At 54.3% G+C, this 55,727-nt stretch carries 58 protein-coding genes (2 of these 58 running past the window's edge); 35 read left to right on the top strand and 23 right to left on the bottom strand.

What is annotated here, in order from left to right; translation table 11 throughout:
* A protein-coding gene (locus LC417_RS13565) for a helix-turn-helix domain-containing protein (RefSeq protein ID WP_010246810.1) crosses the window boundary here: on the top strand, nt 1–154 show its end. It extends 395 nt beyond the left edge of the window; only the last 154 of its 549 coding nucleotides appear in the window; the start codon falls outside the window, past its left edge; the stop codon is at nt 152–154.
* Here LC417_RS13565 and LC417_RS13560 read toward each other — a convergent pair whose 3' ends face one another.
* Nucleotides 155–493: an ASCH domain-containing protein gene (locus tag LC417_RS13560; RefSeq protein WP_223566018.1), complete on the bottom strand. Its 339-nt coding sequence runs from the start codon at nt 491–493 to the stop codon at nt 155–157. It abuts the gene before it with no gap.
* 119 nt (nt 494–612) lie between these two features.
* Here LC417_RS13560 and zigA point away from each other — a divergent pair, with 119 nt between their 5' ends.
* Nucleotides 613–1,842, top strand: coding sequence for a zinc metallochaperone GTPase ZigA (zigA, locus tag LC417_RS13555; protein ID WP_010246814.1), 1,230 nt, complete (start codon nt 613–615; stop codon nt 1,840–1,842).
* Between the two features lie 92 nt (nt 1,843–1,934).
* Nucleotides 1,935–3,113 (top strand): FAD-binding oxidoreductase, encoded by a 1,179-nt coding sequence (locus LC417_RS13550; protein ID WP_223566017.1) that lies wholly within the window; start codon nt 1,935–1,937, stop codon nt 3,111–3,113.
* A gap of 3 nt (nt 3,114–3,116) precedes the next feature.
* Here LC417_RS13550 and LC417_RS13545 read toward each other — a convergent pair whose 3' ends face one another.
* Nucleotides 3,117–4,487, bottom strand: coding sequence for an aldehyde dehydrogenase family protein (locus tag LC417_RS13545; protein WP_223566016.1), 1,371 nt, complete (start codon nt 4,485–4,487; stop codon nt 3,117–3,119).
* A gap of 459 nt (nt 4,488–4,946) precedes the next feature.
* Between LC417_RS13545 and LC417_RS13540 the strand changes: the two genes are divergently transcribed.
* The 3 genes from LC417_RS13540 (at nt 4,947) to LC417_RS13530 (ending at nt 9,855) form a co-directional block, all read left to right on the top strand.
* Nucleotides 4,947–5,876: a RepB family plasmid replication initiator protein gene (locus tag LC417_RS13540; protein ID WP_010246820.1), complete on the top strand. Its 930-nt coding sequence runs from the start codon at nt 4,947–4,949 to the stop codon at nt 5,874–5,876.
* Between the two features lie 1,800 nt (nt 5,877–7,676).
* The gene (locus tag LC417_RS13535) at nt 7,677–8,876 is read left to right on the top strand and encodes an AAA family ATPase (protein WP_010670591.1); all 1,200 of its coding nucleotides are present in this window, start codon (nt 7,677–7,679) and stop codon (nt 8,874–8,876) included.
* Between the two features lie 7 nt (nt 8,877–8,883).
* Complete coding sequence (locus tag LC417_RS13530) at nt 8,884–9,855, top strand: ParB family protein (protein WP_010246824.1); 972 nt, start codon at nt 8,884–8,886, stop codon at nt 9,853–9,855.
* Nucleotides 9,856–10,999: 1,144 nt separating this feature from the next.
* Here the strand turns inward: LC417_RS13530 and LC417_RS13525 are convergent.
* The 4 genes from LC417_RS13525 to LC417_RS13510 are packed head-to-tail and all read right to left on the bottom strand — an operon-like array spanning nt 11,000 to nt 14,969.
* On the bottom strand, nt 11,000–12,010 hold the full coding sequence (locus LC417_RS13525) for a transketolase family protein (protein ID WP_223566015.1): 1,011 nt from the start codon (nt 12,008–12,010) through the stop codon (nt 11,000–11,002).
* Between the two features lies 1 nt (nt 12,011).
* Nucleotides 12,012–12,854: a transketolase gene (locus LC417_RS13520; protein ID WP_031292457.1), complete on the bottom strand. Its 843-nt coding sequence runs from the start codon at nt 12,852–12,854 to the stop codon at nt 12,012–12,014.
* Nucleotides 12,855–12,866: 12 nt separating this feature from the next.
* Nucleotides 12,867–14,165: an MFS transporter gene (locus tag LC417_RS13515; RefSeq protein ID WP_223566014.1), complete on the bottom strand. Its 1,299-nt coding sequence runs from the start codon at nt 14,163–14,165 to the stop codon at nt 12,867–12,869.
* A gap of 54 nt (nt 14,166–14,219) precedes the next feature.
* Nucleotides 14,220–14,969: an SDR family NAD(P)-dependent oxidoreductase gene (locus LC417_RS13510; RefSeq protein ID WP_187505780.1), complete on the bottom strand. Its 750-nt coding sequence runs from the start codon at nt 14,967–14,969 to the stop codon at nt 14,220–14,222.
* Nucleotides 14,970–15,167: 198 nt separating this feature from the next.
* Between LC417_RS13510 and LC417_RS13505 the strand changes: the two genes are divergently transcribed.
* From LC417_RS13505 to LC417_RS13490, 4 genes are all read left to right on the top strand, one after another.
* Nucleotides 15,168–16,070 carry a LysR substrate-binding domain-containing protein gene (locus tag LC417_RS13505; protein ID WP_223566013.1) on the top strand — a complete coding sequence of 301 codons (903 nt, stop codon included), beginning with the start codon at nt 15,168–15,170 and terminating at the stop codon, nt 16,068–16,070.
* A gap of 199 nt (nt 16,071–16,269) precedes the next feature.
* Complete coding sequence (locus LC417_RS13500) at nt 16,270–17,721, top strand: sugar porter family MFS transporter (protein WP_223566012.1); 1,452 nt, start codon at nt 16,270–16,272, stop codon at nt 17,719–17,721.
* Nucleotides 17,722–18,066: 345 nt separating this feature from the next.
* Nucleotides 18,067–18,627, top strand: a complete 561-nt coding sequence (gene pagP, locus LC417_RS13495; RefSeq protein ID WP_010246837.1) for a lipid IV(A) palmitoyltransferase PagP — start codon at nt 18,067–18,069, stop codon at nt 18,625–18,627.
* 18 nt (nt 18,628–18,645) lie between these two features.
* Nucleotides 18,646–20,145: an alpha/beta fold hydrolase gene (locus LC417_RS13490; RefSeq protein ID WP_223566011.1), complete on the top strand. Its 1,500-nt coding sequence runs from the start codon at nt 18,646–18,648 to the stop codon at nt 20,143–20,145.
* A 39-nt stretch (nt 20,146–20,184) separates the two neighbouring features.
* Here LC417_RS13490 and LC417_RS13485 read toward each other — a convergent pair whose 3' ends face one another.
* Nucleotides 20,185–21,039, bottom strand: coding sequence for an aldo/keto reductase family oxidoreductase (locus LC417_RS13485; RefSeq protein WP_223566010.1), 855 nt, complete (start codon nt 21,037–21,039; stop codon nt 20,185–20,187).
* A 95-nt stretch (nt 21,040–21,134) separates the two neighbouring features.
* Between LC417_RS13485 and LC417_RS13480 the strand changes: the two genes are divergently transcribed.
* Entirely contained in the window at nt 21,135–22,082 is a 948-nt protein-coding gene (locus LC417_RS13480; protein ID WP_223566009.1) for a LysR family transcriptional regulator, read from the top strand.
* On the opposite strand, the gene LC417_RS13475 is transcribed toward LC417_RS13480, so the two are convergent.
* A complete protein-coding gene (locus LC417_RS13475; protein WP_223566008.1) occupies nt 22,047–26,579 on the bottom strand; it encodes an ATP-dependent helicase in 4,533 nt (1,510 codons plus the stop codon). The genes LC417_RS13480 and LC417_RS13475 overlap by 36 nt on opposite strands.
* 109 nt (nt 26,580–26,688) lie before the next feature.
* A complete protein-coding gene (locus LC417_RS13470) occupies nt 26,689–27,879 on the bottom strand; it encodes an MFS transporter (RefSeq protein WP_223566007.1) in 1,191 nt (396 codons plus the stop codon).
* A gap of 309 nt (nt 27,880–28,188) precedes the next feature.
* Here LC417_RS13470 and LC417_RS13465 point away from each other — a divergent pair, with 309 nt between their 5' ends.
* Entirely contained in the window at nt 28,189–29,196 is a 1,008-nt protein-coding gene (locus tag LC417_RS13465; protein ID WP_062759005.1) for a hypothetical protein, read from the top strand.
* Between the two features lie 169 nt (nt 29,197–29,365).
* Nucleotides 29,366–29,758, top strand: a complete 393-nt coding sequence (locus LC417_RS13460; RefSeq protein WP_223566043.1) for a VOC family protein — start codon at nt 29,366–29,368, stop codon at nt 29,756–29,758.
* A 123-nt stretch (nt 29,759–29,881) separates the two neighbouring features.
* Here LC417_RS13460 and LC417_RS13455 read toward each other — a convergent pair whose 3' ends face one another.
* Nucleotides 29,882–30,499 carry a pyridoxamine 5'-phosphate oxidase family protein gene (locus LC417_RS13455; RefSeq protein ID WP_010246855.1) on the bottom strand — a complete coding sequence of 206 codons (618 nt, stop codon included), beginning with the start codon at nt 30,497–30,499 and terminating at the stop codon, nt 29,882–29,884.
* Nucleotides 30,500–30,909: 410 nt separating this feature from the next.
* Here LC417_RS13455 and LC417_RS13450 point away from each other — a divergent pair, with 410 nt between their 5' ends.
* The 3 genes from LC417_RS13450 to LC417_RS13445 all read left to right on the top strand — a co-directional run bounded on the left by LC417_RS13450 (nt 30,910) and on the right by LC417_RS13445 (nt 32,427).
* Entirely contained in the window at nt 30,910–31,458 is a 549-nt protein-coding gene (locus LC417_RS13450; RefSeq protein WP_182500543.1) for a GNAT family N-acetyltransferase, read from the top strand.
* Nucleotides 31,459–31,601: 143 nt separating this feature from the next.
* The gene (locus LC417_RS22425; protein ID WP_010670579.1) at nt 31,602–31,733 is read left to right on the top strand and encodes a hypothetical protein; all 132 of its coding nucleotides are present in this window, start codon (nt 31,602–31,604) and stop codon (nt 31,731–31,733) included.
* 127 nt (nt 31,734–31,860) lie between these two features.
* Complete coding sequence (locus LC417_RS13445; protein ID WP_187508023.1) at nt 31,861–32,427, top strand: TetR/AcrR family transcriptional regulator; 567 nt, start codon at nt 31,861–31,863, stop codon at nt 32,425–32,427.
* On the opposite strand, the gene LC417_RS13440 is transcribed toward LC417_RS13445, so the two are convergent.
* Complete coding sequence (locus LC417_RS13440; RefSeq protein WP_187508022.1) at nt 32,414–33,295, bottom strand: LysR substrate-binding domain-containing protein; 882 nt, start codon at nt 33,293–33,295, stop codon at nt 32,414–32,416. The genes LC417_RS13445 and LC417_RS13440 overlap by 14 nt on opposite strands.
* 96 nt (nt 33,296–33,391) lie before the next feature.
* Between LC417_RS13440 and LC417_RS13435 the strand changes: the two genes are divergently transcribed.
* Genes LC417_RS13435 through LC417_RS13425 form a run of 3 tightly spaced genes read left to right on the top strand, consistent with a single transcriptional unit; the run spans nt 33,392 to nt 34,610 of the window.
* Nucleotides 33,392–33,697 (top strand): carboxymuconolactone decarboxylase family protein, encoded by a 306-nt coding sequence (locus LC417_RS13435; RefSeq protein ID WP_010246860.1) that lies wholly within the window; start codon nt 33,392–33,394, stop codon nt 33,695–33,697.
* Nucleotides 33,697–34,086, top strand: coding sequence for a tautomerase family protein (locus tag LC417_RS13430; RefSeq protein WP_223566006.1), 390 nt, complete (start codon nt 33,697–33,699; stop codon nt 34,084–34,086). Before LC417_RS13435 ends, LC417_RS13430 begins: the two co-directional genes overlap by 1 nt.
* Nucleotides 34,083–34,610 (top strand): DUF4865 family protein, encoded by a 528-nt coding sequence (locus LC417_RS13425; RefSeq protein ID WP_089414712.1) that lies wholly within the window; start codon nt 34,083–34,085, stop codon nt 34,608–34,610. Before LC417_RS13430 ends, LC417_RS13425 begins: the two co-directional genes overlap by 4 nt.
* A gap of 25 nt (nt 34,611–34,635) precedes the next feature.
* Here LC417_RS13425 and LC417_RS13420 read toward each other — a convergent pair whose 3' ends face one another.
* On the bottom strand, nt 34,636–35,013 hold the full coding sequence (locus LC417_RS13420; protein WP_223566005.1) for a RidA family protein: 378 nt from the start codon (nt 35,011–35,013) through the stop codon (nt 34,636–34,638).
* 65 nt (nt 35,014–35,078) lie between these two features.
* Here LC417_RS13420 and LC417_RS13415 point away from each other — a divergent pair, with 65 nt between their 5' ends.
* Nucleotides 35,079–35,411, top strand: coding sequence for a hypothetical protein (locus LC417_RS13415; protein ID WP_138919669.1), 333 nt, complete (start codon nt 35,079–35,081; stop codon nt 35,409–35,411).
* Nucleotides 35,412–35,428: 17 nt separating this feature from the next.
* Nucleotides 35,429–36,082, top strand: coding sequence for a hypothetical protein (locus tag LC417_RS13410; RefSeq protein ID WP_010670572.1), 654 nt, complete (start codon nt 35,429–35,431; stop codon nt 36,080–36,082).
* Between the two features lie 334 nt (nt 36,083–36,416).
* Here the strand turns inward: LC417_RS13410 and LC417_RS13405 are convergent, their stop codons facing one another.
* The gene (locus LC417_RS13405) at nt 36,417–36,737 is read right to left on the bottom strand and encodes a hypothetical protein (protein WP_223566004.1); all 321 of its coding nucleotides are present in this window, start codon (nt 36,735–36,737) and stop codon (nt 36,417–36,419) included.
* A gap of 115 nt (nt 36,738–36,852) precedes the next feature.
* The gene (locus LC417_RS13400) at nt 36,853–37,548 is read right to left on the bottom strand and encodes a B3/4 domain-containing protein (protein WP_223566003.1); all 696 of its coding nucleotides are present in this window, start codon (nt 37,546–37,548) and stop codon (nt 36,853–36,855) included.
* Nucleotides 37,549–37,591: 43 nt separating this feature from the next.
* Between LC417_RS13400 and LC417_RS13395 the strand changes: the two genes are divergently transcribed.
* Entirely contained in the window at nt 37,592–38,194 is a 603-nt protein-coding gene (locus tag LC417_RS13395) for a helix-turn-helix transcriptional regulator (RefSeq protein ID WP_223566002.1), read from the top strand.
* A gap of 5 nt (nt 38,195–38,199) precedes the next feature.
* Here the strand turns inward: LC417_RS13395 and LC417_RS13390 are convergent, their stop codons facing one another.
* Nucleotides 38,200–38,706, bottom strand: coding sequence for a MarR family winged helix-turn-helix transcriptional regulator (locus LC417_RS13390; RefSeq protein ID WP_033787186.1), 507 nt, complete (start codon nt 38,704–38,706; stop codon nt 38,200–38,202).
* A 137-nt stretch (nt 38,707–38,843) separates the two neighbouring features.
* Between LC417_RS13390 and LC417_RS13385 the strand changes: the two genes are divergently transcribed.
* The 4 genes from LC417_RS13385 (at nt 38,844) to LC417_RS13370 (ending at nt 42,076) form a co-directional block, all read left to right on the top strand.
* Nucleotides 38,844–40,001: an MFS transporter gene (locus tag LC417_RS13385; RefSeq protein WP_223566042.1), complete on the top strand. Its 1,158-nt coding sequence runs from the start codon at nt 38,844–38,846 to the stop codon at nt 39,999–40,001.
* A gap of 67 nt (nt 40,002–40,068) precedes the next feature.
* Nucleotides 40,069–40,761, top strand: coding sequence for an aspartate/glutamate racemase family protein (locus LC417_RS13380; RefSeq protein ID WP_033760791.1), 693 nt, complete (start codon nt 40,069–40,071; stop codon nt 40,759–40,761).
* 33 nt (nt 40,762–40,794) lie between these two features.
* Nucleotides 40,795–41,124: a DHCW motif cupin fold protein gene (locus LC417_RS13375; RefSeq protein WP_010670565.1), complete on the top strand. Its 330-nt coding sequence runs from the start codon at nt 40,795–40,797 to the stop codon at nt 41,122–41,124.
* Between the two features lie 211 nt (nt 41,125–41,335).
* Complete coding sequence (locus LC417_RS13370) at nt 41,336–42,076, top strand: YoaK family protein (protein WP_010670564.1); 741 nt, start codon at nt 41,336–41,338, stop codon at nt 42,074–42,076.
* A 46-nt stretch (nt 42,077–42,122) separates the two neighbouring features.
* Here LC417_RS13370 and LC417_RS13365 read toward each other — a convergent pair whose 3' ends face one another.
* The gene (locus LC417_RS13365; protein WP_111534274.1) at nt 42,123–42,848 is read right to left on the bottom strand and encodes an SDR family oxidoreductase; all 726 of its coding nucleotides are present in this window, start codon (nt 42,846–42,848) and stop codon (nt 42,123–42,125) included.
* 99 nt (nt 42,849–42,947) lie between these two features.
* On the opposite strand from LC417_RS13365, the gene LC417_RS13360 reads away from it, so the two are divergent.
* Nucleotides 42,948–43,832 (top strand): LysR family transcriptional regulator, encoded by an 885-nt coding sequence (locus LC417_RS13360; protein ID WP_223566001.1) that lies wholly within the window; start codon nt 42,948–42,950, stop codon nt 43,830–43,832.
* 20 nt (nt 43,833–43,852) lie between these two features.
* On the opposite strand, the gene LC417_RS13355 is transcribed toward LC417_RS13360, so the two are convergent.
* Together LC417_RS13355 and LC417_RS13350 are read right to left on the bottom strand one after the other, a co-directional pair.
* Complete coding sequence (locus LC417_RS13355; RefSeq protein ID WP_010246880.1) at nt 43,853–44,248, bottom strand: cupin domain-containing protein; 396 nt, start codon at nt 44,246–44,248, stop codon at nt 43,853–43,855.
* A gap of 115 nt (nt 44,249–44,363) precedes the next feature.
* Nucleotides 44,364–45,380: a substrate-binding domain-containing protein gene (locus LC417_RS13350; RefSeq protein WP_033773573.1), complete on the bottom strand. Its 1,017-nt coding sequence runs from the start codon at nt 45,378–45,380 to the stop codon at nt 44,364–44,366.
* Between the two features lie 424 nt (nt 45,381–45,804).
* Between LC417_RS13350 and LC417_RS13345 the strand changes: the two genes are divergently transcribed.
* Nucleotides 45,805–45,999, top strand: coding sequence for a hypothetical protein (locus LC417_RS13345; protein ID WP_010246886.1), 195 nt, complete (start codon nt 45,805–45,807; stop codon nt 45,997–45,999).
* A 475-nt stretch (nt 46,000–46,474) separates the two neighbouring features.
* Here LC417_RS13345 and LC417_RS13340 read toward each other — a convergent pair whose 3' ends face one another.
* The 4 genes from LC417_RS13340 to LC417_RS13325 all read right to left on the bottom strand — a co-directional run bounded on the left by LC417_RS13340 (nt 46,475) and on the right by LC417_RS13325 (nt 48,145).
* A complete protein-coding gene (locus LC417_RS13340) occupies nt 46,475–46,729 on the bottom strand; it encodes a biofilm/acid-resistance regulator YmgB/AriR (RefSeq protein WP_010246887.1) in 255 nt (84 codons plus the stop codon).
* A gap of 161 nt (nt 46,730–46,890) precedes the next feature.
* On the bottom strand, nt 46,891–47,184 hold the full coding sequence (locus LC417_RS13335; RefSeq protein WP_010246889.1) for a hypothetical protein: 294 nt from the start codon (nt 47,182–47,184) through the stop codon (nt 46,891–46,893).
* Between the two features lie 174 nt (nt 47,185–47,358).
* Entirely contained in the window at nt 47,359–47,604 is a 246-nt protein-coding gene (gene ycgZ, locus LC417_RS13330; RefSeq protein WP_010246891.1) for a regulatory protein YcgZ, read from the bottom strand.
* A 247-nt stretch (nt 47,605–47,851) separates the two neighbouring features.
* Nucleotides 47,852–48,145 carry a hypothetical protein gene (locus LC417_RS13325; RefSeq protein ID WP_010246892.1) on the bottom strand — a complete coding sequence of 98 codons (294 nt, stop codon included), beginning with the start codon at nt 48,143–48,145 and terminating at the stop codon, nt 47,852–47,854.
* A 482-nt stretch (nt 48,146–48,627) separates the two neighbouring features.
* Between LC417_RS13325 and LC417_RS13320 the strand changes: the two genes are divergently transcribed.
* Genes LC417_RS13320 through LC417_RS13305 form a run of 4 tightly spaced genes read left to right on the top strand, consistent with a single transcriptional unit; the run spans nt 48,628 to nt 52,032 of the window.
* Entirely contained in the window at nt 48,628–49,518 is an 891-nt protein-coding gene (locus LC417_RS13320) for a metal ABC transporter substrate-binding protein (RefSeq protein ID WP_371742417.1), read from the top strand.
* Complete coding sequence (locus LC417_RS13315) at nt 49,515–50,330, top strand: manganese/iron ABC transporter ATP-binding protein (RefSeq protein ID WP_031591112.1); 816 nt, start codon at nt 49,515–49,517, stop codon at nt 50,328–50,330. Before LC417_RS13320 ends, LC417_RS13315 begins: the two co-directional genes overlap by 4 nt.
* A 2-nt stretch (nt 50,331–50,332) precedes the next feature.
* Complete coding sequence (sitC, locus tag LC417_RS13310; RefSeq protein WP_010246899.1) at nt 50,333–51,193, top strand: iron/manganese ABC transporter permease subunit SitC; 861 nt, start codon at nt 50,333–50,335, stop codon at nt 51,191–51,193.
* The gene (locus LC417_RS13305; RefSeq protein ID WP_052271319.1) at nt 51,193–52,032 is read left to right on the top strand and encodes a metal ABC transporter permease; all 840 of its coding nucleotides are present in this window, start codon (nt 51,193–51,195) and stop codon (nt 52,030–52,032) included. The genes sitC and LC417_RS13305 overlap by 1 nt, the downstream gene beginning before the upstream one ends.
* Before the next feature lie 20 nt (nt 52,033–52,052).
* Here the strand turns inward: LC417_RS13305 and LC417_RS13300 are convergent, their stop codons facing one another.
* Nucleotides 52,053–52,946: a LysR family transcriptional regulator gene (locus tag LC417_RS13300; protein WP_223566000.1), complete on the bottom strand. Its 894-nt coding sequence runs from the start codon at nt 52,944–52,946 to the stop codon at nt 52,053–52,055.
* A gap of 439 nt (nt 52,947–53,385) precedes the next feature.
* Between LC417_RS13300 and LC417_RS13295 the strand changes: the two genes are divergently transcribed.
* The 3 genes in view from LC417_RS13295 to LC417_RS13285 are tightly spaced (each overlapping or abutting the next) and all read left to right on the top strand, a layout consistent with a single transcriptional unit that may run on beyond the window.
* Entirely contained in the window at nt 53,386–53,874 is a 489-nt protein-coding gene (locus tag LC417_RS13295) for a (2Fe-2S)-binding protein (protein WP_022624540.1), read from the top strand.
* A complete protein-coding gene (locus tag LC417_RS13290; protein WP_223565999.1) occupies nt 53,871–54,863 on the top strand; it encodes a xanthine dehydrogenase family protein subunit M in 993 nt (330 codons plus the stop codon). Before LC417_RS13295 ends, LC417_RS13290 begins: the two co-directional genes overlap by 4 nt.
* Nucleotides 54,860–55,727: the 5' portion of a xanthine dehydrogenase family protein molybdopterin-binding subunit gene (locus LC417_RS13285; protein ID WP_223565998.1), read on the top strand. Its footprint extends 1,517 nt past the window's final position; 868 of the gene's 2,385 nt are visible here — the first part of the coding sequence; it begins with the start codon at nt 54,860–54,862; the stop codon falls past the right edge of the window. The genes LC417_RS13290 and LC417_RS13285 overlap by 4 nt, the downstream gene beginning before the upstream one ends.

Genomic DNA, 55,727 nt, shown 5'->3' with positions numbered 1-55,727 from the left:
TATTATCGCTAAAGGGCGTGCGCTGGTGGGTCCGGTCGACAGTGCGGTGGAGCTGGATGTGGGTGATTACATTACCTATCCGGGCGATGAGCTGCATATCTTTCGGGCGCTGGAAGCCGATACGATGGCGCTGCTGGTGATTGAGCACAGCTGATCACTGTTTAGTGAGCTTCTGCAGGGTTTCTGCGGGCGTGAGGTGAGTGATTAGCTGCACCTCACTGCTCAGCCTGATCTCCGGATAGTGCTCGCGCATCCCTTCCAGCAGCACCTCATCAGGCCATTCCTCCTGTTTCTCCAGCGTCGCGGCGACTTCGCTTAAGCGCAGCGTTTCGACCTGCTTCACCCACACCATTACCGCGTCCGTATCATCCTGCTGATTCACCAGTCTCAGCGGACCCATAGTGATATCGCCCTCCTGCCAGCGAATCGTCGAGGTTTTCTCTCCGGACCTGACGGCTGGCATCAGACGCGGGACAAGCGTGAGTTGTTGCATTTCCACTCCCTTTTAAACGCTCATTGGTACCCACAACAAAAACACAAATCCGGATTGAAAACAAACTCATTAATGTTATGTTATAACGTATCTCCAATCACGTTTTTACAGGTAACACCATGACACTCTCTGCTCTGACATCCGACGATCCCCGTCTGCCGGTTGCCGTTCTCTCCGGCTTTCTCGGTGCCGGTAAAACTACCCTGCTTAATCATATTCTGAACAACCGCGAAGGACGGCGGATCGCGGTGATCGTCAATGATATGTCTGAAATTAATATTGACGCTGCACTGGTGCGCGATGGCGGTGCGCAGCTCTCCCGCACCGATGAAAAGCTGGTCGAAATGAGTAACGGCTGCATCTGCTGCACGTTGCGTGAAGATCTGCTGCTGGAGGTAAAACGTCTGGCTCAGGCCGGGCGTTTCGATCACCTGGTGATTGAGTCTACCGGCATTTCTGAACCGTTGCCGGTTGCCGAAACCTTTACGTTTGAAGATGAAGCGGGTGAAAGTCTGTCAGCCTATGCCCGGCTGGACAGTATGATCACCGTGGTCGATGGCTTTAACTTCCTGCGCGATTATCGTTCAGCCGATGATCTGCAGTCACGTGGCGAATCGCTGGGCGCGCAGGATGAGCGCTCAGTGGTTGATCTGCTGGTGGATCAGATTGAGTTTTGTGATTTGCTGGTGCTGAACAAAACGGACCTGCTCAGCCCGGCGCAGCTGCACCAGTTGAAGGGCATGCTGCAGGCGCTTAATCCGCACGCGCTTATTGTGAACAGTGAGTTTGGGCAGGTTCCGCTGGACTGCCTGCTGAATACCGGCCGGTTTGATTTTGACCGGGCAGCGCAGGCACCCGGCTGGCTGCAGACCCTGCGCGGTGAGCATCAGCCGGAATCGGAGGAGTATGGCATTCGTAACTTTGTCTATCGCGCCCGTCGTCCGTTCCATCCGCAGCGTTTCTGGCATGCAGTAAACCACCAGCTTGACGGCGTTATCCGCTCTAAAGGCTACTTCTGGCTGGCCAGTCGGCCGGAATATGCCGCAATGTGGTCGCAGGCGGGCGCGGTGGCACGTCAGGGTTATGCCGGGCGCTGGTGGGTCAGCGTGCCGCGGACTGAATGGCCACAGGATGCAGATTCGCTCAACTTTATCGCTGAACAGTGGCAGGAAGGTACCGGCGATGCGCGCCAGGAACTGGTCTTTATCGGCATTGAGATGGACGAGAAGAGCGTCCGTGCCGCGCTGGATCATGCGCTGCTGACACCACAGGAGATGGCTGCGGGGCCTGAACAGTGGATCACCCTGGCCGATCCGGTGCCCGCATGGTTCGATGAAACCACCGCCTGACGCTGCGGTTGACGTACTTCTTTGACTTCGCAATAGTAAACGAACCGGCGGGTAGCAGTTTTCCACTAATCCCTGTTCAGGAGAGACCAGATATGCCACAACGTATTGCCGTAATCGGTGCAGGCGTGCTGGGTTTAGCCGTCGCGCAGTCATTGTCGCGACGGGGCGCACAGGTCACCGTCTTAGATAAAAACTATCCTGGCAGCGGAACCAGTCAGATCAGCTATGCCTGGGTCAATGCCAACGGCAAAGAACCCACCAGCTACCATGATCTTAATGCCCATGCGATAGACGAGCACAAGCGCTGGCAGGCAAGCCATCCTGCATCACCCCGATGGCTGCTGGAAACCGGCACGCTTGAGTGGGCGGCCGATGAATCATCCCTGCGCCAGCTGGCGCAGCGCGCATCAAAGCTTACGACGCTCGATTACCCCGTAGAGAAACGTAGCCGCGCCGCACTTCTGGGTGCAATGCCCGAGTTGCGGCTTGATCCCCGCGTTCAGCACGCCTGGTCTTTCCCGTCGGAGTGTCTGCTTTATCCGAGCCTGTTTATCGCCTCTCTGCTGGCAGACCTGCGTACCAGTGGCGGGCAGCTGGTCTGCAACAATGAAGTGACGACGCTCACTGAATCGGCGCAGGATGTCCATCTTACGCTGGCCAGTGGGGATGAATGGCGCGGCGATCAGCTGGTACTGGCGACCGGACGCTGGGCACCGGAACTGATAAGTCAGTGCGGGCTTGAACTGGCGATGACCGATGCGAATCGAGCCGATCCTGTTGCCTGCAGTTTTCTGGCGCAGACCCAGCCTCTGCCGATCCCACTTAAATGCAATCTGATTACCCCGGAACTGAATGTGCGGCCGGATGGCGGTGGCCGTCTGATGCTGCAGGCGCTGGATCTGGATCAGCATGCCGATCCAGCGCGGCCGGTCTCGCCGGATGGACTGATTGGCAAAGAGATGCTGCGTCGATTGCGGCGGCTGTTTAAAAACACGGAAGGCGCGAGAATTGAGCGGATTGAAACAGGACAGCGGTCGCGTCCGGCAGATGGCTTGCCGGCATTAGGCTACATCAGCGAGTCAGCACGCGTTTATCTGATGGTAAGCCATAGCGGCATGACACTTGCCCCATTGCTGGGCAGGCTGGTGGCTGAGGAGATGCTGAGCGGCACAGGCTCACCAATGCTGAGTGCGTTTGCACCGCATCGGTTGATGCGTCCGCTCAGTGTGGTCGCTAAAACAGCGCCCGCTTATCTTCCGTCGGCACAGTAAACACTAGCGACGATTCTTCCACACGGTCTGCACGTTACAGAATTCGTGCACACCAAAGTGCGACAGCTCACGGCCGTAGCCGCTTTTCTTCACACCACCAATGGTAACGCGCGGATCGGACGCGCCGTTGCCATTAATAAACACAGCACCGACTTCCAGCTGCAGCGCCAGACGATCGGCAATCTCTTCATTACCGCTCCAGACGGTGGCGCTGAGGCCAAATTCGCTGTCGTTGGCGATCTCCAGCGCATGTTGTGGATCCCTGGCGACCGCAATAGCGGCTACCGGGCCAAACAGCTCCTGCCTGAATGCGGTCATGTCGCTGGTGACATCAGCGAGAATGGTCGGCGCGTAGTAGTTACCCTGCCCGGCCACTTTCTCGCCGCCCAGTACCAGACGTGCACCTTCACGCAGCGTGGCCTTTACCTGTCCATCCAGTTCGTCACGCAGATCGGCGCGTGCCATCGGGCCCAGGAAGGTATTTTCATCCAGCGGATCGCCCATGGTGAGAGCCTGGACCGCGGCAGTGAAGCGTTTTTCAAATTCTTCAGCGATCGGAGCTTCCACAATAAAGCGTTTGGCAGCCATACACACCTGCCCGGTATTCTGGAAACGTCCAATAACGGCTGATTTAACCGCTTCATCAAGATCGGCATCCGCCAGCACGATAAAGGGATCGGATCCACCCAGTTCCAGCACGGTTTTCTTAAGTGCTGCGCCCGCCTGTGCAGCGATCGCGGCGCCAGCCCGGACACTTCCGGTAACGGCAACGGCGGCAATGCGGTCATCTTTGATGGCTACGGAGACACCATCGTTGTCAACGTTGATCAGGTTAAAGCCGCCAGCAGGCAGATCGGTTGCCATGAACAGATCAGCCATCAGTGTGGCGCTTCCCATGACGTTAGGCGCGTGTTTAAGCAGATAGGTGTTGCCTGCCAGCAACATACTCACTGCGCCCCGCAGAACCTGCCACAGGGGGAAATTCCATGGCATCACAGCCAGGATCACCCCGATGGGACGGAATCGCTGCCACGCATCGGCAATCTGAGTGGGCTGATCGGCCAGCATTGCAGGGCCATGTTCCGCATACCAGTCGCATAAGTTAGCGCATTTCAGAACTTCAGCGCGTGCCTGTGCAATGGGTTTACCCATCTCCAGGGTGATCATGCGGGAAAGATCCTGCTCACGCAGACGGATCTGTTCGCCAAGCTGACGCAATACGCGAACGCGGTCCGTCATGGTGCTCTGTTTCCATGCAGCAAAAGCAGATGCGCTTTCAGTCAGTGTCTGTTCCAGCTCTGCACTATTCTGCAAAGGATAGCGTGCCAGAATTTCACCAGTTGTGGGGTTACGTGATAGGGCATGTTCAGTCATGGTGCCGTATTCCTCATTCTGTCAGTGATGGAGAGACGATACGCGCTGTAGTTGATGATGAAAAATGAATAATAGTGATGAAGTTGTTTATCGATTGAGAATGAATGCGGCTATGACCGATTAGTCGGTCAGGTAGTGGGCAGATTGCGGGCCAGTTTTTGCTGGTGGTCAACACGTCTGAAAATGATGTTACGCCTTAAGTTTTCCACTTATACAGTGACCAGATCCTAATAAACGATCCTTAATAGATCATATAGAGATCCTAAGAGATCCCCGATCGTCGCAGGCCGCACCCCACAAGGGCTGAAAGGGTGATCGCGTTCACTATAATCAGTAAAGTGTTCACTGTAATCAGTACTTTATTCACTGTACCAGGTAGAATGTTCACTGTAAACAGTGCTAATGTTCACTGTAGTCAGAAAACGATCCCTTTCATCCAGAGAATGAAGATCTTACGCCATGGCAGATAAAGACAACGAAAACAAAGCGTTACTTGAACCTTTTCTGTCAGTGACAAAAAACAGCGGTGAAGTTATTCAGCTTCATCCCAACAAGAACAATACCGTTCAGCCTGTCGCTTTAATGCGTCTTGGGCTGTTCGTGCCGACGCTGAAATCTACTGCACGCGGTAAATCCGGTGCGATGGCATCAACGGATGCGACGAAAGAGCTGAAGAATCTGACGCTGGTGAAAGCGGAAGGCTACGAAAAGATTACCATTACCGGCGCGCGGCTGGATATGGATAACGATTTCAAAACCTGGGCGGGTATTATTCAATCGTTTTCCCGCTATCCGACCAAAGGCGATACTGTCACGCTGCCGTTTATCGACTTTGTTAAGATGTGTGGCATTCCCTCTGCCAACTCTTCAGCCGCCCTGCGCAAGCGTCTTGATGCCTCTCTGCGCCGTATCGCGACCAATACGCTCTCTTTTGAAGGTAACGGCAAGGCCTATCACACCCACCTTGTTCAGTCTGCTTATTACGATCGCGAAAAAGATATTGTGCGCATCCAGGCCGACCCCAAGCTGTTCGAACTCTATAACTTCGACCACAAGGTCCTGCTTCAGCTCCGTGCAATATCCCGTTTGAAGCGTAAAGAGTCTGCGCAGGCGCTTTACACCTTCCTGGAAAGCCTGCCAACCAATCCGGCGCCTATCTCGCTTGCACGCCTGCGTATGCGCCTGAACCTCGGCTCTAAGACCACCACGCAGAACCATGTCGTGCGGCGCGCGATGGAGCAGCTGAAAGAGATCGGTTATCTGGATTATTCAGAAGTGAAGCGTGGCCGCTCAGTCTTTTTTATTATCCACAGCCGTACGCCTAAGCTTGATGGCATCAGTAATCTGGAGAGCATCGATTCGCTGGATGAGATCGAGTTTGATGATTAACCCCTCACGTTCACTGTAATCAGTATTCCTGCGTGGCAGTGTCACTTTCTGCGTTACCGGTGACATTGCGCCATCCACTCTTCATTCACTGTAATCAGTACTCTCCAGGGATTCACTGTGATCAGTGACGTTCACTGTAATCAGTATCCGGGCCGCCGGGCAAAAGTGTGTTCTTCCCCCCTCTCCCTTCTGCGTGCCATTTTATAAGGCTTAACAAGTAAGTTAGTACTTACTCTCATATTGGTTAGCACTCACTTATACCGTGTTTACTGATTACAGTGAATGCCCTGACTTCGGTTGGCTAAGCCCCTCTCTGCTGATTACAGTGAATCCTTTTTACTGACTACAGTGAATGCCTTTGCTCTGGCCTGTTCTCAAAGAGCATTACCGACTGGCCAGCAAATCAGGGCTGGATGCGGTTTACCATGATGGGTCTGCTCAGCGTGATTCACATGATACGTATAACCTGAATGACACACGTAACCAGAGATAGCAGCGTGACACTGTTACTGATTACAGTGAATGTTTGCTGATGGACACTACCCTCGCCTCTCCATTGAATCTCTTTAACGGCTTTCCGAATCGCTACTGATTACAGTGAACGTTGTTGCCAGATGTCCGGTCTGAAGCGAGTCATAACTGCCATGGCGAGATGCTTATCTTGTACTGATTACAGTGAACGTTCTGCTGATTACAGTGAATGTTTGCTGCGGTGTACCGCAAGGCATCGTGCATTCTACTGATTACAGTGAACGTTAAAGTGAACCTGCTGACGGCATTGCTGATGTATACGATACGGGGCTGGTGCATGACTGGCTGAAGGGCGACAGAAGAAGCCGTTGCTCGCAAGGTCTGGTCACTTCATGACTCACGACCACGTCGGCACACACTGATGCAGAACAGAATCGCCTCTGTCTACTTACTGCTATCTACTGACTCATATTACGACCCCGTCGGCACGCCCTGATTCAGAACAGAATCGCTTCTGTCTACTTACTGCTGACTACTGACTATAGTGAATGTTCGCGCGGTTGTTCTCCTTCTAATGCCTCTTCTGTTTGTGATGTTACTGACTATAGTGAATGTTTACTGCTTTCTGGATTTACTGATTACAGTGAACGTTTATGGGCTTTACGCTTCTGTATCGCAGACCAGAGTCGGTTGTGACGTTGCCGGTGTATATTCCCTCTCCAGATTCCGATGCTTTTATCATCCGCTGAGGATTTTTCAACCCATCCTTACTGACTACAGTGAACGTTTACTCTGCCCTGCGCCCTCTTCTGGCTCCTGATCGGCAAGTTTACTGATTACAGTGAACGTTGCTCTTCACAGAGCTGAACACGTAAAACGCTACTGACTATAGTGAATGTTGAAGTTATGCAGTGGCAAAGATCAGCACTGCAACCTGCAGTCACTGCCTGAAATCCATTTATCAATGTATCCATCGCTCTTTCGCCTGCTCCATAACGTCACCGAAAGAGACACAAGCTTTACTGACTACAGTGAACGTTTGATCTCAAGGTTCGTCTTCTGTGTTTTCCCCTTTCACGCTCAATGTACCCGGTTTGTCTGATAATTTTTTAAACCTGTTTGCTCACTACAGTGAATGTTCTACTGATTACAGTGAATGCTTACCGCAATTAACCTGCAAAATATATTCGGCCAGACGAAATAATGTGATGAAACTCACCAAAACCCGTGTGGTTACATAAAAACGGAGATTATGTTGAGAAGATAATTTATTGCCTCACGTGCAGGATTTATGTATAAAGTCATAAATCCTACATGTTTGGAGCAAATATGGCTAATGATGACAAGCAGGTGATGAAGGTTGCGCAGCGTTCAGAACGCATGCTGCTAAGCCTCACCGAGCAAATTCAGGCGCAAAAGCAGGAACTGCATGAAAATACCTACTATCAGGTCTATGCCAAAGCGGCGCTGGCAAAGTTGCCCAAACTGACCCGAGCCAGTGTGGATTACGCAGTCAATGAGATGGAAGAGAGCGGTTATCAATTTGATAAACGCGCGGCCGGTTCTTCCGTTAAATATGCTATGTCGATTCAGAATATTATCGATATCTATCATCATCGTGGCGTGCCGAAGTATCGCGATCGCCACAGTGAAGCCTATACCCTGTTTGTTGGTAATCTGAAGGGCGGCGTCTCCAAAACGGTTTCTACCGTCTCGCTGGCACATGCGCTACGTGCACATCCACATCTGCTTTTTGAAGATTTGCGCATCCTGGTTATCGACCTTGATCCGCAGTCCTCAGCAACCATGTTTCTGAACCACGAGCGCTCCGTCGGGCTGGTGGAAGCGACTGCGGCGCAGGCAATGCTGCAGAATGTCTCACGAGATGAGCTGGTCAACGAGTTTATCGTTCCGTCGATCATTCCGGGTGTGGATGTGCTGCCTGCATCGATTGATGACGCCTTTATCGCCTCAAGCTGGGATCAGCTTTGTGCTGAGCATCTTCCGCAACAGAACGTTCACGCCGTGTTGTATGACAACGTTATTGCCAAACTGAAAAAAGATTATGACTTCATCTTTATCGATAGCGGCCCGCATCTTGATGCTTTCCTGAAGAATGCGATTGCAGCGTCTGATCTTCTGATGACTCCAGTGCCACCGGCTCAGGTAGACTTTCACTCGACACTAAAATACCTGACACGTCTTCCGGAACTGATTGCGATTATCGAAGACTCCGGCGCGACCTGTCGGCTGCAGGGCAATATTGGCTTCATGTCGAAGCTCTCCAATAAAGCGGACCACAAACTCTGTCATAGCCTGGCGAAAGAGATTTTTGGTGGCGACATGCTTGATGCTGCCCTTCCCCGCCTTGATGGTTTCGAACGTTGTGGCGAATCCTTTGATACGGTTATCTCCGCCAATCCTTCGACCTACGTCGGCAGCAGCGAAGCGTTGAAGAATGCACGATCCGCCGCAGAAGATTTTGCTAAAGCCGTCTTCGACCGTATCGAATTTATTCGCCTGAACTGAGGTTTGTATGAGCGCAAAAAGAATTACGATTGGCAGAACCTTCAGCCAGACTCCACTGGAAAATGACACGCCAGACAGCCAGCACAACCAGACATTCGTTCTGGCAACGGGCAAGCGCGCGTTGTTTCGTTTTGAACGCATTGCCGCCAGCGACGTTGAAAGCAAAACGTTTGTCACAATGGAAACCAACGGTCGCGATCAGGCAGGCCTGACACCTGATTCGCTGCGCGACATTATCCGGACCATTAAGCTGCAGCAGTTCTTTCCCGCTATCGGCGTGATGCGCGATGACCGCATCGAAATCCTGGATGGCTCACGTCGTCGGGCAGCCGCGCTCTACTGCAAAACCGGCCTGGACGTGCTGATCACTGACGCGGCCATCACCGCTGATGAAGCCCGCCGACTGGCGCAGGATATTCAGACGGCACGGGAACACAATCTGCGCGAAGTGGGGATGCGTCTGTTAACACTTAAAGATGGCGGTTTGTCGCAGAAGGAGATTGCTGAAAATCAGGGTTTGTCCCAGGCTAAAGTGACGCGTGCCCTGCAAGCCGCCAGCGTTCCGTCAGATTTGATTTCACTTTTTCCTAATCACGCCGAGCTGACCTATCCCGACTATAAAGCGTTGTTACAGGCAGCTGACAAGTTGAGTGAGTCCGGGCAAAGCGTTGAAGCTCTGATCAAATCCATTTCAAGGGAAATTGATGTGGTCTGTGCCCGTGAAGGTCTGGCCGAGGACGAGCTTAAAAATCATATCCTGCGTCTGATTCGACAGGGCAGCCAGACTCTGATCAAAGAACCGGAGAAAGATAAAACCCAGGCGACTGCGCTCTGGTCTTTTGCGGATAAAGATCGCTTCGCCCGTAAAAAGGTACGCGGGCGGATGTTCAGTTATGAATTTAACCGGCAGTCGAAAGAGTTGCAGGAAGAGCTGGATAAAGTTATTGCGGAGACCCTGAAAAAATATCTCAACCGTTAACGTATCTGCACTCAAATCAGCCAGCGATAGACGCTGGCTTTTTTTTTGATTTTTTAGGTAATCGGCGTTAATAGAGATGGCTGACACCCAAATTTCAGGCTGAAATCGCCAGATTTTTAAGTGTGAATTCATGGTTAAGTTATTGAAATATAATAAATTAATATATTGTTTCTTGCTGAAAAACTGCATGAAATCGCCACTTCGCTGAACTCTTTCGCCAGATACCTAGGCCCCTTCCAAACCGCACAGGTCACTATAAACAGAGATAACGTTTTTCGTCTGATGCTATCGTTGATGAATCTCATCGCCGTCAGCGCACATCCGACGGTCAGAATATTGCAAGTAATGATTTTCCGGGGCTGGTTCATTAGTGACCAATCAACCCCCACTGAACCTCAGTAACAGCGTACCGGCTTCACACACTCCGCTAAACCCTCTGCCTGGCCTTTCTCCAAACATTAGCCCGCCAGCGATATTTCGTGATTAACTGTTTGTTTTTAATATAAAAGATGCAAGGATTTCATCCTGAAATCGCCATGCCTGCAGTTAAACGCTCCCTCGTTTCAGGCCTGAGGGCGAACGGATAAGATCAGAAAAGAGGCGTATCTTGAGAGCAGTAAAGTCCTGAACAGAGAGTGAAAAAAGATACTCAGAAACTATCCCTCACTTATCCACAGAAAAAGTGGATAACTTTTTCTGCGCGATAAAATTTTTTTTGAAGAGGTGCGATACAAGATGCAGCTTTGGCAGGGAACTCCATTAAAACCTGATCAGCGCGAAAAGATTGTCACAGTCTGCTCATGACGGAAAGGTAGTTGCATGGCATCAGATTCACTGTATTGGGTAAAGCAGATGAAATCGGCAGCTTACGGACGAAGAGCCCCTATCGGCCTACCTGATAAAAGGCGATGGCTCACTGCACTGCTGTTTACAGTGAATTGCGAGAAATAACGTCTGTATGGCATTGAACCGTGTTATCAGTGGCTGTTATCAGCATACAGCGTAGTTGCTGATGCGCAGAGAGTGCTGACCACTGCAATCAGTAATCAGACCGATGTGAAGTGACGTAATGCAATGATGATCTTCCACGGCAGCAGCGAACCTATGCAGAAGAAAACCGGGCCAGGCCCGGTTTTGATATGAATCAGGCTTCAAGCCAGGCGGTGATTTGCTTAACCATGGCATCCGTTGAGATGCCATAACGGTCATGCAGCGTCGGTAGTGCGCCTGCTGCAAGGAAAGCATCCGGCAGCGCAATCTGTTTAAAGCGCGGTGTCACATGGTTTCGCATTAACAGGCCGGCAATAGCTTCGCCTAAGCCACCGGTTATCGAATGATTTTCAGCGGTGATAACCAGCTGGTTATGATGCAGTGCTACTCCCGCCTCACGCAGGATGGTCTCTTCATCCAGAGGCTTAATCATGGGTGAGTGAACCACACCGACCTCAATCCCCTGCTTCTCCAGCGCTTCAGCGGCCTCAAGCGCCCGCATGGTCATCAATCCGCTGCTGATAATAACGGCATGCTTACCGCCGCGCAGGCGCTGAGCCTTACCGTGCTGATAGCGATAGTCATATTTATCCAGCACCAGCGGAACCTTACCGCGCAGCAGGCGCAAATAGACCGGACCCTGATGTTCAGCGATAGCCGGTATCACCTGGCTAATCTCCAGTGCATCGCAGGGATCGATGATAGTCAGGTTCGGCATGCCACGGAAGATTGCCAGGTCATCAGTCGCCTGATGACTCGGTCCATAACCGGTGGTCAGGCCCGGCAGTGCGCAGGCGATTTTAACGTTCAGATTCTCTTCGGCGATGGCTATGCAGATAAAATCATAAGCGCGGCGGGAAGCAAAGACGGCATAAGTGGTGACAAAAGGCATAAAGCCTTCACGCGCCATACCTGCTGCGGCGCTCATCAGTAACTGTTCCGCCATGCCCATCTGATAAAAGCGTTTCGGAAAAGCCTCTGCGAACAGGTGCAGATCGGTGTATTTACTTAAATCAGCCGTCAGCCCGACCACATCTGAGCGCTGCTCTGCCAGAGAGACCAGGGCATGTCCAAAAGGAGCTGAAACCGTGGGCTGGCCTTCAGCGGCGATCGAGGCGATCATGGCGGATGTGGTCAGACGTTTTTTTTGCGGTTGTGAACTCATCTCAGACTCCTTGCTCAAGTGCAGTCAGGGCTTTGTCCCACTCATCGGCATCGACCCGAATAAAGTGGGTTTTCTCACGACTCTCCAGAAACGGCACCCCTTTGCCCATTCGGGTATCGCAAATGATGACGCGCGGCTGAGGTTCGGGCCAGCTGCGAGCCGCATCAAAGGCGGCCTGCAAAGCAGAGATATCGTTGCCATCAACCCGCTGGGTGTACCAGCCAAAAGCCTGCCAGCGATCCACAATGGGTTCAAAAGCGAGAATCTCACTGCTATGGCCGTCAGCCTGCTGATTGTTGACGTCGATAAGGGCGATCAGGTTATCAAGTTGCCAGTGTGAGGCGGACATTGCCGCTTCCCATGTAGAGCCTTCATTCAGTTCACCATCTGAAAGCAGGTTATAGACTCGTGCCTGCGAGCCTTTCTGTTTCAGCCCCAGACAGGCACCCACAGCAATACCTAAGCCATGACCCAGTGAACCGCCGGTTATTTCCATGCCTGGGGTATAGGCAGCCATGCCGGACATCGGCAAGCGGCTCTCATCAGTCCCATAGGTTTCCCTTTCCTCTTCAGGTATCACGCCTGCTTCGAGCAGGGCGGCGTAAAGGGCGATAGCGTAATGGCCAATCGACAGATAGAAGCGATCGCGGTCTTCCCACTCAGGTTGATCCGGCCGGTAATTCATGGCGTGGAAATAGCTGACAGCAAGCAAATCGGCGGCACCCAGCGCCTGACCGATATATCCCTGCCCCTGAATCTGCCCCATTAATAAGGCATGGCGGCGAATATTGGTGGCTCGTTGCTGCAATGAGAGCACGTGTGAAGCGTGACGAGAGTCAGTCATATTACCTCCTGATTAACGATTAACGTCCGCTGCCCGGATGCGCAGCACGCATAGCGCGCCACCCAGCAGGACGGCAGCAATAAAGTACATTCCGGAAGCGGACGTACCGGTTGCGGTGGTGATGGTGCCTATCAGCCACGGTGAGAAAAAACCGGCCAGATTAGCAATGCAGTTCACGGCGGCGATGCCTGCGGCGGCAGAGACGCCACCTAACAGATTGGTCGGCAACATCCAGAACAGCGATGAGGCGGAAAGAATGCCCGCAGCGGCAATACAAAGGGAGAGCAGTGACAGGGAAACGCTATGGCTCAGCAGAGTTGCCAGCGTCAGTCCGGTGAGTCCGATCAGCATTGGAACAATCAGATGCCAGCGGCGTTCACGATAGCGGTCGCCACTGCGCCCGGCCAGCAGCATAAAGATAATGGCGCAGAGGTAAGGCAGACTGGTCAGCAGCCCAATATGCAGCGGTTCACTGACGCCTGAGTTTCTCACCAGCGTCGGTAACCAGAACGTCAGGGCGTACTGACCCATCACCACACAGAAGTAGATCAGAGCCAGCAGCCACAGACGACGGTCGGCGACAAAGGCTTTTACCGTGCCATGACAGGCTTTCTGCTGATTATCCTCGTCCAGATCGGCACGCACGCGGCGTTTCTCATCTTCGTCCAGCCACTCTGCCTGTTCAACGCGATCCTTCAGAACCAGCAGTACCACTAATCCCATAACAAGGGTGGGGATAGCTTCCAGCATAAACATCCACTGCCAGCCGGCCCATCCGTGAAAGCCTGCAAAGGTCGCCATAATCCAGCCTGAGAGCGGGCCGCCAATCATCCCTGAAAGTGGAATGGCGACAAACCAGAGCACGGTCATACGCGCGCGACGGTGTGATGGAAACCAGTAGGTCAGGTAGAGCAGTAAACCTGGCGCAAGACCGGCCTCGGCGACGCCGAGCAGAAAGCGCAGCAGGTAGAACTGCCATGCGGTTTCTACAAAGGCGAACAGGGCTGAGATGATTCCCCATGTGATCATAATGCGGGCAATCCAGCGGCGTGCGCCGACACGGTGCAGGATCAGGTTACTCGGCACCTCAAAGAAGAAGTAGCCGATAAAAAAGATCCCGGCACCCAGTCCATACACGGTTTCGCTGAGAGACAAATCATCCATCATCTGTAATTTAGCGAAGCCCACATTGACGCGATCAAGATAGGCGCAGAGATAACAGAGCATCAGCCAGGGCATCAGGCGCCAGGCAATTTTGCGATAGGTGATATCGCGCGCAGCAGAGGCTGCGCTCAGATTAAGCGTGGTCATGGTGTTCACTCCCGAAGTTAGCCCGCCAGGCGTGCGGGCAGGGAAGGGCGCTATTTAATGGATCAGCATGCCGCCGTTCACATCCAGCGTGATGCCGGTGAGATAACCGGAGAGATCGCTGGCGAGAAACAGCGCAGCGTTGGCGACGTCACTGGCGGACCCAAGGCGGCCGAGCGGAATTCCGTCGAGAATGGCGTGGCGGCGTTCATCCTGTAACAGGCCACCAGTGATGTCCGTCTGGATCAGACCGGGCGTCAGGGCATTAATGCGTATCTGGTCAGGGCCAAATTCGCGCGCCATCGCTTTAGTCAGGCCCAGAACGCCCGCTTTAGCAGCACTGTAGTGCGGGCCACCGAAAATCCCGCCGCCGCGCTGTGCTGAGACCGAGGACAGGCAGACGATACTGCCGCCTTTCTGCTGCTGCATGGTGGGGATCACCGCCTGAGACATCAGCAGCGTGCCGCGCAGATTGACATCAAGAATACGGTTGTAATCCTCGATGCCGATTTCCAGTGTTTTAACCGGCTGAGTAATACCTGCATTGTTGACCAGCACATCAATACGGCCGAAGTGCTCAAGAACCTGGTCGATGGCACGACGAACAGAGAGGGGATCGGTCACATCGGTGGCCAGGCCGAGATGCCCGTCACCACAAGACAGTGCGCTGGCCTGGGCGGCCTGCCGATCTAAATCGAGCACTACCACGCGCGCGCCATGCTGAGCAAAACAGGCGGCTGTGGCCCGGCCAATGCCGCGCTGAGAGGCGGCACCTGTAATAATCGCAACTTTATTTTCGAGTAACATTGTCCACTCCAGAAAAATAATTATTAGTGGTTCGGTATCGCTACCGGCAGGGTCACGATCAGAATTGATAAAGCGGCTAATATTGGCAATGCAAAAAAAATTCATTTGATGCTGAATGAATTTGTTGGTTTGATGCAGTTAACAATTCTGCGATTTAAAAATGGGCACACATCACAAAATTCCAGTGTGGAGAGGCGGATGGAAAAGCAGTCTGATCACTTACCTTCGATTAAATCACTGCGGGTTTTTGAGCAGGTGGCCCATTTTGGTAATGTCGCGCGTGCGGCCGAGGAATTAAGTATTACGCCTTCGGCGGCCAGTCATCAGCTGGCAAAACTGGAGCGTGAACTGGGCTGTATTCTGTTTAATCGTTCGGCAAAGGGCGTAGTGCTGACGCTGTCGGGTGAGCATTACCTCAGGGAGATTGGTCCGATACTGCTGAGTCTGACGCAGGCGACTGCACGCATCAGTAACGAGAAAGCCCGCAGCAACCTCAGGATCCACTGCGCGCCCAGTTTCGGTCTGCTGTGGCTGTTGCCGCGCATCCATAAATTTCGCGACAACTATCCCGAGTTCCAGCTCACGCTCTCCTGCTCTTACGAGAATTTATCTTTCAGCCGCGACAGCATTGATATTGCGATACGCCATGGATTCCCGGACTGGAACTCATTCGAGATTAAAACGATCCGCCACGAAAGAATGTCGGTGCTGGCCTCGCCTGAGTATCTGAAAAAGCATCCTGTTAATCAGACCGCTGATTTAATTCATCATGCGCTGATATTATCGGAGTCGCCGCTTATTCAGTGGCCGCAGTGGTTTGCTTCTCAGCAATTACCTCAGCCAGATAATGAGTGGTTATTTCGCTTTGATCGCTCCTATATGAGTCTTGAGGCGGCGATGTTAGGCCACGGTCTTATATTTGAAAGTGAATTGCTGGCGGAGGATTATCTGCGCAGTGGAAAACTGGTCAGAGTCTTGTCCGAACAGGAGAGTCTGCCCGTCAGCGCCCATCATCTGGTCTTCCCGCGTGGATTTGCCCAGTTTCCCCGCGTCGCGCATTTCCTGAGCTGGATCCAGCAGGAACTGAAAGTGTTAACCTAATGTTAAAATAACTTTCACGTCGTCATTATTGCGCTGGTTTATTTATCCGGTTAACTATCCCTGTTATAAAAATCGCATTGCTAAAGCTAACTTTTAAATACCGTCTACACTTCTTTACCCACTCGGTAAATATGTTCCATTTCTATTCCGTATGAAATTTAATCAAACGGATGTTTAACTTATTAATGGCAGGGATATTATGAGTACGAATACACCAGACTCTGGTGAAGCGGGCGATCACGCGCCTGCGGATACGGTACGCCAGCGCATTTTTTTAGTGGTACTGGTTGCCACTATGGGCGCGCTGGCTTTTGGTTATGACACCGGGATTATCTCGGGTGCGTTACCCTACATGACCTCACCACCCGATCAGGGTGGACTTGGACTGAATTCATTCACTGAAGGGCTGGTAGCCTCTTCGCTGGTGTTCGGTGCCGCAATCGGCTCTTTCCTGAGTGGTTTCTTCTCTGACCGGTTTGGCCGGCGTATTACACTACGCAGCCTGGCGGTTATTTTTGTGCTGGGTTCACTGGGAACAGCGCTGGCGCCTTCTGTCAACGTCATGGTGGCAATGCGCTTCCTGTTGGGGATTGCTGTCGGCGGCGGTTCCTCTACCGTGCCGGTGTTTATCGCCGAAATTGCCGGACCGCGCCTGCGTGCGCCGCTGGTCAGCCGCAATGAGCTGATGATCGTTACCGGACAGCTCATTGCTTATGTTGCCAGTACGCTGCTGAGCTATCTGCTGCATGATGAGCACCTGTGGCGCTATATGCTGGCAATTGCCATGGTGCCGGGTCTTTTACTGTTTATCGGCACGTTCTTCGTTCCCGCCTCTCCTCACTGGCTGGTGGCGGAAGGGCGTCTGAAAGAGGCTAAAAAGATCCTGAAGTATCTGCGTGAAACGCCGCGTGAAGTGCGCCATGAGATGGCGCAGATGAAGAAGCAGGCGAGAGCGGCGGAACGTGGGCCGGATGCGAAAACCCTGATCCGTGAGAAGTGGGTGATTCGCCTGATGGTTATCGGCGTCGGTCTGGGTTTTGTCGCCCAGTTCACCGGGGTAAATGGTTTTATGTATTACACCCCGATCATCCTTAAACAGACCGGACTTGGCACCAGCGCCTCGATTGCCGCGACCATCGGTAACGGCGTGGTCTCAGTGGTGGCGGCGATTGTAGGTATCTGGGCGGTTAGTCGCTTCCCGCGCCGGACGATGCTGATTACCGGCCTGTGTCTGGTGGTCGCTTCGCAGATTATGCTGGGCAGCGTGATGACCTTTATCACTCCCAGCCTGATGCAGAGCTACCTCGCCCTGGCCTGTATTCTGCTGTTCCTGTTCTGCATGCAGATGTGCATCTCGCCAGTCTACTGGCTGATGATGTCGGAACTGTTCCCGATGCAGTTGCGTGGCGTATTAACCGGCGGCGCTGTCTCACTACAGTGGATCTTTAACGCGATAGTCGCCTTTGGTTTTCCACCGATAATGGAATATGCCGGCAGCACCACCTTCTTCATCTTTGCCGCGATTAACGTCGGGTCGCTGATCTTCGTGATGGCGATGGTGCCAGAGACGCGGGGCAAAAGCCTGGAAGAGATTGAGTCACACATGAAAGAGAAGTTTGGTGAAAAGCCAAAAGAGGCTGAAGCCTCCTGAGTCTCCCACCGGATTCAGCCCACCGGCTGAATCCGGTTTTACCTACTTATCGCCCTATCTTGTTACCTCCTTATCTTCTTACGAACCGTTGCACCGCATTTCCCCGTCCTTATCCTCACTAAGTACCATCAGACAACATTCACTGTAATCAGCAATTTTCCCTCGATTAATTTCCATACAGTTCTGGCGATTTCAGGCTGAAATCGCCAGAAACTGACTTAATGAACTGTCGTTATTGTCTTCAGAAATCCCCGGTTAAGCGAAGCATGACCGCTGACAAAGATTGCCTCAGGCTCTGCGCTATACTCATTTTTCATCTGCTCCGCACGCTGACCGGTACGCACTATGAAAATTTCAACCACGACGGCAGTTTTTGCCGCATTGCTGACTGCTGCGCCATTGCATGCTGAAAACACACCAATCTCCTCCTGGTGGAATGGATTCACTGACGATGTTGCGCAGACCTGGAACGCGCCTCAGCATACCGATCTCTACCTGCCATTTATCAGCTGGCACGCCCGCTTTATGTACGACAAAGAAAAAACCGATAACTATAACGAGAATCCCTGGGGAGGCGGTCTGGGCATTTCCCGCTACAGCGACAGCGGCAACTGGAGCGCGCTTTATGCAATGGCTTTCAAAGACTCACACAATGAGTGGCAGCCGATTGTCGGTTATGGCTGGGAGAAGGGCTGGTATCCTGGTTCGAATCAGGACTTTCGTCTTGGCGCGGGATTAACCGCCGGTATCACCGCACGCGAAGATTTTGGTAACTATATTCCGCTACCGATTATTCTGCCGCTGTTCTCTGCCGGTTATAAGGCGCTGAATGTACAGTTCACCTATATTCCGGGCACGTACAATAATGGCAACGTGCTGTTCGCGTGGTTTCGCTATGCATTTTAATTTTTCAGGAAAGGATTTATGACCCGGAGGTGGAAAACCGTCACCCGCAGGCTCTGGCGTCTTGCGATTGTGTCTGGAGTATTGTTACTGCTGCTACTGATTATTCGAATCTATGAAGCGGAGCGCGGGCCGGAGTTACATCGCTGGCACACCTGGGTCCCGCATGAACTGACAGTGGAACAGCTTGATAATGCGACCTATGCTGACTACCTCAAGGCCGAAAATCATCTGTTCGACGAGATGAAGCAACAGGTCAGTGACCGACTGGATGCGGAAGAAAAAACGCCACTCAACCGATACTATGCTGGCAGCATGATCTATCCGGGGCATTTCGCGCAGGACTGGAACCGTTCCTATATTCTGCAACCGACGGGCAGGCCGCGCGGTGCGGTAGTGCTGTTACATGGACTGACCGACAGTCCTTACAGTCTGCGGCATGTGGCAGAGGCTTACCGTCAGCAGGGTTATGTGGCGGTGGCGATACGGTTACCGGGTCACGGTACGGTGCCTGCGGGTCTGACCGATGTTGACTGGCAGGACTGGATGGCCGCCACACGCCTGGCGGTGCGGGAAGCGACCCGGCTGGCGGGCACGCAGACGCCGCTGCATCTGGTGGGTTTCTCGAACGGCGGGGCGCTGGCGGTAAAATATGCGCTCGACAGCCTGGGCGATCACACGCTGCGTCGTCCGCAGCAATTGATTCTGTTATCGCCGATGATCGGTGTGACTCGTTTTGCCCGGTTCGCAGGTGTTGCCGGGTTGCCCTCTGTTTTCCCTGCCTTTTCGAAAACGGCCTGGCTGAATATCGTGCCGGAGTTTAATCCGTTTAAATACAACTCTTTTCCGGTTCACGCTGCCCGGCAGACCTATTTGCTGACGCAGGCGCTGCAGAAAGAGATCCTGCAATATGCGCGTAATCAGCAGCTCTCCGGTTTCCCGCCCGTGCTAACCTTTCAGTCGGTGATGGACTCCACCGTCAGTACGCCTTCGATCATCCGCTCGCTCTATAATTATCTGCCAGTGAACGGCAGCGAACTGGTGCTGTTCGATATCAATCAGGCGGTCAGCGTCAGTCCGTTATTCCGCCACTCCTCATATACCGCGGTTAATCAGCTGTTGCCTGCAGCGCGTCGGAATTACTCATCCACGGTGATCACTAATGCCTCCGCCACCTCACTGGAGATGGTGACAAAAAGCGTTCCCGCGGGAGAGATGCAGGAACGGATTCAGCCGCTGGCAATTGCCTATCCTGCGGGTCTCTACTCGCTGTCGCACGTTGCGATTCCGTTCCCGGCCGAGGATGGGTTATATGGCAGTGCGCCCGCGCAGAAGAATGAGTTTGGTATCAGTTTTGGGACGTTGTCACTGCGCGGCGAGAGTGCAGTGCTGATTGTCGGGCTGGACTCAATTATGCGCGCCACCTCTAACCCGTTTTATCCTTATATGATTAACCGAATCGATCACCACATCAGTTGTAGCGACAAGCCGCAACTTGCGGCCTGCCTCAGCAGTTTCTGAATCAGTACAGCATCAGGCCCGCATCGTGCGGGCCTGATGTTAAATAGCGTTCAGCTTTTCCATCACCTCATCCGACAGTTCCAGGCTGCCGCTGGCAAGATTCTCTTTAAGATGTTCCGGGGAAGAGGTGCCTGGAATCAGCAGAATATTTGGCGATCGCCGCAGCAGCCACGCAAGTGCGACCTGCATCGGCGTGGCATTCAGGGATGCAGCCACTTCATTAAGCTGATCCGACTGCAACGGAGAGAAGCCACCCAGCGGGAAGAACGGCACATACGCAATTCCCTGCTGCGCCAGCTGATTCACCAGCTCATCATCCTGTCGATGCGCCAGGTTATACATATTCTGCACGCAGACAATCGGCGTCATCGCCTGAGCTTCTGCGATCTGCGTGGCGGTAACGTTACTCAGGCCAATATGGCGAATCAGTCCGCGCGCCTGTAACGCCAGCAGCGCCTCCAGTTGTGGCTTCAGAGAGCCTTCTTTCGGCCTGGCCGGATGCAACATACTGCGCAGGTTCACCACTTCAATCACATCCAGCCCCAGGTTGCGCAGGTTATCTTCAACTGCCTGCTTCAGCGCCTCTGGCTCCATCGCCGCCAGCCAGCCGCCTTTGGCGTCGCGTCGGGCACCCACTTTGGTGACAATGCAGAGATCCTGCGGATAGGGATGGAGCGCCTTTTTAATCAGCTGGTTGGTTTCGTGCGGGCCATAAAAGTCGCTGGTGTCGATATGATTAACGCCTGCCGCGACAGCATCGCGCAAAACCTGGATTGCCCGGGCTTCATCTTTTACCGGGCCGAACACGCCCGGCCCGGCCAGTTGCATTGCGCCGTAGCCAATACGGTTAACTTCACGATCGCCTAACGTAAAAGTCATGGTGGTGTTTGACATGAAAACCTCCTGCATGAATGTAGATCAATTGTAACGGTGATTCAGCTGTGCAACTATCCGGTGAAATCAGGACAGACTGTACGGGGTGATGCACAATGGCGATCGATATGGCGCTGCTGGATGCCGTGGTGGCGGTGGCAAAAGCGGGAGGATTTCGGGAAGCGGCACGCGTCACCGGCAGCAATGCGTCACGCCTGAGCGATGCGGTACGACGGGCGGAACAACAGCTGGGCATTCGTCTGTTTCACCGCACCACCCGCACCGTGGTGTTAACCGAAGCGGGCAGGGCGCTGATGGAACGTCTGCTGCCCGCGATCAATGAAGTTAACGCCGCGCTGGATGCGGTTAATCGCTACCGTAACACCCCTGGTGGCACGCTGCGGCTGAATGTGCCGGTCAGTGCAACCCGGCTGGTGCTGCCCGCGCTGGTGCCGGAATTTTTGCAGCGTTATCCCGACATCCGGCTGGAAATTGTGGCGGAGAGCAGCGTGCAGGATGTCTTTCGTGACGGTTGTGACGCCGGGATTCGTTATGATGAGCGGCTGGAGCAGGATATGATGGCGATGCCCATTGGCCCCAGACAGCAACGGTTCGCGCTGGCGGCTTCTCCGGCTTATCTGGCAGAACATGGCCGACCGGAACATCCGCGCGATCTGATCCATCATCGCTGTCTGCGTGGCCGTTATGCCAGCGGCCTCATGGCTGACTGGACCTTCAGCCACGAGGGCGAAGAGATCAGCGTTGAAACCAGCGGGCCGCTGGTGGTTTCGGTCGGTGGCGCAATGGATCTGGCGGTGGAGGCGGCCATCGCCGGAAGCGGCGTGATATATCTGTTTGACGAGTGGCTCAGGCCAGCCCTTGACAGCGGCAGGCTTGAACCGCTGCTGCAACCCTGGTGGCTGACTTTCTCCGGTCCGTGGCTCTATTACAACGATCGCCGCCTGATCCCCGCTCCGCTTCAGGCATTTATCGACTTTGTCCGCGAAAAAAACGAGCGCGAAAACAGCTCAGCTATACCAGCTAAACCCCTGTGGCACCCGTGAAAATCCGGCATGTCGCAACGCGTTAAGCAGCGGTGACCGCGAAACCGGTTCACCATCTACCTTCTCAAGCGTGAAACTCGCGGGCTTTTCACGCTTCAGTGCCAGGCCCAGCGCCGCCACCGCGACCTGCTGCAGCGCGGGATCGTCGGTGAATGTCAGCAACTCTTTGCCTCCCGGCGTCAGGTAGAGTACCAGCGCGCCGCCTGCAATCACCACGCGACCTCCCTGACGGCGGGTCGGGCGGATGCCGCTGGCGTGGAGCGGCCAGCTCAGTAACGCACCAAATGGATTCGCCGGGTCCGGTGCGGCCAGCGCCACAGCCTCTGTCGCGGTCAGCGGCTTTTCTGCCAGCTCCCGCAGCCGCTCAATGGTGTTATGGTCGGCAAACTGCGCGCCGCCCGCACCAGCGACAAACCGGCCACGCAGCAATCGTCCGGCATCTTCCATGCTGCGTAATACCGGCTGTAACGCCGGGAATCCTCCGGGGATCTGCTCCGATATCGCGCTACCCCGGCTGATCACCCCATAACGGTCGAGAAGATTTTCCACCAGCGACAGGGCCAGCCGGGCAGGAGCAACCTCCTGTCGGTTAACCCGCGACCAGCGACCAGCCAGCGTGTTGACCGCCGGTCGGCGTGCAGAAAGTGCGCCCGGGGTGAAGCGCTGACCAAAACGGGTGCGCAGGGTACGCGCGGGACGTGAACGGGGGGCGCCTGGCGTGGTCAGCAGCCCACGCACCGCAATCCAGCTATCGGCGGTGACATAGCCTTGCCACACCAGTTGCCACAGGGCAGCATAAACGTCGGTGGTTTGCGTCTCTGCCTCGTCCATCTGTGCCATGATCTCATGAACAAACCACGAGCCACCCCGGCTCAATGCGTCGAGAGTCGCCTGCTGAATCGGCGTCAGAGGCTGCGTAGTGTCAATCATCGGCAGTGTTTCAGCGGCATATTCCGTGAGGTGCAGCGAGATCAACCCATCATTCTGACCCAGCGCTTTGTGTCCGCACCAGATAACCTCGCCACTGGCTAACAGTTCATCGAGCATCGCGGGCTGATAGTCGGCTATCCTGGCGCGCAGGATTTGTGACTCCCACAGCGAGGCCGGTAGCGGCACGCCCGCAAGTTGCTCAATCACACGTAACAGCCCGTTAACCCCGTGATGCTCTTCACGCTGCGTGTTAAGCACACCGTGACGCTCCAGCAGCAGGTTGATCCAGGCGGCAGGTGGAACAGGCCGGGTTGCTTCACGTGCTGATTGCAGTGAACGTAAGCGTAACCGTTTGAAGATCTCAATGGAAACCCACTCCGTTTCCGATGCGCCCTCTGGCGAACCCATATTGAGCAGGTTGCCCTGCTGATGCAGGGAAAGCAGCACCTCATTCACAATGGCGATACCCAGACCAAAATACGTGGCCAGCTGTCGGGCAGTGAACAGGGTATGGGTTCGGGCGTAGCGGTTAATGAGATCGCGTAGCGGATCGGCCTGCGGCTCCAGAAATGTTTCGGGCAGATCGTCAGGCAGTACAACGGCCAGTGCATCGCGCAGGCGGGCTGCATCTTCAATGATCGCCCAGCGATCTTCACCGGCGAGGGTGACCGGAATCATTCGCTGCGCGGCAGCGAACTGCGTCATGGCTTCCGCGATCTGCTGGCCGTTGCCACTAAAACGTACCGCAATACCGGCAACCGGGAGCGGGCCAAGATCGCGCAGCAGATCGATAATGCCTTCGGCGTGTTGTGCCTGATAGCGGGAATCAATGCGCTGCAGTTCCTGTTCAACCTGCTCAACGACGTCAGGTGCCAGCAAATCACGCTTGCTGGTCTGGCCGAGTAGCTCACCCAGCAGGTTACTGTCGAGCGCCAGCAGTGAGGCGCGCCGTTCTGCCAGGGGGGCGTCGCTGGCGTAAATAAACTCTGCAACATAGCCAAACAGCAGCGGCGCGGCAAAAGGGGAGGGCTGTTCGGTCGTCACCTCGACCAGCTTTACCTTTCCCTGTGCCATCTGTTCCATCAGCTGGTGCAGGGCAGGCAGATCGTAGACATCCTGCAGACATTCGCGTGCGGTTTCGATAAGGATGGGGAAATCGTCATACTGTCGTGTAACTTCCAGCAACTGACCGGCGCGCAGCCGCTGCTGCCAGAGCGGCGAACGTTTGCCCGGATTACGCCTCGGCAGCAGCAGAGCGCGTGAGGCACATTCACGGAAGCGGGCGGCAAACAGCGCCGACTGACCGACACTCTCAGTAACCTCTCGGGTCAACTGGTCGGCGTCGAACATAAACAGGTCAGCGCCGGGTAATACTCCCTCGCTGTCGGGAAAGCGGGCCACAATGCCGTCATCGCTGGCCGCAACAGAAGCATCAATGCCCAGGCGTTGCTGGATTCGGGCGGCAATCGCCAGCGCCCAGGGCGCATTGACCCGCTTTCCCCAGGGCGAATGCAGGATCACCCGCCAGTCGCCGATTTCGTCACGGCAGCGTTCAATCAGCAACGTGCGATCGTCCGGCACTACTCCGGTCGCAGTGCGTTGTTCAGCCAGCAAAGCCAGCAGATTCGTGACTGCGCGGGCATCCAGCCCCAGCGCGCGCAACTGCTCCTGCGCATCCGCCGGTGAAGTCGCACTCAGATGACGCAGAAACAGCCCGAGGCTGGCACCCGAATCGGCCGAGCGGCCCACACCTTCTCCGCGCCAGAAAGGCAGACGAGCCGGACGGCCTGGCGCAGGCACCACCAGCACCTGGTCGTGGGTAATCTGCTGAATCCGCCACGACGTTGCGCCCATGGTAATAATGTCATTGACCCGCGACTCATAGACCATCTCTTCATCCAGTTCGCCGACACGACGTGAGCCAGCCTGCTCTTCGCCTTCCGGCAGGATGACGCTGAACATGCCGCGATCGGGAATGGTGCCGCCGCTGGTCACGGCCAGATGCTGAGCGCCGGGTCGCGGCGTCAGCAGTCCGCTCTGACGATCCCACACCAGCTGCGGCCGTAGCTGAGCAAAAGCGTCTGAGGGAAACTTACCCGCCAGCATATCGAGCGTGGCATCAAACAGCCGACGCGACAGAGTGCGAAACGGATCGGCCCGACAGACCTGCGCATACCAATCATCGACCTGTAAGGGATCCATTGCGACGGCCGCCAGGGTTTGCTGCGCCAGAATATCGAGCGGGTTACGCGGCGGAGCCAGCGCATCGAGCTGGCCCGCACGCATTGACTGCAATATGACGGCCGAATCCAGCAGATCGCGCCGGGTGCGCGGAAACAGGATGCCGGTTGATACGCCGCCAACCTGATGTCCGGCGCGTCCCACCCGCTGCAGTGCGCTGGCGACTGAAAGCGGTGCGCCCACCTGGATCACCAGATCCACCGGCCCCATATCAATGCCAAGTTCGAGACTGGAAGTCGCCACCACGCAACGCAGTCTGCCCAGCTTCAGTGCGGCTTCAATCTCGCCTCGCTGCTCCTTCGAGACAGAACCGTGATGTGAGCGGGCAATAAGATCATCACTGTCGTCCGGTTCTGCATCCCAATCGCCAGCGGTTGTCTGCTGCGCCAGATAACGCGCATTGAGCCGCGCAGTCAGCTTTTCCGCCAGGCCACGCGAATTCACAAACACCAGCGTGGCGCGATGGGACATGACCTGCTGCAGAATGCGCGCTTCAATGTGCGGCCAGATCGAACCGCTGGCAGAGGTGGCTTCACCGGTCAGGTCATCGGGGCTGGCGATATCGGTCATATCTTCGACCGGCACCTCGATGGTCAGGTGCAGCGTCCGATCGGCGGCCGGATTAACGACCTGAACGGGCTGACAGCCGCCAAGGAAGGCGGCGACCCGCTCAACCGGCCTTACCGTAGCGGAAAGCCCGATACGCTGGGCGGGCTGTGGCAGCAGCGCATCCAGCCTCTCCAGGCTCAGCGCCAGCTGGGAACCCCGCTTCGATCCCGCCACCGCATGCACCTCATCGACGATGACCGTGGTCACGCCCTGCAGCGTCGTTCGCGCTTTTGAGGTCAGCATCAGAAACAGTGACTCGGGCGTGGTGATCAGGATATCGGGCGGGCGGCGCACCAGCCTGGCGCGCTCTGCACCGGGCGTATCGCCGGATCGCATTCCGATATTCAGCGTGATCTCTGGCTCATTCAGCGCCTGCCGCTCAGCGTAAACGCCTGCCAGCGGCAGATTAAGGTTGCGCTGTACGTCCGCGGCCAGCGCTTTAACCGGTGAAATATAGAGAATGCGGGTGGTCGTTTCACGTGCAGGTGAGGGCTGGGTGGTTCGGAACTGAAACAGCGTGTCGATGGCGGTGAGGAAGGCCGCCAGCGTCTTCCCTGAACCGGTCGGGGCGATCACCAGCGCATGCTCTCCGCTGGCTATCGCCTGCCATGCCGCCTGCTGCACCGGCGTGGGAGCAGCAAAGGTGGCAGAAAACCAGCGTCGTGTGGCGGATGAAAACCGGGCTAAGACCGCATCAGATTGGGATTTCGACATCATACTCACGGTATCACGCAGCAACTGCGCCTGAAATTAATCCGTTGAGTGTAAGTGAAAATTACCGTTTGTGGATGACGCGGCAGATATCTGGCCGCGTCGGGCGCGTTTATTAACTGGCCGCTCCGGCTAAAGCGCGACCTCTGATCGCCAGCAGCGACACCAGTGCCAGCACGATGATGGTCATGCCATAGAACCAGGCGGTATGGTTCAGCCCGATATGCGGCGCTGCCATTCCGGCGGCAATCGCAGGGAGGGCAAAGGCGAGATAGCTTTTGATCAAAAAGGCGGAGAACAGTCCGGCGCGTTCATGACTTTCAGCTAACTGCATAATGATCTTCAGCACGCTGGAGAAAATCGATCCAAATCCCTGACCCGCAATGGCAGTGCCGAGATAGAGCCAGGCCACGCTGTGCAGAGAAAGGCCCGCAAGCGTGACGCTGACGCCCGCTATCAGCATCAGCGTACCGATAACTAATGCCCGCGCAGGCGGTAACGGGCGAAAGAGAAATACTGCTGCCGTTGCGCTCAGCATCAGCGTCGCCACAATCGAGCCGCCGATAAAAGGCGATGTCAGGCCGGTTGCGTTCGCCACCATTGAGGGCATCAGTGAAAGGTAAAATCCGCCCAGCATCCAGGTTGCGATGTTAACCGGCGTCACCATTAACAGCGGACCCAGCGCGCGTCGCGGTATGCTGACCTGGGGTCGCAATGCGGCCAGAACACCCGGCTGAGGCGCAATGGTTTCTGGTATCAGCGGCAACAGCGCCATGGCAACCAGCATCAGTATCAGCAGCAGCGCGTAAAGCGTCACCGTGGGAAAGGGCGCAAAGGTGACCAGTATGCCGCCCGCCAGCGTGCCCAGCGTCATCCCCAGAAAGGCGGTGAATGAGTTCAGCAGTGGCCCACGGGTTTTACTGGCGTCAATCAGGCTGGCACCAAAGGTCGGTAAGGCAATACCGGTTGCAAAGCCCTGCACCAGCCGGGCGGCGATTAAGGTCGCCGCAGAACCGGCAGACATAAAGATCACCAGCGCGACCGCATTGATCGCCAGCGCCAGCAGCATCAGCGGGCGGCGGCCGGTATAGTCGGACACTTTACCGACCGTCAGCAGCGCGGCCAGTAACGCGAAAGCATAGGCACCAAAGATCAGCGTCAGCATGGTCGGCGTCAAATGGAACAGGCTGCGATAAAGTGGGTAGAGCGGCGTTGGCGCACTGCTGGTGGCGGAGATCAGCGCCGCACCGGTAAAACTGAAAAGCGTGGTGCGGGCAGCAGCCTGAGGCGTCAATGTGGGGTTCATGGAAATCACCTTAATGCAAATTATTAGCTTTTAATAAGGTATACGGCTATCTGAACCTTAATGCAATATCTTTGCTTTAACGTTTATTGCGGTGGGGCTGAAGGCGTGTCTGAGAGTTTGTAACGGTGAGAGCTCTTCAAGGTGTTACGTCTGCTTTTTGACAGAGGCAAGCCTTTTATCAGGATATTTGATGTACTGACCCTCTACTGACGGGAGTTCATGTGCTGGCAGAGGCACGTTGACTTTGGGCCACCGTGACTTTATAGATAAGCTCAAACCTTTATAAATTTAATTTGGGGAAAAGGGCGCATGCTATTGCAGGAAAGCCTTAAACAGGAAGTTACTGAAGCAGTCAAAAAATCACTCACCTTCGATATTTTTTATCAGAGAATACGGCCTGATATATCAGCTTTCGTGGCTGCAACGTCACAACTGCCATTGAAAAGTCTTGATGACTGGGAGCGATTAATACGCTGGCAGATTGACTCATCTTTTTATACATCAGGTTATAAACGGACAGGTGCTGAGATTCAGCAGGTGGGTTCTCTCAGGTGGATGGACTTATGTCATGCAGATGGTTTTCGGCGGGAACGCGCATTACGAACATTATCAGTTGGTGCACCCAACAGTTTTTTATTTGCCTTAGCCGTCAGAAGGTTAAATGATTGGGTTCCTCAGGTGAGAGAAGCCGCCCGTGAAGCACTTCCCTCAATCGCAGCAGCTTCTGACCCGGAAGTTATCGTGGATGTCTTGTTTATAACGCTTCCCTATTGGACCTCATGGGGAAGAGCGGGTGAGAAGGAACACGAGGTACTGACAGACATTATTTCAATGGAGAACGTCACTGCCTCTCTGAAAAAAAGACTTATCTGCACTTCTTCGGGGCCTGCTGCAACTGTCTTTACCCAAGCAGGACGCACGTCAGTATTAGATAATTTTCTGTCTGAGATTGCTGAATCCTCCATTCAGCCCTCACTGCGTGCGAAGGCGTACCGCTGCCTGTTCGAAGGCAAAATTATCTGGTCCGAGGGGATGGAATGGAAGTGGATTGATAAAGCCTTTGGCGTACGACGGCGTGTACCTGTTTTAAATGAAAAAACAATAGCCGTTTCCAGGCCTTTTATTGATATCTTAAGGATGGCCATACTTGACCGCTCACCGATGGTACGGCGTATAGCCGGAGAAATGCTGATTAAAGAATTAGAAAATATATGTGATGAAGCCTTTTCCATGGCCACTCAACTGGCTTCCGATATATCAGAATCTGTAGCGGAACGAGGAAGGTTTGCACTGGTCTGCTTAAAAAAGGATAAGTGAGGCTTTAATTAAACAAGCTAAGCAATATGATTGTCGCAGCAGCCTTTAGGGTAATCTCTGTCCGCCATAAAGAATCATGGTAAATTTCATGTTGTCATGTGCTTTTCGGGTTGTTTATCAATAATATTTCGGCGAGTCTCACTGTTAATAACAATCAGGGAGCCAGATGATGAAGATAGCTGAGATCGATCATATCCATCTCTACGTTGAAAATATTGAACAGGCAGAAAAGTGGTACAACGAGATCCTGGGCTTTGAAAGCGACCCTTCCCTGTACTTCTGGTTTGAACAGGGTGGGCCGCTGGTCATAAGAAATAACAGGGCATCACTCTCTCTTTTCCTGCGAAAATCTCAGCCACCAGGCCATACGGTGGCTTTCGGGGTGGCAGCATTATCTTTCAACGAACTTATGCCTGTACTCCGTAAGAATAAAATCCCTTTCAGCGTCAGTGACCACGACGTGTCGATGTCCGTCTATTTCAGCGATCTAAGTAATAATAAAATTGAAGTGACCTCTTACGACTACCTGCCTGCAAAGCAGATACTGGAGAGCTTTGCGTAACGCTATCGCAGTTTGCGCTTAGAGGCGTGACTGCAGGCGCACTGTGATCTCCGTTCCGAAAGTATAAGTACTTCACTCATCAGCACGCTGGAGGAAGTTAAGCCTCCAGGCCCTGAACGGCGATTAGTAAAGTGAGTTCTTCAATCGCTCAGGCAGCGCTTTGTCGTAGGCATCGCCATCAATCTCTGCAATCTGTTTGAGGATGGAACCGGTGCTGGGCAGCGACTGCCGTGAGATCTGCGTTTCGGCATCCCATAAGCCGGAGCGAATAATCGCCCGGCTGCACTGAAAGAAAACGCTCTCCACAGTGATGCGCAATACGGTTTTTGGCAGCTGATTGTTGATAGCAAAGCGCTCAAGCAGCGCCGGGTCGGTGCTGATCGCTGCTGTGCCGTTCACGCGCAACGTCTCGCCAATGCCAGGGATGAGAAAAAGCAGCGCTACCCGATTGTCATGCAGAATGTTGCGCAGGCTGTCGATGCGGTTATTGCCGCGTCTGTCGGGTAATAACAGGGTCTTGTCATCTTCGATTTCGATAAATCCGGCCGGATCGCCGCGCGGTGAAACATCCAGTCCCTCAGGCCCCGACGTTGCCAGCGCCACAAAAGGCGAGGCGGCGATAAACGGACGATAGGCGGGATGAATATGATCGGTTTCTTTAGCGACAGAGGGCCGGGCGACCGTGCCGTAAAGACCTTCAAGTTCGGTAAGTTCAGTGATAATGCTGCTCTGTTCAGACATTTTTGCACTTTCCTTTCACTATTCAGATCCTCATAACGCTGAAGGTGAAACTACACAGACCCGACGCGCCAGTTTAAGCAGCACTTTAACACCCATGCAGCGTATTCAGAACCCGTGCGCCACCCTTTATGGCAATCGCCCCAGGTGAATCCGTCTTCCCGCCGCTAAAACAGCTTATTACCTGGGGCGGCAACCTCTTTCCACCCTTTACCAATATCAGAAGCACAACACAACGTAGTGACAGCCTCTGATGAGAGATCCATATTCTGCAATCAGATGAGCACGAAAACCGCGGCTTGTGCACTGAAATTAGCCACCGTTCGTTAAGAGTATTAACAGAGTTGGTGACAGCAGAAGTTGCTGATATAAAGAGTAAAGATTGCTTATTCAGCACCCAAAAGGAGCGCAGGATGGTTTGGGAATCAGAGCGGCTGCTCTACAGATATACTCTTCGTGAGGATCTTGACGACCTCTTCAGAATCTATGGCGACCCCAAAACGCATAAATTTAACCCGCGAGGTCCATGGCCCGACAGAACGCATGCTATTCAGGCCATGGAGCGCATATTACAGAGCTACCAGGAACAGGGTTTTGGCGACTGGACGATATTTGAGAAAGCCCATCCGGATAAAATCATTGGTTTTGGCGGTGTTTTCAGAAGCCAGTTTGACGGTCGTCAGACGAATAATCTCGGTTACCGGTTTGAGCCTGCTGCCTGGGGAAAAGGGTATGCTACCGAGCTTTCCCGCAGAGCCATTCGCTACGGATTCGAAGAGGCCGGGCTGAGCATCATTACGGGTGTGACGCGCGAAAACCATCTGGCTTCGCGGCGGGTACTGGAAAAAGCGGGCCTGACCTTTTTGAAAAAGGTCGACGATCCTGAGGGGTTGCCTCCCAGCCTGATGTACACCCTTACACGACGTGACTGGCTTGCGGCTGGCAACATCGTTACCGAATAAGTTTGATCTTTCCCGTTTGTGATTCAGGCGTGGCGAAATCTGCGCCACCTTTTCGCACCAGGTCCCTTTAAACCCTCTCTTATCCCGCGATTAATACTCCGCTGTGTGGATTACTTTAGCCATCTTAATCAGGGGGAGGCTTTATGGATATTCGTACAATTTTTATTTCAGCAGTTATGGCAGTCAGTCTTTTATGGATAGGCGCATCAGATAACCGTTCGTCACATCTCACCGCCGAGCCGGTTAAATCTGTCCTGAGTAAGCTGCAGCCTTGATTCTCAATCCTCCGATAGCACACATTAGCGCCTGCTCAGCCTGAGATGCGGTACACTGCCGGTATCTGTTAATGCAACTTCGTTGCTTTAACCATGACGTTCAGGCTGATAAAAGCGGGAGAAAGAGATGGCGAGGGAGATGATTCGGCAGGGTGGGCGCAGCGCACGTATTCAGGCGGAAGTGCATAACACCGTTAACCGCTTGCTTGAAACGCTTGATCGTTCAGCTATTACAGTGCCGATGATCGCCGAACAGGCAGGTGTGACACCTTCCACGATCTATCGGCGCTGGGGCGATCTGTCCCAGTTGCTGGCGGATGTGGCCGTGGCACGGATGCGGCCCATTGCAGAGCCGGAAGATACCGGATCGACGGCCGGCGATCTTACCGCGTTCATCCAGCAGTATGCTGAAGAGATGTCGTCCAAAGTCGGTCGTGAGCTTCTGGCTGATGTGATAGGAAGTCAGGCTGAAGTGGCGAGCCAGAAATGCTGTGGGTTTACCTATCAGCATCTTGAAACACTGAAAAGTCGGGCCGAGGCACGCGGCGAATCAGGCTTTGACGTTGATCGCATCATCGATGTGGTCGTGGCGCCGGTGATGTTTCATATTCTGTTCGGCGACCGCGACATCTCAGCAGAATACTGTTCGTCTCTGGTTCAGCGGGCATTTCAGTCAGCAGTCAGCGCTGAATAAAGGGCAGGGCGGCTTGCGTGATCAGATACTGCAAGAGTGCTCGCGCCGGATCGTCACCCTGATCGGAGCGGGCGAGCGCGATACCCAGATAGCCGGGCATTGGCAGCCGGTGTGATTCAATCACCAGCGTCTCCGGCAACCCTGCGCGGGTGCGCAGGGTGATGCCCAGCCCGGCCTGTAATGCCGCCCAGATCCCGCTAAGACTGTGGCTGGTGAACACTACCCGCCACGGAATACCTGCCTTATCCAGCGCCTCGATGGCGCGCGATCGCATGACACACGGCGCATCGAATGCCACCAGCGGCAGCGGCTCGCCGCGCTGCAGATATCCCGCCAGATCAAACGCCGGATGCTGTATCCAGGCTAACGGACACTGACCAATTAACTGCGTGCCAGCCTGCTGCTCTGCCTGCCACAGCAGCGCCAGGTCCAGCTCATGACGGGCCAGCGCCGTAAGCAGCGGCAGATTTCTGTCGACGCGTGCGGTCAGCATCACCTCCGGATGCTGCCGGTTGAACGCGCCGAGAATGTCCGGCATCAACGCCTCGCCAAAATCCTCCTGCATCCCGATGCGTATTTCGCCCTGCAACGCTTCGCCTTTCACTGCCCGCAATGTCTCATCGTTCAGCGACAGCAGGCGTCTGGCGTAACTCATCAGCTGTTCACCGCTGCGGGTCAGCTGCACATGACGCCCTTTTTTCATCACCAGCGCCGTGCCGCATTGCTGCTCCAGTTTCTTAAGCTGCGCACTCACGGCCGAGGCAGACCGACACAGATGCTGTGCCGCCAGGGCAAAGCTGCCGGCATCAATGCCCGCGACGAAACTGCGCAGCGCATCCATATCGAGGGACTCCGGTACCTTGTTCATTATTGTCCTGTAATTATGGATGGTAAGAGCTGATTAATTTGATTTTCAGGATTGAAGGCCTGAGTGACACTCTGTCTCACCACTGAGGAGTGTGCAATGAAAAAATCGCTTGATCGGGAAACACTGGCGCAGCGCGCGCCAAAACTGGCCGAACTGACACAGCAGGTGCTGTTTGGCGATATCTGGCAGCGCGAACTGCTGTCACCGCGTGAACGCAGCCTGCTGACGCTGGCAACGTTAACCGCGCTGGGGCGGGTCCAGCAGCTGCCGTGGCACATCGATTTCGCCCGACAAAATGGGCTGACGCAGGATGAGCTGGTGGAGAGCTTCACCCATCTGGCGTTTTACGCAGGCTGGCCCGCCGCCGTCACCGCGCTGGGTTATCTGGAGGATAATCACTGATGCCCTTTACCCGAATTACCCTGCGTCAGGGCTACAGCGAGGCGGCTCTGCATCAGATCTCCACGCTGCTTCAGCAGGCGCTTGTCGCTGAATTTAACGTTCCTGAGCATGATTGCTTTCAGTTGATTGAGATGCTGCCCGCCGGACAGCGGGTATTTGATCGTCACTATCTCAGCGGCGGGCGTAGCGACAATTTCGTGCTGTTTCAGGTGACGGCAGGCCGACCGCGAACCCGGCAACAGAAGCAACGGTTTTATCATTCACTTTGTACGACGCTTCAGGCGGAGATGGCGATCGATCCTGACGACGTGATGATCATTATTCAGTTTAACAGCACCGAAGAGTGGAGCTTTAGCGGCGGCCGGATGCTGGCACAGGAGGCGTTATGATTATCATGCACTACCGTTTTACCCTGCCTGCTGACTACGACATGGGCATCATCGAACAGCGCATCAGTCTTAACGGTTCCCGGCTTGATGGCTTTCCAGGGCTGGTGGCCAAGGCGTATCTCTACACCTGCCGTGATGATGACGGACAGAATGAAAACCGTTATGCGCCGCTCTATTTCTGGCGGGAGGCGAGTGGCATGCAGCGTTTCCTGCAAAGTCCTGGCTTTGCGACGCTGGTCAGGGATTTTGGCTGGCCGATCATCGAAAGCTGGCTGGCGCTTGAGGGGCAGACCCACATGCAGGATCTGGCCGATGCCCGCTTTATAACGCTGAACCGCTGGACGATTCCACCGCATTCAGACCTTACGACACTGCCGGTAACAACAGGGATCAGCGCCTGGGATGTGAGCCGCTGGCAGGGAGTAGACGTTAACGCTTCACACCAGCGCCCCGCTGGCGAGCAGGAAGTCTATCGGATCGGTTATCTGGCACGGGGTGCAGCCGCCGCGGATCTGCAACTCTAGCATCGGGAATGTCGCTGCTTTCTACTCACAGGGCAAAAATGGCTTCTATCTCTAAGCGCAGGTCAGCGGAGAAAAGTCCGCTGACCTGTACCAGCGAGCTGGCGGGCAGATGCTCGCCGTAGTTGCGATAAAGCACTTCCCGCAGCGCGGTGATCTCTGTGAAAGAGGTGATGAATATCGTGACCTTCAGCAGCGCTGCGAGCGACGTATGCTCAGCCGCGGCAACCGCCCTGAGTTGATTAAAAATGGCTTCTGCCTGTTCAGCCATATCTCCCTGCTGAGCCGCCGTACCGAAAGCGGTCAGTCCTGAGACATACAGCGTCGCGCCATGCTTCACTGCGTGGACATAAGGCGCTTTTACTTCGCCCAGTTGCGGGTAATTTTTGCGTTCTGGCATCGTCATATTTTTCTCTTTTAAGTGATTCAGGCTACTGGCATTAAAGCAGGCCGAGAGTCGATAGCGGGTTGATGGATGCTTTAGATAAAGAGCATGTTCGGGAAGCCTTTAAGCAAGAGGGAGTGATTAATATTCGCAGCGGCTTGATGCATCTTAACTTTAAAACATGCTTTAAAAGATACAGTACTTACTTCTTCAATCTTGTTAGTGCTGTTAGCATCAGCAAGATTGATAAGCTGGCAATTCATGATAAAAATAATCATTGGCATCTTCCATCTATAGTGAACATCAAGGTAGATAGCCTTAATGTTGAAGAAGCTAATCAGGTCAGCGCAGCACTACAGGTTGAACAGCTTGTAGAAGGAGCAAGAGAATACTATCGGGTAAAAAAACGCCTGACATAAAGCGAAAGGATTCATTTATGCGTAGCTACAGTGAGATTGCGAAGCGTATTGCTAAAATCATCATATCACCTGAATCTGCTATAGGTTTCGTTCATGGTGTCCTTTCTGTGCCTACAGACATAGGCTATTTAGCTTATGGCTTCCTTGATACAGACAGCCGCTATCAACGCGAGACAGAAAAAATCAGGATGGTCGGGGCCATCCGGCACGGCATTCTTGAAAATCACCATTTCATGAAAACTATTGAGACCGTGCTCAATATTTTCAACAGGAACGTGCCAGAACTCAGGCAGAACGCTATTTATAGCAAAACAATGGCTTCAGTTGCTGGTCGGACGCTTACCAACTCACTTATAGCAGGAAGATTAGCCACTACGATTGCGCAACGTAGCTCGTTTCTTGTTGCGGTCAGAGGTGGCTTGATCGGTAATGCCTTATTGATTGGCGGCATGACAGAGAGATGTATCTATACCTCTGAGAAGTTGCTGAAAAACAATCCTGAAGTTTATAACGCCTTACGAACGCGAAACTATGACTTACTTTACTTTTTAGTAGAGCCAGCTCTAAACCCGTTTGTTGAAGCGTTGAATGTGAAGCGCACGCAGGGGCAACAAGCGTTTGAAAAGATTATAGAAATGGTAGAAAAAGAGATCAATGCTAATGCGAAATAATAAGCCTTCCAGGCTGAGCTTAGGTAAACGCATCCTATATAGCCTCATAGAAGCTTCAGGCGCAATTGTAGGCGGTCTATTGCTCTTACTGTGCTGCTACTGGTTCTTTCACTATGAAACCTGGCATGAGCGTTTTATAGCGATTGGATTGTCAGTTTTGGTTGTCTGTTTAATCGGTAAGATTTTACCTGAACGGCCAAATCAGTAACCCCAACGCGGGGATTTAAGGCTGATCAGGCCTTTAGAAAGACCTGAGCGGACTCAGGCTTAAATTCAATCATACGTAGCCAGCGCGAAATCATATGAATAACGATATGAACACGCCCGTCAGAAATCAGCGTTTCAGCAATTGCTGGCAGGCGAGGTTATCCTGCACGGCGTGCTGTTGCTCATCAGGTGTCAGTTGCTGCCAGCGAGCAATCACGCTGCTGCCCAGCCCCGATTTATAAGTGATTTTTTGCAGCGCATAATCAGAGTTGCCGCCTTCAATGACGTTCTGCATCTGCCGGTCGACGGGCTGCTTACTATCATGATCAACCGCGCACAACACCGCGACGTAATACGCCTTATCTTCCTCACTGTCCTGTGGGATAAACCACCAGGCGGTCAGGGCGAGGATCAGCAGCAGGGGCAGGATATATTTTACTTTAGCCATCGGAGTCATCGGTTGTGGGCAGTTAAGTCAGCCAGATATGGCCAGACGCAGGGCGTGTATCCTGCCACAATTTCTGCTCACCGTTAACCTCGTTCAGCCGCGGTTGAGGCAATGTTCAGTTTGCTGGCGCTTCAATCAGCGTCGTACTGATTTGCGCACCCGGCATCATCTGCTGTAATCCCGAAACCAGATCGTCGCTGGCCTGTTGCAGCGCGGAGAGCGGCATAGCGGGCAGACTTTCCAAAATGAACCACATCTGCTGCGCGCTGGCATCCAGTCGGGTTCTTACACCCTGACGCCAGTTCCAGCGGCGACAGGTCACGCCCTGATCGTCGCGCCAGATCACTTCGCCCGGTTCCGGCGACTCATAAACCACCTCGCCCTCTTTAACGGTATCGAAACGTTCACTGCCGTCAGCAATCACCAGACGTGGCGCGCCAGCATAGGCCGCGATATTTTCCCCCCCGACCGGCAGCGCATAACGAATGCTGATGGCGTTATAGAGATCGACAACCGGATCGATGGCAGGCAATGCGCCATCCCGCAGCACACGCTTACGCAATGCTTCTGCCGAACAGGGTGTACGTTTCGCTTTGGCACCAAAGGCTTTAAACACCTCAGCCCAGGCGGCGAGATGCGCGTCTGCCCACGCCGCATCATCATTTAATACCTGCTGGCATGCACTCTTCAATGCTTCGCTGGCAACGTCTGGTCGGGTAATCGGTGTGGTTTCCACCACAATACTCATGGCACGAAAGCCGGGAGCGAGCGCGAAAACAGCGGGATCGATTGACGGATGAACAGATAACATCGGATACTCTCTCAGTGACTAATTTATTTCATAGTAATGACCGATGACCAAAAAAGTCAATATAACGACCGATGCGGGTGCCGATGTCGCCAGTGTCAATCAGGCTGTTTCGGACAGCATCAAAAGCTGGCGTAAAAGTCAGAAACTCTCGCTGGATGAGTTATCACGCCGGGCTGGCGTCAGTAAAGGCATGCTGGTGGAGATCGAAAAGGGTGCCGCCAATCCCAGCATCGCCATTCTCTGTAAAGTGGCTGCCGCGTTGGGCGTCTCGGTGGCAGATATCGTCAACGTTTCGCATGCGCCTGACGCCTGGCTGATTGAGAACAGCGAAATGCCCCGGCTGTGGCAGGGTGAGCAGGGCGGTTATGCGCAGCTGCTGGCGGGAACCCGTGGGCCGGATATGATCGAGCTCTGGCGCTGGCAGATGTTTGCGGGCGAAGCTTTCCGTTCTGCCGGTCACTCCTCAGGCACACTCGAACTGTTGCATGTCGAGCAGGGCTCGCTCGCCTTAACGGTGGGTGAGCAGACCCTGGTGGTGCAGCAGGGCTGTGCAGCCGTAGCGCGAACCGATATGCCGCATGCCTATGCCAGCGCCGATCACCTGCCGGTTATCTTCACCATGACGGTGGCCGAACTGCAGCGCTGACGGCGTTATTCTGCGGCTGTCGCTTCGCCTGGACACGCCAGCAGCAGCGTTTTCAGCAAATTTTCCAGTTCGGCACGCTCTGAAGCGCCAAGCGGGGCCAGCAGCGCCTCCTGCGTAGCGGTATGGACGCGGAGTGCATGCTCTATTTGCTGCTGCCCGTGGGGCGTCAGCCCGACCAGCATGCTGCGCTTATCCTCTGGCGCGGCAATACGCTCAATCAGATGCTGCTGCTCCAGACGGTTCAGACGGTTTGTCATCGCACCGGATGTCACCAGCAGCGCCTGGTAGAGCTGGGTGGGCGACAGGCGAAAAGGCGATCCCGCCCGTCGCAATGTCGCCAGCACATCAAATTCCCCCTCCTGAAAACCAAAAGGCTCCAGTGCCTGACTGCGCGCTTTCGCCAGATGTTTCATCAGACGCAGCACCCTGCCGAAGATCCGCATTGAAGAGGCGTCGAGATCGGGCATTGCGTCGTCCCACTGACTGACAACGAAATCAATATGGTCATGCATAAATCACCTTTAAATATTGTGGTTATGTTGTCGGGTTGTGCGCAGCCTCTTAACACCGGGGGGAATTTATCTTAACGTTAAGATAAATGGTGGCAGCCCGTTGCTGTCATCGTCAATCCTCTGTTAAGGCGTCGATGATGAAAAATAAGGTGTTGTTCCCCATTCTGTTTGCCGTGATCGCTTTTCTTATCGGGCTGAATCTGCGCCCTATGCTGGCGATTATCGGCCCGCTGTTCCCGGTGTTGCAACTGCAGGCCGGGTTGTCGTCGACGACGTTCAGTCTGCTGACCACGTTGCCGGTGGCGATGATGGGCCTGGCCGCACTCTCTGGCCCGTGGCTGATCGCCCGCATCGGGCCGGTAAAGGGAATCGCCGCCGGTTTGCTCTGTCTGACGGTCGCCTGCCTGTGGCGCGGGGTTACGCTTACTCCCTCTCAGCTGCTGCTCACCGCGCTGGCGGGGGGCGCAGGGATTGGCGTGATACAGGCGCTGATGCCCGCTCTGATCCGGCAACGCTTTGCTGAGGCAGCGGCGACGCTGATGGCGCTGTTCAGCACGGGCATTATGGCGGGCGCGGCACTGACTGCTGCCGGTGCTGACCCGCTGTTTTCATGGCTGGGCCTGCAACCCGCGCTGGCGCTTTCCGGCGGGTTAACGCTGGTAACACTGCTGATCTGGCTGACTTTAGTCAGGCGATCGCCGCAGGTGAGCGTGGCCTCTGATGCAGCGACGCTGCCTGTGCGGCGTACCCTGTTGCTGATGCTCTTTTTCGGCATTGGCACGGGTGCTTATACGTTAGTGCTGGCCTGGCTGCCGCCATTCTATATTCAACTGGGCTGGAGTGCTCGCCACAGTGGCTATCTGCTCGCCGCGCTGACGTTAACCGAAGTGGTGGCAGGATTCATTGTCTCGGCGACGTTACATCGCTTTCCCGATCGCCGTCCGCTGCTGCTCGGTGTGCTGGCCCTGTTGCTGCTGGGGCTGCTGAGTCTGGTCTTTTACCCGGGCACGATGCCGATACTCTCTTCACTGTTACTGGGTACGGGCATCGGTGCGCTCTTTCCGCTGTCGCTGATCGTCACGCTGGATCATGCGCGCAGTGCCAGAGAGGCGGGCATTCTGCTGTCACGCGTGCAGGGAGGCGGATATCTGATTGCGGCTCTGATGCCGCTGCTGGCAGGCTGGGTGCGTGATAGCGGCACGTCAATGACCCAGGCCTGGCTGATCATGAGCGCTGGCGTGGTGCTGTTGATGGTGATTGCCCGACGCTTCAGACCTCAGAACAGTATCAACTGAACAAAGCCGTTGCCGATCAATGTCGATCTGGCATGCTGGAATAAAACCCCTGAACCCGGAGTGCATTGTGAAAGTCATTGGTCTGTTAGGAGGTATGTCGTGGGAGTCTACCGCGCTTTATTACCGTATTCTCAATCAGCAGGTTAAACAGCGGCTGGGCGGCCTGCACTCGGCGGAGCTGGTGCTCTATAGCGTGGATTTTCAGCGCATTGAGCAGCTACAGGCCGCGGGCGAGTGGCAGCAGGCGGGAGAGATACTGGCTGAAGCGGCACGCAATCTGGAACGGGCTGGCGCGCAGTTCATCGTACTCTGTACCAACACCATGCATAAAGTGGCAGCACAAATCAGCGCCGCAACGGGCATCCCGCTGCTGCATATCGCCGACGCCACCGGAAGACGCATTCAGCAGGCCGGGGTGCGTAAGGTCGGATTACTGGCGACGCGATTCACCATGGAACAGGATTTCTATCGCGGGCGACTTCAGCAGCAGTTTGGTCTTGAGGTGATCACGCCGGATAGAGAGGATCGGATTTTTGTGCATGAGGTGATTTACCACGAACTCTGTCTGGGCGAGATCAATCCCGCGTCGCGTCGCCGTTATGGGGAGATCATGCAGCAGCTGGTCGCGCAGGGCGCGGAGGCCATTATTCTCGGCTGCACCGAAATCACACTGCTGGTGGATGCCACGGATGCCAGCGTGCCACTGTTTGATACCACGCTTATCCACGCGGAAGAGGCCGTTACCCAGGCTCTGGCCTGACGTTTATCCTGCACTTAGCCTTGAGGGAATCGCATGAAAATTGAAAATCTGCCGTTTGGCCTGACCCAGTGGGATCAGATTGAAGAGACGATTCATCCCGGCGACCAGGGGCAGGCGACCTGGCGAACCGTGAAGTTTAACGATATCCGGGTGCGGATGGTCGACTATTCACCAGGCTATGTCGCCGATCACTGGTGCACAAAGGGCCATATTTTGCTGTGCATGGCGGGTGAGTTGCACACTGAACTGGCAGATGGTCGCCGTTTCGTGCTGACACCGGGCGTCAGCTATCAGGTGGCGGACGATGCTGAACCACATCGCTCCTTTACGTCCACAGGCGCGCAACTCTTCATCGTTGACTGAGTTCACCATCAGCCTCTCTGGTGATCACCTGCTGGTGAATCATCGCGTCGTTGACACTTTTAAAAGTAAACTGAATCAGCTTTATAAAAATCAGCAAAATTAATGGCTTATTTCATCAGAGTTATCTGGTTCTGACAGGAATAATTTCCATCAGGCTGTATGCTGGAAGCCTTATAAGAACGTTTTGCATTCACCTGAGGTGGGGAAGCCTGTGCTGATAAAAAAGAAGAAAGTTCGTTCGCATACCGAAGATCGACTGCTGGCGCTGGTGCTTGCCACCACCGCCGGCATCCTTAATGCCATGGCGCTGGGCGCGTTTGGATTTTTTCCATCGCATATGACGGGTAACACGTCGCAAATCTCCCAGGAAGTGACCACCAGCGACCTCCATACCATGCTGTTTTTGATGGCACTGATTATTGCCTTTGTGCTGGGCTGCACCGTTGCCCGGCTGGCAGTGGTAGTGGGGATCAAACATAAGTTACGCACCATATTCTGTCTGATCATTCTGGCGGAAGGGGCGGCACTGACGGCGGCATCAATCTTTGAGATCGTGTTCTACCGGCCAAGCTTTAACGGGGAAGTGCTGTTAATGCTGGGCTTTTTAATGGGGATTCATAATGCGACCTCAACGCAGCTCTCCAATGGCCGCGTCAGATCGACCCACATTACCGGCACGCTGACCGATGCGGGTATTGCGCTGGGGTCGTGGATCTTTGCCCACACGTCGCACGCCGTGCATCTTGAAACCGACGATCGTCGCTTTTTCCAGAAGGTTCTGCACACCCATCTGACTACCGTGTTTTCATTCCTGAGCGGCTGTATTGCCGGTCTGCTGCTGTTCAAAGTCTATGGCTTCAACGCCATGGTTGGACTGGGGATATTTCTGATGCTGGTGGCACTGACGGCCATCGCCATCACCGTGCAGCGTACACGCAGAAGCCTCTACTGACAGTAAAACCGCCCGCCCGATGCACACAGCGCATCGGGCGGGTTGCTTACTGCTGCGTTCGGGTTGGCCGCACCACGATTTCGTTCACATCCACCTCTTCAGGCTGTTCAATGGCATAGCGCACGGCGCGACCAATGGCGTCCGGCTGCAATGCAATAGCGCGATAGTGCTGCATCGCCTCGGCGGCTGCCGGATCGGTAATGGTTGATGCCAGCTCGCTCTCCACCACACCGGGATGAACACAGGTCACCCGCAGCTGACTGTTCTCCTGCCGTAATCCGTCGGAAATCGCCCGCACCGCAAACTTGGTGGCGCAGTAGACGGCCGCGGTGGGCGACACGGCCAGCGCCCCTATCGACGCGACGTTGATGATGTGACCGCGCTGGTGGGCCAGCATGGTCGGCAACACTGACGCAATGCCATACAGCACCCCTTTGATGTTTACATCGATCATCTGATCCCACTCTTCCACCCGCAGCGATGCCATCGGAGACAAGGGCATAATACCGGCGTTATTAATCATCACATCCACCCGGCCCCATCTCGCCAGAGCATACTCAACGAACTGCGTCACCTGTTCGCGGCGCGTTACATCAAGCGCTTTGATCGCCACCTCTGCACCATTGAACTGCAGCTCTTCAGCCAGCGCGGCCAGGCGGCTTTCCCGCCGCGCACCCAGCAGCAGAATGGCATCTGTTTTCGCCAGTTCACGTGCAATGCCTGCACCGATGCCGCTTGAGGCGCCGGTAATTAAAATCACTTTCTGAGTCATTTTGTTTCTCCAGTCAGGTTGTCACTGGCGATCATACGGCGACTGCATTATAAAGATAATCCACCGAACGCTTTACGGACTGGTAACTCAATCTGACCAATGAATGCCGATAAAAATGCTCTCGAAGTTTTTGTGATTGTGGCGCAGACGCGAAATTTCCGGCTGGCCGCAGAACAATTAGGTGTTACGCGTCCGGCGATCAGCCAGAGTCTGCGGCGTCTGGAAGACCGGCTTAACATCACGCTGATGCAACGCACCACACGCTCGGTTCAGCTGACAGAAGCCGGACAGCGGCTCTATGCCGAAGTGGCGCCGGCGATCAACCAGCTCAATCGCGCCGTGACCGATATTGCCGAACTGGCTGCGGAACCTCGGGGCCAGCTGCGGCTGGCGATCTCCTCAATTGCAGAGCGGATGCTGGGGGGAGAACTGCTGGCGAGCTTTATTACCGCTTACCCGCAGGTTGAGCTGGATATCACCGTCACCGATGAGGAGTTTGATATTGTCGGGCAGGGCTATGACGCGGGCGTGCGGCTGGGGGAGGTGATTGCTCAGGATATGATTGCGGTGCCGGTATCCACCGCGCAGCGTCAGGTGGCGGTGGCGTCACCCGCCTATCTGGCTAGTGCAGGCACGCCGCAACATCCTCAGGATCTGGTCAATCATCGCTGCATCGGCTGGCGAAAAGGGCCAGGTCTGGCCCCTTATCGCTGGGAGTTCGCAGAGCAGGGACGCGAGTTTGATGTTGCCGTCAATCCGCAACTCACCACCAACGACATGGGGGTGATGATCCGCACCGCCTGCGCCGGGGGCGGCATCAGCTTTGGCATGGAAGAAACCTTCCAGCCTTACATCGCACGTGGCGAACTGGTGACCCTGCTCGACGCATGGTTGCCCGCCTTTGCCGGCTTCTATCTCTATTTTCCCAGCCGCAAAAATCTGGCCCCCAAGCTGAGGGCGCTGATCGATCACGTCAGACTTTAGCGACAGAATGCACGTCTGATTTAGCGCTGATATTGCTGATCGCTGACCTGCTCCAGCCAGTCAACCGGCGAGCCGTTCAGTGACTCAGCGATAGCAATATGCGTCATGGCGTTATCCGGCGTTGCACCGTGCCAGTGCTTCACGTTTTCCGGGATCCAGACGATATCACCGGTGTTCATCACCTGAATGGCTTCACCCTCACACTGAATCCAGCCCTGGCCATGCGTGACGATCAGGGTTTGCCCGAGTGGATGGGTATGCCATGCGGTGCGGGCACCCGGTTCAAAAGTCACCGTTGCGCCACCCACGCGGGCGGGTTCGGTTGCCTGGAATGGCGCATCAATCCGAACCGTGCCGGTAAAATATTCAGCAGGTCCCTTACGCGAAGGCAGCGATCCGTTGGCGATAATTTTCATTACTCACTCCTGTTGTTAACGTGTCATGCACAGTGTAACCGGCAAGCCGGAGCGTGATTAGCCCGCTCAGTCGGCAAACGGTTATGAGCCGGGCTCATTAATTGCCTGACAGTTTTCAGGCTGTCATGTTGTAACGGGTGATGATGTTAATTTTAGAGTAGGGCGCGGGCGGTTCTGAGGCGGGCAAAAATCCATGAAACGCCAGCAGCGTTCTGAAAGCGTGCAGCGCATCAAGCTGTAAATTATGCTCGATTAATGCATCAATTTTACCGGCCTGCAGCAGTGCACGATTCTCACGATCGAGATCGTGACCAATAAAAGCGTTAACCGTCCGCTTTTGTTCGGCAAAAGCGCGCAGTATGCCGGGATTACCGCCACCGACTGTGTAGACCGCATCTGCATCCGGATGTCTCTGCAAAAACTGTGTCACCGACTGCTGCATCCGGGCGTCAATGCCATAACCGCCTGCCACCACGCTCACCTGATGCTGGGGCGCAAACTCCTGCATTGCTCGCTGAAACCCCTGAATTCTCTCCTGTTCGCCAATGAAATCGTGACTGCCGGTCACAGCCACAATATGCGAACGACTCACCCGCAGCCATTTTGACATCAGAAAAGCCGCCACTTTACCGGCATCAAAATTATCCATGCCGATATAGCGCAGGCGCGCGCTGCCGGGCAGGTCGCTCATCATGGTGACCACCGGAACGCGTTGTTTCAGCAGTGATTCAAGGGTGGGATGAAGTTCACCAGAACAGGCTGCCTTAAGAATGACGCCGTGACTATGCAACGCTTTTTTATTCAGCAGCGTGTTAATCGCCTCCGCAGTCAAATTCGCGCCGAAGTGGAAACGCAGCTGAAGTTTAAAGGCAGTAAAACTGGCAATCTGACTGCTGAACGCCTCACGTATCAGTGGCTGAAAACGGTCAGGTGTATGCATGATGACGTCGAAATAGATCGTTCTTCCCCTGGCGAGTCCCGCTTTTTGCATCAGTTCCAGGTCTGCTATCGCCTGCTGGATTCGGTGCTGGGTCGTGGCATGCACGTTGCCGCGCTGATGCAGGGCCCGGTCGATGGTCGCCAGACTGAGTCCCGACTGGGCAGCAATCTGTTTCAGGGTAAATTTAGCCATGTGCTGCTCGTGACACCAGAGGATGACGATAGTTTTATCATACTGCTGGCCATTGTCAGATGATCATTTGTGAAAGGCTGGTCAGCACATATCAGGCCGGGAAAGCTGCCCCGCAGGTTATCGCAACAAACAGTGAGTCGTAAAAGTGTTTATAACACATTCAGCCAAAAGTCTGTTTCCGCGATATATAACTATCCAACTCTCAATATACATGGGCATAAATAGATTACAGCGGTTGCTACCACGTTTTGGCTATTTATAGCTTCAGGGCTGCATGGGGTGAAAATAAAGCAAGATAATATTCTGAGGTTGTATAGTTAATAACCTTTTTGCCGCTTCGCTTATATTTCCCGCTTGACGGCTTTTTTGTTTTTTGGCTCCCGCTAATGATAGACTGTATATGCATACACCATCGGGAGGTCGTGTGAAGTACGACAACGATAATGAAATCCGTGCGCTGGTCGGTGCGGTAGTCAGTGATTTGATCAAGGCGGGAGAGCCGGTTCATTTTCACGACATTACGGACGCGCTGTTTCGCCTGAGCGAAGAGACGCGTGACAGCAGGCTGAAAGCATTGTGTCAGGAAGCGATAAGCTTTTTCACCCGGAAGATGCATTAAGGTTGCCAGGCCTGATGCCGGGCGTTGTCCCGGCCTGTGTCATGATAGCGTCCCTGCTACCTTTGACATCGGCGAGCATAAGAGGCTTTGCATATTGCTCGCAGCCTTTAAAAGGGATTTTACTGTGAGTCGGTCGTTTCTTTTTTATTCAGCGAGACGGTTGATGACCGCATTAAAAAATGTCAGTCAGATCTTTCTGTTGATTATTCATTAGGGGTGGCAAATTTCTGATAAAGAAGTTCGCCTTTTCATTGGCAGGTCTTATTAAGCCTGAATGATCATCATCTGGCATGATTGCAAAAAAGCGTTATCGTCGGGATCAAATCCCTGCTACATCATTAACCTGCAAAAGAATTTTTATATCGGATAATTTCTGTGTGGCATATCGGGTATACAGCGAAAGTGAGGGAAGGAAACAAAAGCGGGCGAGGGGGAAGAGTATCCTGCGTTACCAGAGGTAACGCAGAATGGCGTATCAGATGCCGGTATCGTCTGGCGTGCGGCCAACCACGATTTCCAGCGTTTTGCGTAACACATCCAGCCTGACAACATCTGAAGTACATTCCAGTTCCGCGATCAGATAGAGGATGATCGCTTTATTGGTTACACGTCCCTGATCAGCAACAATGTCACGAATCACTGCGCCCAGCAGTTCAGTTTCCGGAGCAAGCTGATCGCCTGCGCTACGGAAGTAGTCAATGATTGAAGAATCTGATGATGAATGCTGCATGATTATTCTTTCTCTGAGGAAAATGGGTCAGATGCAATGGTTGAAGTCAAAAACGAGTGTAGGCGCAGTTTTCGTTTTGCCCAGCCCGCCTTAAAAATTCTGTTCAGGTCTGCCGCTTCGCTTAAAATTAGCCGCATGTATCAGGTACGCAGTACGCTCAATCAGTGCTTTTTCGAACCTTCAGGCGGGCCATCACTGTTCATACGATGAGCCGTGTTATCACGTTCGGCACCGTCGCCCTGCACGCGTTTGCGCGCGGCAACCATACCATTACGGACTTCAGTGATGGCTTTGCGAATCACTGACACTTTCACGTCGTCGTCAGCATCAGCAGCCATCAGTTCGAGCTGTGCGATTAAGGCATTGCTGGATACCGGTTTGTCTGACTTGAGTAATGTCAGAACGGCTTCGCCGATCATAACATCTGTCAGTTTCTCATCTTCACTTCTGTACATACTGGCTTCTCTGATTGCGAATCAATGGCCATGCTGCGGGTCCGTATGCGTCAGCGGGTGCGACTTAGTGCACCCGATACGGGAAGCAGAACTGGGCTTTGTTGCTAGGATAGATCTTCCTGGGTGATGGCTGAAACAGGCGTCCTGATTAACATGCACGACCGTGAGAGGGCATTAATCTTCGCGACGAAACAGCATCGCAATGAGTTCATGCAGATGACTCTCTTCTTCTGGCGTGGCAGCCAGTTCAAGGCGACTCAGCAGTTTACTGCAAATCGTTTTCCGACTAAGGCTATGACCTGCGCGCAGAATTTCCACCACAACCGAACCCAGCGTCTCCTGTTGCGACGGTGAGCTGGCCTGATTGAAGTAACGGGCAATATCGCTGATCGTTTCCGGGGCTTGTCCGTTCTGACGCATGTTGTTGTCCTCAGGTGGTTTAAATGTATGCACTCTTGATGCGCAAGTTATACATCTTTGCAAAACTTGTACAGAATTTTGAATTTTTGGGATTAATTTTTTTGTGCAAAAAGTGCTAAGGCTTTTAAAACAGGGTGTTACGAGGAGTTTGTGGCGAGGTAAAAATTGTACCAGATTCTTGTATCATTCACACCCCACCGACGCTCCGACCTGAATATTAAGGCCGGAGAGGAAAGGCATACATGGATTAGTGTTTAAAGAAGATGTCATCGGCAGAGACGGGAGCAGCGGGCTCTTTGCCAGTGGTTTTGGCAAGCCAGGTCGCCGGGGCGGTGCTGCGGGAACCGATGGTTTTGAACCCCATCAGCCATTGAAGCGCATGCTGCATCTGCTCAAGGCGAGTCTCATTAACTTCAGAGTCAGCCATGACCCTTAGTTCATTAATCAGCAGTTCAACATTCACTTCCTGACCGGCATTAAACAGGTTCATTGCGGCTTCGCCAATGATGACATTCGCTTTTTCGTCGCTGGAAAAATACAAATTATCCTCCTGGGTGATTGCGGTAAGTAACATTAACTGTAGCAAAAAAATTTACGAAGCTTAATCAATTCAGCCTATCAATAAGATTATTTTAATTGTCGGTCTGCTATGCGTGTCATGTGAGTGCCGCCAGGTGTCAGAACGCTTTTCGGTAAATTGCGCCGTCAGGATGGGCTTTTTGTAATCCTGTTATCGTTCCTGCGGTTTACTCAACCACAGATGAGAAAGGCGTAAAACCCGGTTATAGCTATACATCACGCTTTCCATAAACTTCCCATCATTGAAATTAAATTTCTATATATCAACAAGTAAAGCGATTCGCTTACAAAACTTCACATTCGGGCCCGGACGCTGAAGAAACTTCACAACCCTTCGCTGTTACAAAGGTATAGCCTGTGCTATAAAAAATAGCCTATGCTAATTATGTTCTGTTTTTAATCACCTCTGGAGATCGCCCTATGGTCCCGAAAAGAAAAATAACCATGATGCTACTGAGTGCGCTACTGACAACCCTGATGGCGACCAGCAGCTATGCAGCAGAAAAATTTAAGGTAGTGACGACGTTTACGGTCATCGCTGACATGGTAAAGAACGTGGCGGGCGATGCGGCCGAAGTCACTTCCATTACCAAACCGGGTGCTGAAATACACGAATATCAGCCGACGCCCGGCGATATCAAACGTGCGCAGGGTGCGCAGTTAATCATGGCGAACGGTCTTAATCTCGAACGCTGGTTTGAGCGTTTTTATCAGCATCTGGATGGGGTGCCGGAAGTGATTGTCTCTGCCGGGGTAAAACCGATTGGTATCGGCGAGGGACCTTACAACGGTAAACCGAATCCGCACGCCTGGATGTCTCCGGACAATGCGTTGATCTATGTCGATAATATCCGTGATGCGCTGGTGAAATATGACCCGGCACATGCGGAAACCTATCGTCAGAACGCAGGCGCCTATAAACAAAAAATCACCGCAGCGCTGGATCCGCTTCGCCAGCAGATTGCCGACATCCCGGAGGATAAACGCTGGATGGTGACTAGCGAAGGCGCATTCTCCTATCTGGCTCGCGACCTGGGTATGAAAGAACTCTACCTGTGGCCTGTAAATGCTGATCAGCAGGGCACGCCGCAACAGGTGAGAAAAGTGATTGACCAGGTGAAGAAAAATGCGATTCCGGCGGTGTTCAGTGAAAGCACCGTGTCGGATAAGCCAGCCCGTCAGGTCGCGCGGGAAACGGGTGCGCATTACGGTGGGGTGCTTTACGTTGACTCCTTAAGCAACGCTCAGGGACCGGTGCCGACCTATCTGGATCTGCTCAGAGTCACCACGGAGACGCTGGCACAGGGCATCAAAGCGGGAGAGAAAGCGCAATGACAGACACCATCGTGGTTTCCGATGTCACCGTGACCTATCGCAACGGTCACACCGCGTTGCATGATGCCAGCTTCAGCGTGCCGGGCGGATCGATTGCGGCGCTGGTGGGCGTCAATGGCTCAGGCAAGTCAACCCTGTTCAAAGCGCTGATGGGCTTTGTCCGGCTCGCCAGCGGCAGCATCTCAGTGCTCGGCATGCCAACTCGTGAAGCACTGCGTCAGAGTCTGGTCGCGTATGTGCCGCAGTCGGAAGAGGTGGACTGGTCTTTTCCGGTGCTGGTGGAAGATGTGGTAATGATGGGTCGCTATGGTCATATGGGCCTGCTGCGTCGACCGAAACCGCACGACCAGCAAATTGTCAGTGATGCGCTGGCGCGGGTCGATATGCTGGATTACCGGCATCGTCAAATCGGTGAACTCTCCGGCGGACAGAAGAAAAGGGTATTTCTGGCGCGCGCCATTGCCCAGCAGGGCAGCGTTATCCTGCTGGATGAGCCGTTTACCGGCGTGGACGTTCAGACTGAGGCCAGAATCATCAGTCTGCTGGGTGAGCTGCGCGATGAAGGCAAGACCATGCTGGTCTCAACGCATAATCTGGGATCGGTCACGGAGTTCTGCGATTACACCGTGATGGTTAAAGGCACCATTCTGGCCAGCGGTCCGACCCGCACCACCTTTACTGCCGCCAACCTTGAGCGTGCATTCAGTGGGGTGCTGCGTCATGTGATGGTGAAAGGGCTGGACGATCAGATTATCACCGACGATGAGCGGCCTTTTATTGCGCCACGTACGGCACCTGAAGACGGGAACTGACCATGGAACTGTTACTGGAGCCTTTTGGTTATCACTACATGCTCAACGCGATGTGGGTCTCCGCCATGGTCGGCGGCCTGTGTGCGTTTCTCTCCTGCTACCTGATGCTCAAAGGCTGGTCGCTGATTGGCGATGCGCTGTCGCACTCCATCGTGCCGGGCGTAGCGGGTGCTTACATGCTGGGACTGCCCTTTGCGCTGGGCGCGTTTCTCTCTGGTGGGCTGGCGGCGGGCAGTATGCTGTTACTCAATCAGCGCACCCGCTTAAAAGAAGATGCAATCATCGGCCTGATCTTCTCCTCCTTCTTTGGTCTGGGTCTGTTTATGGTGTCGCTCAATCCGACCGCGGTAAACATTCAGACCATTGTGCTCGGCAATATTCTGGCGATTGCGCCCGCGGATATACTCCAGCTGGCGCTGATTGGCGGGCTGTCGATCATCATTCTGCTGTTTAAGTGGAAGGATCTGATGGTCACCTTCTTTGATGAGAATCACGCGCGCGCTATCGGACTGCGCCCTGAACGACTTAAGGTCCTCTTCTTTACCCTGCTGGCAGTGTCAACCGTGGCGGCGCTGCAAACCGTCGGTGCATTTCTGGTGATCTGTCTGGTGGTGACGCCAGGCGCGACGGCCTGGATGCTCACCGACCGCTTCCCGCGTCTGCTGATGATTGCCGTAGCGATTGGCAGTATCACCAGTTTTCTCGGTGCGTGGGCGAGTTACTACCTGGATGGCGCAACGGGCGGCATCATCGTGGTGGCGCAGACGTTGTTGTTCCTGCTGGCGTTTGTCTTTGCGCCCAAACATGGCTTGCTGGCTAACCGGCGTCGTGGCCGCCATCGTCCCGAAAAGGAGCCTGGCTGATGTGGATCTTTGAACCTTTCCAGTTCGCTTTTATGAACAGTGCGTTGCTGATTGCGCTGGTGGTGGCGATCCCCTGTGCGCTGCTGTCGGTCTTTCTGGTGCTGAAAGGCTGGGCGCTGATGGGCGATGCCATGAGCCATGCGGTATTCCCCGGCATCGTCCTCGCCTGGATGGCCGGGCTGCCGCTGGCGGTGGGTGCGTTTGTCGCAGGTCTGTTCTGTGCTGTTGCCAGTGGATTTCTGCAGGACAACAGTCGCATCAAGCAGGATACGGTGCTGGGAATCGTCTTCTCCGGCATGTTCGCGGTGGGATTGATCCTCTATATCGCCGTGAAACCGGAGGTGCATCTTGATCACATTCTGTTTGGTGACATGCTGGGTATTACGGGCGCTGACATAATTCAGACCTCGCTTATCGCAGCGGTGATCGTCGGGGTCATTGCGGTGAAATGGCGTGATTTTATGCTGTTCAGTTTTGATCCGCAGCAGGCGCAGGTCTCTGGCTTACCCGCACGCTGGCTGCATTATGGGCTGCTCTGCATGGTCTCGCTGACCATTGTGGCGACGCTGAAAGCAGTAGGGATCATCCTGTCGATTTCCCTGCTGATCGCGCCCGGTGCTATCGCAGTTCTGCTTACCCGCCGCTTTTCACATGCGCTGCTGGTGGCGGTCGTGGTGTCGGTGCTGGTGTCGCTGAGTGGGGTCTATCTCTCGTTCTTTATCGACAGCGCGCCAGCACCCACGATCGTGGTGCTGTTTGCACTGGTATTTATTGTGGCGATGGTGATTTCAGGCCGCAAAACGCGACAGCTTGAACGACAGCGGCTTAATGCCAGCTGACTGGCTATCGCGGCTGTCTCTCAACCGCGATAGCGCACCGCATCAATCAAGCGTGTAAAGGCGCTGGTGTGCTGTCTGCGGCTGGGATAGTAAAGATAATAACCCGGAAAAGGCTCACACCAGTCAGCCAGCACCTGAACCAGACGGCCACTTTTAAGGTGTTCCGCAACGCTATCCTGCGGCACATAGCAGATCCCCATCCCGCTCAGTGCCGCATCAATGCGCGACGCGAGATGATTAAAAATTAACTGACCCTGCGTTTTGACCCTGATCTCCTTGCCATCACGCATAAACTCCCAGTTATAGAGGCCACCCAGCGTCGGCAGCCGCAGGTTGATGCAGTTATGATGCTGTAAATCATAGGGAGTCTCAGGTCTGCCGTGCTGATCAAAATAGCTGCTGGCTGCCACCACGCACATTTTCCAGTCCGGCCCGATGCGCACCGCCACCATATCCTTTTCGACCTGCTCACCCAGTCGCACGCCGGCATCGAAACGGCCGCTGACAATATCGGTCAGACTGTTATCCACCGACACTTCAACATGGACATCGGGGTATTGCTGAAGAAAGGGCCTGAGCAGCGGCCAGAGTGTAGAGGTGAGCGCATGTTCGCCTGCGGTGATACGAATGTTGCCGGAGATTTTACCCTGACTGTCAGTGACATTGACCAGTTCAGACTCAATCTCGCTGAACAGCGGGGCGAGGGTAGTGATCAGCCGTTCACCCGCTTCTGTCGGGGCAACGCTGCGTGTAGTGCGCGTCAGCAACCGGACGCTAAGACGCTCTTCCAGAGCGCGAATCGCGTGGCTCAGTGCCGACTGCGACACACCCAGCTTCGCCGCTGCCCGGGTGAAGCTGCGCTCTTCTGCTACCACCACCAGATAGATCAGATCGTTAAAATTTTCTTTCAGCATAGGCCCTCTGACCTGTTTGATCGGTTATCCTGGTCGGGACAGGCCGATTTATCGACGTTAACTACGGCTTCGCTACCCGACCTGCTATCAGACCCGAAATTGCCTGTCAGGGTTACACATTTCGCGGCAGGATTAATGAGGCGGACAGATAAACCCTATGAACGACGGCTATAAAGGCTTTTTTCAATAAAATTAATAAAATCATTTAGATGAGCGTTGTATGAACACATATTTATCCCGATTCAACCTCGCTCCGCCATTCAGATAACACTTACTTTTCCCGGCTTCCCCGCAAAATTGCCAAAAAGCTGCTAAACCTTAAAGCAGAGATACGCGCGTAAAGATTAGGGTTATCACGATTTTCCCCCGATTCGAACCCCGTCAGAAATAAACCTATAAAAAATTAAATCTTTTGGCCCCCAACAATGGGAAGCAGACAATGTCGGAAAAAATATCGCTAACAATGCAGGTTAATGGTCAGTCGCAGCAGATGCAGGTCGATCCCCGTGTCACCCTGCTTGATGCGCTGCGTGAGCATCTTAACCTGACCGGCACCAAAAAAGGGTGCGATCAGGGGCAGTGCGGTGCCTGCACGGTACTGATTAATGGCCAGCGGGTGCTGAGTTGCCTGACGCTGGCGGCTCAGGCGGATGGCGCCGAAGTGACCAGCATTGAAGGGCTGGCTTCCACCGAAGGTGAGCTGCACCCGGTGCAGCGTTGCTTTATGGAGAATGACGCCTTCCAGTGCGGCTACTGTACACCGGGTCAGATTATGTCCGCCGTCGCCTGCATCAAAGAGGGCCATGCGGGTTCAGAAGATGAGATCCGTGAGTATATGAGCGGCAACCTTTGCCGTTGTGGAGCATATCCGCACATTGTGGATGCGATTAAACAGGCCGCAGCAGAGATGGCGAAGGAGTCCGCATGAATGAATTCAGCTGGAAAGTCGCGCAGTCGCCTGAGGAAGCCGCAGCCCTGAAACAGCAGTCTGGCAGCCAGTTTCTGGCAGGGGGCACCACACAACTCGATCTGATGAAGTGTGGGGTCTTCACGCCGCCGCAGCTCATCGGCATCACTGGATTGGCCGGGCTTAAAAACCTGCAGTTTGACGACGATAAGATCACGGCCGGCGCGCTGGTCACCATGAGCAGCCTGGCGGATCATCCCGCCTGCCAGCAGAACGCGCCAGCCATCTACGGAAGCCTGTGGCAGGCCGCGTCACCGCAGATTCGTAACATGGCCACGCTGGGCGGTAATTTACGCCAGCGTACCCGTTGCGCCTATTACCGCGATCCGGCGACCTTTTCCGCCTGCAACAAACGCAATCCGGGTTCCGGCTGCGCCGCACTGGATGGCGTTAACAGCAATCATGCCATCCTGGGCGCCAGCGACAGCTGCATCGCGGTCTATCCCGGCGATCTGGCGGTGGCGCTGGTGGCGTTTGACGCCATCGTGGTCCTGCAGAATCAGCAGGGCGAAACCCGTCGCATCGCGATTGATGATTTCTTCCTGCTGCCGGGTGACACACCTGATCGTGAGCACGATCTGCGCGATGACGAAATTATTGTGGCTATCGAAGTGCCGCAAACCGAGTCACTGCGACACTCACACTACCTTAAAGTCCGTGACCGCAGCTCTTATGAGTTTGCTGCAGCCAGCGCGGCCGCAGGCTTCACGCTGGAGAACGGCGTGATGCGTCAGGTGCATATTGCGCTGGGCGGCGTCGCCACCAAACCCTGGCGGGTCAGGTCGGTGGAGCAGGCGCTGGAGGGCCAGCCGTTTAATGAAGAGACGGTCTTCCAGGCGGCAGAACGGATTATTCAGGAGACGCAGGCGCTGACCCACAACGCCTATAAAGTAAAACTGGCGCCGCGTGTGATTGCACGTGCGCTGATGGCAGCAGGAGAAACCGCATGAGTGACGTAAATGACAAAGCACGTCGGGAGTTACTGAAGGCGACGGCGGCGATCTCAGCGGCGGGCAGCCTGGGGCTGAGTATGCAAAGCGCCAGTGCCAGCGATACTGCCACGGCGGAACCAGAAACCACCGATCCGATTGAGGGACTGGGCGCCGGTCGCTCGCGGGGTGACGGCAAAGTAAAAGTCACCGGTGAGGCGCGGTATGCGGTAGAACATCAGCCGGAAAATCCGCTCTATGGCGTGGTGATCCAGTCTACTGTTGCCAGCGGCCGTATCAGCCGGATGTCGACGGAAAAGGCGCAGCAGGCCTCGGGTGTAGTGGCGGTTTATACCCATCTGAATAGCCTGAAGATCAACAAACCTACCGCGATTGCAGACGGCGGCGCGGCGCAGTCAACCTATACCCCGATTCAGGACGATGTGATTATTCACAACGGCCAGAACATCGGTCTGGTGGTGGCAGAGACGTTTGAGCAGGCAACTTATGCCGCCTCGCTGGTGGAGATCGACTATGAAACCTCGCCTGCACTGATTTTTGCCACCGATGAGGGTGTCGAACCGAAACCGGTATCGAAACAGGATATCGATATGGGCGATGCACAGGCGGCGATGCAGCAGGCCGAGGTGCGTCTGAGCCAGCGCTATACCACGCCGCGCGAATACAACATGCCGATGGAACCGCACGCCTGTGTCGCTGAGTGGCAGGATGGACGCATGACCGTCTGGGAGCCGAGTCAGTGGGTGGCAGGCGCGCAGGTGGAAATCGCCGAGTGGATGGGCATTGACGTTGAAGATGTGCGGATTATTTCGCCCTATGTCGGCGGGGGATTTGGGTCCAAGCCGGTGCCTTACACCCACGTCG

This window comes from Pantoea sp. OVA07A (genome assembly GCF_019969975.1).
GTDB classification, from domain to species: domain Bacteria; phylum Pseudomonadota; class Gammaproteobacteria; order Enterobacterales; family Enterobacteriaceae; genus Pantoea; species Pantoea agglomerans.
Note: the sequence above shows the minus strand (reverse complement) of the source record. Positions and strands in the feature narration are given on the sequence as shown.

Excerpts from the sequence above, each read along its gene's own strand:
- LC417_RS13420 (WP_223566005.1), bottom strand. The coding sequence starts at position 35,013 with ATGACGATGCCAGAACGCAAAAATTACCCGCAACTGGGCGAAGTAAAA.
- LC417_RS13470 (WP_223566007.1), bottom strand. The coding sequence starts at position 27,879 with ATGAACCCCACATTGACGCCTCAGGCTGCTGCCCGCACCACGCTTTTC.
- LC417_RS13485 (WP_223566010.1), bottom strand. The coding sequence starts at position 21,039 with ATGTCAAACACCACCATGACTTTTACGTTAGGCGATCGTGAAGTTAAC.
- LC417_RS13400 (WP_223566003.1), bottom strand. The coding sequence starts at position 37,548 with ATGTTATCTGTTCATCCGTCAATCGATCCCGCTGTTTTCGCGCTCGCT.
- sitC (WP_010246899.1), top strand. The coding sequence starts at position 50,333 with ATGGAACTGTTACTGGAGCCTTTTGGTTATCACTACATGCTCAACGCG.
- LC417_RS13490 (WP_223566011.1), top strand. The coding sequence starts at position 18,646 with ATGACCCGGAGGTGGAAAACCGTCACCCGCAGGCTCTGGCGTCTTGCG.
- LC417_RS13430 (WP_223566006.1), top strand. The coding sequence starts at position 33,697 with ATGCCCTTTACCCGAATTACCCTGCGTCAGGGCTACAGCGAGGCGGCT.
- LC417_RS13560 (WP_223566018.1), bottom strand. The coding sequence starts at position 493 with ATGCAACAACTCACGCTTGTCCCGCGTCTGATGCCAGCCGTCAGGTCC.
- LC417_RS13405 (WP_223566004.1), bottom strand. The coding sequence starts at position 36,737 with ATGGCTAAAGTAAAATATATCCTGCCCCTGCTGCTGATCCTCGCCCTG.
- LC417_RS13360 (WP_223566001.1), top strand. The coding sequence starts at position 42,948 with ATGAATGCCGATAAAAATGCTCTCGAAGTTTTTGTGATTGTGGCGCAG.
- LC417_RS13335 (WP_010246889.1), bottom strand. The coding sequence starts at position 47,184 with ATGTACAGAAGTGAAGATGAGAAACTGACAGATGTTATGATCGGCGAA.
- LC417_RS13410 (WP_010670572.1), top strand. The coding sequence starts at position 35,429 with ATGCGTAGCTACAGTGAGATTGCGAAGCGTATTGCTAAAATCATCATA.
- LC417_RS13530 (WP_010246824.1), top strand. The coding sequence starts at position 8,884 with ATGAGCGCAAAAAGAATTACGATTGGCAGAACCTTCAGCCAGACTCCA.
- LC417_RS13545 (WP_223566016.1), bottom strand. The coding sequence starts at position 4,487 with ATGACTGAACATGCCCTATCACGTAACCCCACAACTGGTGAAATTCTG.
- LC417_RS13350 (WP_033773573.1), bottom strand. The coding sequence starts at position 45,380 with ATGGCTAAATTTACCCTGAAACAGATTGCTGCCCAGTCGGGACTCAGT.
- zigA (WP_010246814.1), top strand. The coding sequence starts at position 613 with ATGACACTCTCTGCTCTGACATCCGACGATCCCCGTCTGCCGGTTGCC.
- LC417_RS13425 (WP_089414712.1), top strand. The coding sequence starts at position 34,083 with ATGATTATCATGCACTACCGTTTTACCCTGCCTGCTGACTACGACATG.
- LC417_RS13305 (WP_052271319.1), top strand. The coding sequence starts at position 51,193 with ATGTGGATCTTTGAACCTTTCCAGTTCGCTTTTATGAACAGTGCGTTG.
- LC417_RS13480 (WP_223566009.1), top strand. The coding sequence starts at position 21,135 with ATGGCGATCGATATGGCGCTGCTGGATGCCGTGGTGGCGGTGGCAAAA.
- LC417_RS13415 (WP_138919669.1), top strand. The coding sequence starts at position 35,079 with ATGGATGCTTTAGATAAAGAGCATGTTCGGGAAGCCTTTAAGCAAGAG.
- LC417_RS13295 (WP_022624540.1), top strand. The coding sequence starts at position 53,386 with ATGTCGGAAAAAATATCGCTAACAATGCAGGTTAATGGTCAGTCGCAG.
- LC417_RS13505 (WP_223566013.1), top strand. The coding sequence starts at position 15,168 with ATGGAAAAGCAGTCTGATCACTTACCTTCGATTAAATCACTGCGGGTT.
- LC417_RS13475 (WP_223566008.1), bottom strand. The coding sequence starts at position 26,579 with ATGATGTCGAAATCCCAATCTGATGCGGTCTTAGCCCGGTTTTCATCC.
- ycgZ (WP_010246891.1), bottom strand. The coding sequence starts at position 47,604 with ATGCGTCAGAACGGACAAGCCCCGGAAACGATCAGCGATATTGCCCGT.
- LC417_RS13550 (WP_223566017.1), top strand. The coding sequence starts at position 1,935 with ATGCCACAACGTATTGCCGTAATCGGTGCAGGCGTGCTGGGTTTAGCC.
- LC417_RS13435 (WP_010246860.1), top strand. The coding sequence starts at position 33,392 with ATGAAAAAATCGCTTGATCGGGAAACACTGGCGCAGCGCGCGCCAAAA.
- pagP (WP_010246837.1), top strand. The coding sequence starts at position 18,067 with ATGAAAATTTCAACCACGACGGCAGTTTTTGCCGCATTGCTGACTGCT.
- LC417_RS13450 (WP_182500543.1), top strand. The coding sequence starts at position 30,910 with ATGGTTTGGGAATCAGAGCGGCTGCTCTACAGATATACTCTTCGTGAG.
- LC417_RS13315 (WP_031591112.1), top strand. The coding sequence starts at position 49,515 with ATGACAGACACCATCGTGGTTTCCGATGTCACCGTGACCTATCGCAAC.
- LC417_RS13515 (WP_223566014.1), bottom strand. The coding sequence starts at position 14,165 with ATGACCACGCTTAATCTGAGCGCAGCCTCTGCTGCGCGCGATATCACC.
- LC417_RS13365 (WP_111534274.1), bottom strand. The coding sequence starts at position 42,848 with ATGACTCAGAAAGTGATTTTAATTACCGGCGCCTCAAGCGGCATCGGT.
- LC417_RS13520 (WP_031292457.1), bottom strand. The coding sequence starts at position 12,854 with ATGACTGACTCTCGTCACGCTTCACACGTGCTCTCATTGCAGCAACGA.
- LC417_RS13510 (WP_187505780.1), bottom strand. The coding sequence starts at position 14,969 with ATGTTACTCGAAAATAAAGTTGCGATTATTACAGGTGCCGCCTCTCAG.
- LC417_RS13500 (WP_223566012.1), top strand. The coding sequence starts at position 16,270 with ATGAGTACGAATACACCAGACTCTGGTGAAGCGGGCGATCACGCGCCT.
- LC417_RS13385 (WP_223566042.1), top strand. The coding sequence starts at position 38,844 with ATGAAAAATAAGGTGTTGTTCCCCATTCTGTTTGCCGTGATCGCTTTT.
- LC417_RS13535 (WP_010670591.1), top strand. The coding sequence starts at position 7,677 with ATGGCTAATGATGACAAGCAGGTGATGAAGGTTGCGCAGCGTTCAGAA.
- LC417_RS13440 (WP_187508022.1), bottom strand. The coding sequence starts at position 33,295 with ATGAACAAGGTACCGGAGTCCCTCGATATGGATGCGCTGCGCAGTTTC.
- LC417_RS13340 (WP_010246887.1), bottom strand. The coding sequence starts at position 46,729 with ATGCAGCATTCATCATCAGATTCTTCAATCATTGACTACTTCCGTAGC.
- LC417_RS13300 (WP_223566000.1), bottom strand. The coding sequence starts at position 52,946 with ATGCTGAAAGAAAATTTTAACGATCTGATCTATCTGGTGGTGGTAGCA.
- LC417_RS22425 (WP_010670579.1), top strand. The coding sequence starts at position 31,602 with ATGGATATTCGTACAATTTTTATTTCAGCAGTTATGGCAGTCAGTCTT.
- LC417_RS13290 (WP_223565999.1), top strand. The coding sequence starts at position 53,871 with ATGAATGAATTCAGCTGGAAAGTCGCGCAGTCGCCTGAGGAAGCCGCA.
- LC417_RS13320 (WP_371742417.1), top strand. The coding sequence starts at position 48,628 with ATGATGCTACTGAGTGCGCTACTGACAACCCTGATGGCGACCAGCAGC.
- LC417_RS13465 (WP_062759005.1), top strand. The coding sequence starts at position 28,189 with ATGCTATTGCAGGAAAGCCTTAAACAGGAAGTTACTGAAGCAGTCAAA.
- LC417_RS13355 (WP_010246880.1), bottom strand. The coding sequence starts at position 44,248 with ATGAAAATTATCGCCAACGGATCGCTGCCTTCGCGTAAGGGACCTGCT.
- LC417_RS13395 (WP_223566002.1), top strand. The coding sequence starts at position 37,592 with ATGACCAAAAAAGTCAATATAACGACCGATGCGGGTGCCGATGTCGCC.
- LC417_RS13390 (WP_033787186.1), bottom strand. The coding sequence starts at position 38,706 with ATGCATGACCATATTGATTTCGTTGTCAGTCAGTGGGACGACGCAATG.
- LC417_RS13445 (WP_187508023.1), top strand. The coding sequence starts at position 31,861 with ATGGCGAGGGAGATGATTCGGCAGGGTGGGCGCAGCGCACGTATTCAG.
- LC417_RS13375 (WP_010670565.1), top strand. The coding sequence starts at position 40,795 with ATGAAAATTGAAAATCTGCCGTTTGGCCTGACCCAGTGGGATCAGATT.
- LC417_RS13525 (WP_223566015.1), bottom strand. The coding sequence starts at position 12,010 with ATGAGTTCACAACCGCAAAAAAAACGTCTGACCACATCCGCCATGATC.
- LC417_RS13455 (WP_010246855.1), bottom strand. The coding sequence starts at position 30,499 with ATGTCTGAACAGAGCAGCATTATCACTGAACTTACCGAACTTGAAGGT.
- LC417_RS13540 (WP_010246820.1), top strand. The coding sequence starts at position 4,947 with ATGGCAGATAAAGACAACGAAAACAAAGCGTTACTTGAACCTTTTCTG.
- LC417_RS13460 (WP_223566043.1), top strand. The coding sequence starts at position 29,366 with ATGAAGATAGCTGAGATCGATCATATCCATCTCTACGTTGAAAATATT.